General features: G+C 38.3%; 27 protein-coding genes and 1 tRNA gene (1 of these 28 running past the window's edge). 10 read left to right on the top strand and 18 right to left on the bottom strand.

The window, feature by feature from the left end:
* Nucleotides 1-35 precede the first annotated feature (35 nt).
* Nucleotides 36-1,931: a hypothetical protein gene (locus ACM03V_RS06675; protein WP_414619978.1), complete on the bottom strand. Its 1,896-nt coding sequence runs from the start codon at nucleotides 1,929-1,931 to the stop codon at nucleotides 36-38.
* 391 nt (nucleotides 1,932-2,322) lie between these two features.
* Between ACM03V_RS06675 and ACM03V_RS06670 the strand changes: the two genes are divergently transcribed.
* Entirely contained in the window at nucleotides 2,323-3,120 is a 798-nt protein-coding gene (locus tag ACM03V_RS06670) for an Rpn family recombination-promoting nuclease/putative transposase (protein ID WP_414619977.1), read from the top strand.
* A 98-nt stretch (nucleotides 3,121-3,218) separates the two neighbouring features.
* Here the strand turns inward: ACM03V_RS06670 and ACM03V_RS06665 are convergent, their stop codons facing one another.
* From ACM03V_RS06665 to ACM03V_RS06655, 3 genes are all read right to left on the bottom strand, one after another.
* Entirely contained in the window at nucleotides 3,219-4,580 is a 1,362-nt protein-coding gene (locus ACM03V_RS06665; RefSeq protein ID WP_414619976.1) for a hypothetical protein, read from the bottom strand.
* A 114-nt stretch (nucleotides 4,581-4,694) separates the two neighbouring features.
* Complete coding sequence (locus ACM03V_RS06660) at nucleotides 4,695-5,039, bottom strand: hypothetical protein (RefSeq protein WP_414619975.1); 345 nt, start codon at nucleotides 5,037-5,039, stop codon at nucleotides 4,695-4,697.
* Nucleotides 5,040-5,052: 13 nt separating this feature from the next.
* Entirely contained in the window at nucleotides 5,053-8,337 is a 3,285-nt protein-coding gene (locus ACM03V_RS06655) for a CHAT domain-containing protein (protein ID WP_414619974.1), read from the bottom strand.
* A 226-nt stretch (nucleotides 8,338-8,563) separates the two neighbouring features.
* On the opposite strand from ACM03V_RS06655, the gene ACM03V_RS06650 reads away from it, so the two are divergent.
* The 4 genes from ACM03V_RS06650 to ACM03V_RS06635 all read left to right on the top strand — a co-directional run bounded on the left by ACM03V_RS06650 (nucleotide 8,564) and on the right by ACM03V_RS06635 (nucleotide 14,309).
* Nucleotides 8,564-9,394 (top strand): Rpn family recombination-promoting nuclease/putative transposase, encoded by an 831-nt coding sequence (locus ACM03V_RS06650; protein WP_414619973.1) that lies wholly within the window; start codon nucleotides 8,564-8,566, stop codon nucleotides 9,392-9,394.
* Between the two features lie 211 nt (nucleotides 9,395-9,605).
* Nucleotides 9,606-11,120 (top strand): AAA family ATPase, encoded by a 1,515-nt coding sequence (locus tag ACM03V_RS06645; protein ID WP_414619972.1) that lies wholly within the window; start codon nucleotides 9,606-9,608, stop codon nucleotides 11,118-11,120.
* Between the two features lie 296 nt (nucleotides 11,121-11,416).
* Entirely contained in the window at nucleotides 11,417-11,887 is a 471-nt protein-coding gene (locus ACM03V_RS06640) for an SH3 domain-containing protein (RefSeq protein ID WP_414619971.1), read from the top strand.
* 907 nt (nucleotides 11,888-12,794) lie between these two features.
* Nucleotides 12,795-14,309, top strand: a complete 1,515-nt coding sequence (locus tag ACM03V_RS06635; RefSeq protein ID WP_414619970.1) for a peptidoglycan-binding domain-containing protein — start codon at nucleotides 12,795-12,797, stop codon at nucleotides 14,307-14,309.
* Between the two features lie 130 nt (nucleotides 14,310-14,439).
* On the opposite strand, the gene ACM03V_RS06630 is transcribed toward ACM03V_RS06635, so the two are convergent.
* Entirely contained in the window at nucleotides 14,440-17,310 is a 2,871-nt protein-coding gene (locus ACM03V_RS06630) for an EAL domain-containing protein (RefSeq protein WP_414619969.1), read from the bottom strand.
* Nucleotides 17,311-18,850: 1,540 nt separating this feature from the next.
* On the opposite strand from ACM03V_RS06630, the gene ACM03V_RS06625 reads away from it, so the two are divergent.
* From ACM03V_RS06625 to ACM03V_RS06610, 4 genes are all read left to right on the top strand, one after another.
* Nucleotides 18,851-20,593: a S8 family peptidase gene (locus tag ACM03V_RS06625; protein WP_414619968.1), complete on the top strand. Its 1,743-nt coding sequence runs from the start codon at nucleotides 18,851-18,853 to the stop codon at nucleotides 20,591-20,593.
* Between the two features lie 152 nt (nucleotides 20,594-20,745).
* Nucleotides 20,746-21,021, top strand: coding sequence for a hypothetical protein (locus ACM03V_RS06620; RefSeq protein WP_414619967.1), 276 nt, complete (start codon nucleotides 20,746-20,748; stop codon nucleotides 21,019-21,021).
* Nucleotides 21,022-21,223: 202 nt separating this feature from the next.
* Nucleotides 21,224-22,516 (top strand): glucose-1-phosphate adenylyltransferase, encoded by a 1,293-nt coding sequence (locus ACM03V_RS06615; protein ID WP_414619966.1) that lies wholly within the window; start codon nucleotides 21,224-21,226, stop codon nucleotides 22,514-22,516.
* A 399-nt stretch (nucleotides 22,517-22,915) separates the two neighbouring features.
* Nucleotides 22,916-23,911, top strand: coding sequence for a DnaJ C-terminal domain-containing protein (locus ACM03V_RS06610; protein ID WP_414619965.1), 996 nt, complete (start codon nucleotides 22,916-22,918; stop codon nucleotides 23,909-23,911).
* 348 nt (nucleotides 23,912-24,259) lie between these two features.
* Here ACM03V_RS06610 and ACM03V_RS06605 read toward each other — a convergent pair whose 3' ends face one another.
* Nucleotides 24,260-24,817 (bottom strand): peroxiredoxin family protein, encoded by a 558-nt coding sequence (locus ACM03V_RS06605; protein ID WP_414619964.1) that lies wholly within the window; start codon nucleotides 24,815-24,817, stop codon nucleotides 24,260-24,262.
* 209 nt (nucleotides 24,818-25,026) lie between these two features.
* On the bottom strand, nucleotides 25,027-25,638 hold the full coding sequence (locus ACM03V_RS06600; RefSeq protein ID WP_414619963.1) for a peroxiredoxin: 612 nt from the start codon (nucleotides 25,636-25,638) through the stop codon (nucleotides 25,027-25,029).
* 140 nt (nucleotides 25,639-25,778) lie between these two features.
* On the opposite strand from ACM03V_RS06600, the gene ACM03V_RS06595 reads away from it, so the two are divergent.
* Entirely contained in the window at nucleotides 25,779-27,905 is a 2,127-nt protein-coding gene (locus ACM03V_RS06595; RefSeq protein ID WP_414619962.1) for an amylo-alpha-1,6-glucosidase, read from the top strand.
* 289 nt (nucleotides 27,906-28,194) lie between these two features.
* Here the strand turns inward: ACM03V_RS06595 and ACM03V_RS06590 are convergent.
* From ACM03V_RS06590 to metK, 11 genes are all read right to left on the bottom strand, one after another.
* Nucleotides 28,195-28,268: transfer RNA gene (locus ACM03V_RS06590), tRNA-Met, on the bottom strand.
* 221 nt (nucleotides 28,269-28,489) lie between these two features.
* Nucleotides 28,490-30,604, bottom strand: a complete 2,115-nt coding sequence (locus ACM03V_RS06585) for a peptidoglycan DD-metalloendopeptidase family protein (protein ID WP_414619961.1) — start codon at nucleotides 30,602-30,604, stop codon at nucleotides 28,490-28,492.
* 776 nt (nucleotides 30,605-31,380) lie between these two features.
* Nucleotides 31,381-31,839: a tRNA (cytidine(34)-2'-O)-methyltransferase gene (locus ACM03V_RS06580; RefSeq protein WP_414619960.1), complete on the bottom strand. Its 459-nt coding sequence runs from the start codon at nucleotides 31,837-31,839 to the stop codon at nucleotides 31,381-31,383.
* Between the two features lie 263 nt (nucleotides 31,840-32,102).
* Nucleotides 32,103-33,242 (bottom strand): glutamate--cysteine ligase, encoded by a 1,140-nt coding sequence (gene gshA / locus ACM03V_RS06575; RefSeq protein ID WP_414619959.1) that lies wholly within the window; start codon nucleotides 33,240-33,242, stop codon nucleotides 32,103-32,105.
* 146 nt (nucleotides 33,243-33,388) lie between these two features.
* The gene (locus ACM03V_RS06570; RefSeq protein WP_414619958.1) at nucleotides 33,389-35,374 is read right to left on the bottom strand and encodes a DICT sensory domain-containing protein; all 1,986 of its coding nucleotides are present in this window, start codon (nucleotides 35,372-35,374) and stop codon (nucleotides 33,389-33,391) included.
* A gap of 117 nt (nucleotides 35,375-35,491) precedes the next feature.
* On the bottom strand, nucleotides 35,492-36,109 hold the full coding sequence (locus tag ACM03V_RS06565; RefSeq protein ID WP_414619957.1) for a pentapeptide repeat-containing protein: 618 nt from the start codon (nucleotides 36,107-36,109) through the stop codon (nucleotides 35,492-35,494).
* Nucleotides 36,110-36,452: 343 nt separating this feature from the next.
* Entirely contained in the window at nucleotides 36,453-38,813 is a 2,361-nt protein-coding gene (gene pcrA / locus ACM03V_RS06560; RefSeq protein WP_414619956.1) for a DNA helicase PcrA, read from the bottom strand.
* A gap of 327 nt (nucleotides 38,814-39,140) precedes the next feature.
* Nucleotides 39,141-39,329 (bottom strand): hypothetical protein, encoded by a 189-nt coding sequence (locus ACM03V_RS06555; RefSeq protein WP_414619955.1) that lies wholly within the window; start codon nucleotides 39,327-39,329, stop codon nucleotides 39,141-39,143.
* A gap of 213 nt (nucleotides 39,330-39,542) precedes the next feature.
* Entirely contained in the window at nucleotides 39,543-40,322 is a 780-nt protein-coding gene (locus tag ACM03V_RS06550) for an N-formylglutamate amidohydrolase (RefSeq protein ID WP_414619954.1), read from the bottom strand.
* A gap of 164 nt (nucleotides 40,323-40,486) precedes the next feature.
* Nucleotides 40,487-42,202, bottom strand: coding sequence for an ATP-binding protein (locus ACM03V_RS06545; RefSeq protein ID WP_414619953.1), 1,716 nt, complete (start codon nucleotides 42,200-42,202; stop codon nucleotides 40,487-40,489).
* A 414-nt stretch (nucleotides 42,203-42,616) separates the two neighbouring features.
* Nucleotides 42,617-43,074, bottom strand: partial view of a methionine adenosyltransferase gene (gene metK, locus ACM03V_RS06540; protein WP_414619952.1) — the final stretch only. It continues 832 nt past the right edge of the window; 458 of the gene's 1,290 nt are visible here — the last part of the coding sequence; its start codon lies beyond the right edge, outside the window — the gene reads right to left on this strand; its stop codon occupies nucleotides 42,617-42,619.

The raw sequence follows: 43,074 nt of genomic DNA, 5'->3' as shown, positions 1-43,074 counted from the left end.
TTAGGAATTAGGAATTAGGAATTAGGAATTAGGAATTAGGAATTAGGAATTAGGATTATCTTCCCCTTGTCTCCTTGTCCCCCCCTCCGGGTTGCGCCACTTGCTACAAGTCGGGGAACCCGCCCAACGCAGTGGCTTACCATCCCCCCATCTCCCCCTCTCTTCCTCAAGGAGCGCTTTGCAGATTTGGAAACAACATGGTCTTCATCCTGGGCAAGATGCTCTAAAATTTCTACGGGTGTGGCTGAATGTCTTGCTACAAAGAGCCTTTCGGTTTCGACTACGCTGGTAGAAAATTCTTCTAATAATCTTTGTTGCAATTTGGGTGGGGTGTTGGGATGTTGAACTATATACCAGTCGTATCGGAAGAATTGCGTAAGTTGCTCTAAGGCTGTGGCTGGGGTGTTGGGGTTTTGAGCAATAAATGACCGCAAATGCCAATCTTTAATTAAAATCTCTAAAACATCTCCGGGTGTTTGAGGATTTTTGGCCACAGCTTGACGCACTTCTAACCGCCAATCTTCAGCCAGCTTTTTTAATATGTGGGGGGGAGTGTTGGTGTTTCTTGCCACGCCATAACGCACATCTTTGGATGTATCTTTAGCAAGTTCTTCTAGAATCCGGGATGGAGTGCGAGCATTTGAAGCAACCCACGGACGTAATTCCGGCGAACTTTTTGCCCACTGAATCAGAATTGACACTGGTGCATGATTGTGCTGGGCTACATATTTGCGAACAGATAAACGTTCATCTAATGCCAAACGCCACATTATTTTTTGCAAAGTAGAACTTGGAGTATGGGGATGACGCGCTAACAACAAGTCATGAAACGGAGTACTGCCTAATATTTCCAAGACGTAACCTGGAGTTTTGGCATTCCTGGCTACAGCAGCCTGGATATCTCCTCTGGCATCCATTGCCAATTCTTCAAGAACTTCTGGAGGGGTACAGGGATTTTCCGCGACAAATTGACGTAGTTCCAAATTGTTTGCCGCTTGTACTAGTAAATGCGGTGGTGTATTCGGATGCCTTGCCACCATTTGACGCACCCGTTCAATCGGATGCTCTGCCATTTCCTCCAACCAAAGAAGAGGGATGTGAGGATTTTGAGGCAAAAAATTCATCGTATGCACCCGATAATCCATTGCCAATTCGATTATCAGATGCTTGGTTAGATCGGAACGTTTAGCGATCGCACTTTTGACTTTGGTATATGGAACTTTTATCAAAGCTTCAAGAACATTTAGCGGAGTGTTGGGATTTTTGGCAATATTTGTTTCAATAGCTACCCTTAAATTCCAATTCGGTTCTGGATGTTCGACTAAAATTTCCAAAACCTTCACAGGAGTTTTTGGGTATGTAGCTAAATGTAAGCGAACCGAACCCGCACCATGCTCCGCTAACTTTTCTAAAACTGTTTGCGATACATCTTTGCGTTGTGCAATACATAAACCCAATTCTGGATCGTACCTACTCTTAATTGCCAGCTGAACCAAAATCGCTTCTGTTGCTTGTTTATGTTTAGCTACAGCTTCCAATACCAAGGAATTCGCGTGCATTGCAGCACAAGCCAAAAACCATTCTGGCGCATCATCTTGTTTTAACAGTTTCAACAAAGACCAATATGATATATCTGTTGCTAAATTCGGATTTTCTAACATTAATAAGGACAAAACCGGATTTGAGAAAAATTGACGAGGAAAATCCCCCGCTAATTTCAGCAGTACATCTGTTGGTGTATTCGGATTTGTAGTCACATTTTCGCGGGTAGCCTTATCTTCACTTGATGCTAACTCCCGCAATAACTCCGGTTCGGCACTCGGATTCGTCGCTACTAATCTTTCAAGTTCTACACTTTCATATGCAAGAATCCTCAACTTATCGGGTGGAGTAGTTTCGTCCTGTGCAAGTTGTTCTGGGGTTGGGTACATAAGCGCTAACCTACCTCTTGCTTAGATGTATTATTTTATTCCGTTATTTATAGTAATTTCTAGTAAAAAAGCTACATTTTTAGCTTTAAAAGTAAATTACTTTGACAAGTAATAAACAAGGGTTATCTAAATTACTTTATTAAAGATAGAATTGTTTAAATATTTAGTCAAATAGACTTTTTATGGTGAAAAAATAGCGTAATTGTCATTACTTGCTTTTTATATATATGAAATTATAGCTAAATTTTTGCAGCACAATTTTAAGGACATATAAGCGGATACAAAGTGTTTTAAAATACTGAGAGCGACGACTAAAAATAAAAATATTTGTAGCTTTTTTACTCAAAAATATTTAGACAAACAAGTCAACCTTGCCTGGTAAAATTGCTGAATGTTTGACAATATCTGTAAATTTTTAGCTGAAAACTTTTCTAGCGACTTTGCTAATTGGCTATTGGGAGAACCCATCAACCTAACCGAACTTAGTCCGAAAGAACTTTCACTCGAACCCATTCGAGCCGATGCGTTGATACTTCTTCAGTCAGATGACAAAATCTTGCATATTGAGTTCCAAACTCAACCAGATCCCAAGATTCCTTTCCGGATGATAGATTACCGATTGCGAGGCTATCGTCGCTTCCCAGAAAAGGAAATGCATCAATTTGTGATTTACCTTAACCGGACAAATTCAGAATTAGTTTATCAAAACAGTTTTACGTTGACTCGTACCCGTCACGAATTTGAAATCATTCGATTGTGGGAACAACCAGCCGAAATATTTCTAGAAAATCCCGGTTTACTGCCATTCGCCGTTTTGAGTAATACCCTAAATCCTGAGAATTTATTAAACCAAGTTGCCAGCGAGATAAACGAAATTTCCGACAACCGCACTCAAAGCAACGTCGCTGCATCCACAGCGATTTTAGCTGGTTTAGTATTGAATAAAGACTTGATTAAAAGAATTTTGAGGTCAGATATTATGCGCGAATCACCCATTTATCAAGAAATCTTGCAAGAAGGAGAAGAAAAAGGTAAGGCACAAGGTAGAGCAGAAGGTAAGGCTGAAGGTAAAGCTGAAGTCGCTATCAATCTACTTAACACTGGCATGGCTTTAGAAGATATATCTAGACTCACCGGGTTATCAATTGAAGAGTTGCGGGTTTTGCAAAGAGAAAGAGGTGAACAATAACCAGCAGTAAAGAATATTCTAGAAACCTGAATTTAAAGTAAAGTCGCCGCATCCACGGCGATTTTTGATCGCTTAGTTTTGAATAAAGACTTAATTAATTACCTGTTTTTCCATTTAGTTATCAGCCAACCTATAAAAGCAAAAAATAAAGTTGCAGCGAAACTTATAAATAAAGAAGCATAAAACGGATGTGGTGGATTATTTGGAGATATAGTTGCTAAAGGTTGATTGATTTTATCAATATGTTGCGTGACAACACCAGAAACAATCGCACCACCACCAAAGCCGATACCGAGTATTTGTATTGTGTTATTGAGATTGCGTTCGCGCTTAGTTTGTTTGATTTCGACAATACCGCGAATTGACTCAATGAATTGCTCGAAAAGACTTTGAGCGGGTGTAAGATAAGCTAAGTCTGTATTAATTTGTTCTATAAAAGTATCTTCAGCTAACTCCAGGAAGCTGGATAAAAATTCTAAATCATCTTGATTAGAGATTGCTTTGATTTTGTCAAGATATAATTTATAGTTTTTTACGTTAGTTATAATAGTATTTTTCTGTAATTGCAAATCTCTTAAATAGCGAGCATAATTAAAATAAATTTCGGGCACTTCATTCAGCCATTGATTAAATTCTTTTAATTTAGAATCAACTGATTTATCTTTGATTATATTAAATTGATTAACTTTAGCTTCTAATTGACTGTACTCTTTCCGAGCTTGTTGATAACACCAACGAGATTCCGAACGAGCATAAATAATTTTACTGCGACAGTTTAGAAGAACAATTAAAGGATAATAGTATTCTCCAGCTTCTGCTAAATCGGTAGTTTGTTGATTTGTATTTAACCAAATTAAAATATGACACTGATTTTCAGGAGAATCAGCATTATTATTATATTCAAATATCGAACTATTTAATAATTTTCCTTTTCCGTGACATGAAAGGTTTAATTTATGGAATTCAGCTTCAGTCATTAAAGCTTTTAGGCAAGCATCAGCGAAAGCTTTCTCATGGTTAATTTTTTCTACAGCTTGAGCAAATAATACTAAAGTTTGTCCGAGAGAAGCATTTATATTAGTTGGAAGTAAGCAATTGTCTTGATTTAATCCTTTTAAATTAGAAAGTTGTACTTTTGAATGTGGATAACGAAAAGTTAAATCTAGAGCATAAGTATCGTGAATTAGTAAACGATTAATTTCTCCGCTTAAATGAAGATTATTATTATGTTTAATAGCTGTAAAACTTATAATCTTATCATTTGATATTTGTTGATTTTCAGACGTTGATAAATTTTCTAGTTTTGGGATACCTAATTTGTGACCAATTTCCTGACATTTCTGCCATAGGTGATTGGAATTTTCAACGAATTGTTCGGGATTTTGAGCTAGATTTTGACGTAGATGAAAAGCGTAGAGGGTAAGTTTGGGATACGCTACCTTTGCTGTTGAATAATCCATTTTGATTATAAATGGTGTACCATGAGCTTTTTTCAGTCTTATTTATAAGACTTTTGCTGTTAGCCTGCGGTTCGCAACCGCAGGTGGGCTATATGATTTACAAATTAACTTTTGCTATTTATTCTTTTTATCCTTATCCTTAGCATTAGCATTAGCACAACTTTGTTGAATAGCATTAATTAAAGTTTTTTTATCAAGTTCATATTTAGGAATATTAGAATTAACTTTAGTAGTTCCAGGCGCTCTTTGTGTGATATCCTCAAGTTCTGCTAAAGCATCATCGACTTGGGGATGTTTCTCACACCAATCTGAAATCGTATTAGAAAGAGATTGAATATCATCAGATTGAGAATTAAGCAATTGAGCTAACTTCGTATTTTCTTCCTTTGAAAATAAGCTAGGCTTAGTTTTGAGTAAATGGATGAAATTGTTAACAGTGACTTCATAATCAGACATCATATTAATTATCCTCCTATTTTCCAACAGCAGTAAATGCAGCCCAATGAAAAGGTGAATGAAATGGTTTTTCTACAGTATTATTTCTAAGCTGACGACGTATTTTTCCCTTCTTCGTGCTATCTAAAGGTAAATCACTCGCCCATTTCTGTAAATCTTCTTTGGTTGCTTCCCTCAGCCAAGTTTGAGCTTTATTTAAGGCAACTGGTACAGAAACATTTTCTACATCCTTTAGATTTTGGATAAATTTAATCATTAGAAAAGACGTTGATAAATCGTTTACCGTCCATAAACTACTTACTACACTAGAACTACCAGCATATAAGAAACCGCTGGGTAAACCAATGTATTCGTCGCTGGTATTCTGGAAATCAATTAAACCAGTTTCGCAAGCAGAAAGCACGACAAGACGACATTGATTAAGATTAAAATCTCGTTCAAATAAGTTACCTAAAGTCAAGCATTTACTCAAATCTAATTTATCATTTTCAACTGCACCAGCTAAGAGCAAACAAGAATCTTGAGGTACATCTAAGTTAAATTTACCGTGACAGGAAAAGTGCAGATAATTTGCTTGTTGTATTTGCGATGAAGCTTGAGATAAAGCGGTTTGAGTAGCTTGTTTTTTAGATAATATTTCTTTGTCAGCGAATAGCGAGGAAATTATTTCTACTTCTAAATCTGTGTAGTCTAAATCTTCTGTAGGATTTTGAATAGCGAATAGGGATTTGAAATCAACTCTTTGTCGTAAATTTACTTGTTGTAATAGTTGACAACTGGGAGCATAACTTACACCATCTGAAAATTTATCGCATAAGAAACTACCATTAGTTAAAGGTAGTGCGTGAAGTGGGAATAAATGTAGGTAGCGATGGGGAATGAGAATTAGGTGGGAGCAATTTTGTGGTATTAGCTGGAGAATTTCTTCTATATTTAAGATTTGAGCAAGTTGAGTGAGTCTAGAAGGGAGACTATTTATCCACTCGGTTTTATTGTTATAGTATGCATTCAAATAATTGAAATTCCAATCGGCAAAAGCTTTGGAATTATCCGCAGATATAAATGAGTTGAATCTTTGAAGATTATCAGAGGTAATAATAAAAGTCTCTAAGCTTGTATTGGTAATATACCATTCAATAACTATTGTATTTTTGTCTAAATCTTTTTGGAATTCTTTGAAGCTGAAACTTGAACCAACAGGTAAATATTTATCTTCTAAACTCTTCTTCTGTTGTCGTAATTCCTGAAGGTGTTGGGCTAAAGCTGTAGGATTTTCGGCTGTACTATTTTGGATTTGATATTGTCCTTTGGCTATTTCATCTCGGAGTTGTTCGAGTTGAGTAACTACGTTTGGGGGGAAGATAGTTTTGCGATCGTGATCGAGAATAAGTTCGACTAGGTTACGGGTTTTGCTGCGCTCGATATACTCTAGCGCTAGGGTTTCTTCTTTCAAATGCAAACAAACTTCCACCATATGTAGATAAAGTTGATTCCATTCTTCGGCTTGTTTGCGCTTACTTTCTTCACCGGAAATAATTTCGCCACGTAATAATTCTATTGTGGCGATCGCTGATTCATAGGCATTGTAAGCAAGAGTAAATCTACTTGTGTCTTGGTAAACCATTCCCAGGTTTAATAAAGTTTTTGTATTTTGTTGGGGGAAAGCTTGCTGCGTTCTAACTAGCAATGCAGCATTGTATGCAGCAATAGCTTTTTCAATATTTTCGGCAATATCTCCGTTAATTCTGTAGCTGTAAGCCATACCTAAATTATTTTGCGTCATCGCCCAATGTTGGGGGAAAGCTTGCTGGGTAAATACTAGCAAAGCAGCATTGTATGATTGAATAGATTTTTCAATATTTTCGGCAATATCACCTTTGATTCTCTCCCTGTAAACAGCAGCTAAATTATTTTGCGTTGTAGCCCATTGTTGGGGGAAAGCTTGCTGGGTAAAGACTACCAAAGCAGCATTGTATGCAGCAATAGCTTTTTTAATATTTTCTTCAGCAATATCACCCTTGATTCTCTGACTGTAAGCCATAGCTAAATTATTTTGCGTCATCGCCCATTTTCGGGGGAAAGCTTGCTGGGTGTAAACTTGCAATGCAGCATTGTATGCAGCAATAGCTTTTTCAATATTTTCGGCAATATCACCTTTGATTCTCTCCCTGTAAGCAGCAGCTAAATTATTTTGAGTACCTGCCCAATATTGGGGAAAAGCTTGCTGGGTAAAGACTACCAAAGCAGCATTGTATGCAGCAATAGCTTTTTCAATATTTTCGGCAATATCACCCTTGATTCTTTGACTGTAAGCAGCAGCTAAATTATTTTGAGTAAATGCCCAATATTGGGGAAAAGCTTTCTGGGTGTAGACTTGCAAAGCAGCATTGTATGCAGCAATAGCTTTTTCAATATTTTCGGCAATATTACCCTTGATTCTTTGACTGTAAGCAGCGGCTAAATTATTTTGAGTGAATGCCCAATCTTGGGGAAAAGCTTTCTGGGTGTAGACTTGCAAAGCAGCATTGTATGCAGTAATAGCTTTTTCAATGTTTTCGGCAATACTACCCTTGATTCTCTCCCTGTAAGCTGTGCCTAAATTATTTTGAGTACCTGCCCAATCTTGGGGGAAAGCTTTCTGGGTGTAGACTTGCAAAGCAGCATTGTATGATTGAATGGCTTTTTCAACATTCTCGGTAATATCACCCTTTATTCTTTGACTATAAGCAGTAGCTAAATTATTTTGAGTGAATGCCCAATCTTGGGGAAAAGCTTCACAGGTTCTAACTTGCAATGCAGCATTGTATGATTGAATGGCTTTTTCAATATTTTCGGCAATATCACCCTTGATTCTGTCACTATAAGCTAGAGCTAAATTATTTTGCGTCGCAGCCCATTGTTGGGGAAAAGCTTCGCGAGTAAATACTTTGAGAAGAGTCTCACAACTAGCAACAGCAATTTCTATATTGCTAGCTTTATCACCCAGAGGAAATTGTGCAATCAAACTACTAAAATAACTAATAGCTACTGCAATATATAGTACGACACCCGCTTCTGCTTCCTCAAACTTATTTGTTGCCCAAGCTCGCAATATTTCAGCGAAAATACTATCGAGTTTATCTGTATTTGCAGCAAATAGCGGGTACACAACTTCCGCATCACCGTTGCTTTCTTCCGTTGCTTGCAAAATTTCTGTCAAAAACTGCACATAAGCTTGTAAATCTTCGTCGCTTAATTCTTCTATCTGCGCTTGCAAAGAAGATTCAATATCAATGTAAGCATCTTGACGCTGTTCGTTCATAGGTAAATACAAGCAGTAAGTAGCAAAGTTACTATAAAAATCATTCAGTAATATTGCTGATAATTCCGGAAAATTACTGAGAAGCTAGTAATGATGCTTTCAACAAGATGGTGCGTGACGGTAATTTAAAATCCTGCACGTTATAGGTGATAAATTACCGTAACCGTCACGCACCCTACAAAACATGAAATATTAAAATTGTCCATTGATAATTGTTAACTGACTCTTGGCTTACGACAATACCTGCAAATACCTCGCCGAAACCTACCCCACAGAGTTCGCGAAATGGCTGCTCTCCACCGATACTTCAGATATGCAAGTACTCAAAACCGAACTCAACCTCGAACCAATTCGCGCTGATTCGGTGACATTTCTGAAAAATGCCAACCAAATTTTACACATAGAATTTCAAACTCAACCAAAATCAACACCACCGCTAGACTTCCGAATGCTCAATTACTACATCAGATTAAAACAAATATACTGGTGTGACATCGAACAAGTAATAATCTTCCTGCAACCGAGCAACTCGGAAATGGTTTTCAAAACGGAATATGTAGATAGAAACACCCGTCACAAATATCGAGTGATTCGCTTATGGGAAGAAGATTCCGCACCTTTACTAAATAACCCAGCACTTTTACCGCTTGCAGCATTAGCAAAAAGCAATTCACCCGAAAGCTTATTACAGCAAGTTGCAAATGCGGTAGATATGATTGAAGAAAGCGAAGAACAAAAAAATATATCAGCCTGCACCCAAATCTTAGCCGGATTACGATTTGATCGAAATTTAATTAATCAACTATTTCGAGAGGAAATTATGCAAGAATCAGTGATTTACCAAGATATTATCCAACGAGGAGAGCAAATAGGTAAGAAACAAGAAGCATTGCAATACACCATGCGTTTACTTAACCGTCGTATTAGTAACTTGAATTCAGAAACGCAACAAAAAATTCAAGCTTTATCCACTACCCAATTAGAAGACTTAGGAGAAGCACTGTTAGATTTTTCCAACCAAAATGATTTAACCATCTGGCTAGATAATAATTCCTAACAAATAACTAATGTAGAGACGTAGCACTGCTACGTCTCATAAATCTAAGTCATCCCAACGAATAAAGAAGATATATCGAGATTTTTAGCTGATAAATTTAAAACCGCTCTCAAATTCCTCTGCGCCCTCCGCATCTCAGTAGTTAATCATTCTTATTTAACAAACGTAATAAAAACCGGAACAATAAAATAAACCACTTAAAAAAACAACTATGACATTCCGCGAAGAGTTTAAACTACTATTACGCGCTCGCTACTCTTTAATTTATATTCCCACTCAGGAAGAAGAGCGTTTAGAAGCCGTAATTCGGGAAGAAGCCAGCAATCAAGGTAATCGTCAGGTATACACTTGGGATTTTGTAGATGGTTATCAAGGCAATCCTAACGATGCGGGTTTTGGCAGACGCAACCCGTTACAAGCTTTGGAATTTGTAGAAAAATTACACGCTTCCGCACCTGCTGTACTAATTCTTCGGGATTTTCATCGGTTTTTAGATGATGTGGCAATTTCCCGCAAACTCCGCAATCTAGCCCGTTTATTAAAATCGCAACCAAAAAATATTGTTATACTTTCCCCCCGTGTTGCAATTCCCGACGATTTAACAGAAGTGTTAACGGTGGTAGAATTCGCTTTACCGAATGCAGCAGAAATACAAACCGAAATTGAAAGACTATTAAGCGCAACTAATAATTCCCTACCAAATCAAGTTTTAAATGAATTAGTTCGTTCCGCTCAAGGCTTGAGTATGGAACGCATTCGGCGCGTTTTGTCAAGAGCGATCGCCGCTCGTGGAGAATTACAATCGGAAGATGTGGAATTAGTTTTACAGGAAAAGCGTCAAACTATCCGTCAAACTCAAATCCTCGATTTTATCCCCGCTACAGAACAAATTTCCGATATTGGTGGATTGGATAATCTCAAAGATTGGTTATTAAGAAGAGGTGGTGGCTTCAGCGAAAAAGCCAGACAATATGGTTTACCCCATCCCAGAGGTTTGCTGCTGGTAGGAATTCAAGGCACAGGTAAATCATTAACTGCAAAAGCGATCGCCCATCATTGGCATTTACCTTTACTGCGTTTGGATGTGGGAAGATTATTTGGCGGTTTGGTAGGTGAATCGGAATCGCGCACCCGTCAAATGATACAGGTATCCGAAGCTCTTTCACCTTGTATCCTGTGGATAGATGAAATAGACAAAGCCTTTTCCGGACTTGGTAGCAAAGGCGACGGGGGAACTACTAGTAGAGTTTTTGGTACATTTATTACTTGGATGGCAGAAAAAACCTCACCCGTATTTGTAGTTGCGACTGCCAACGAAATCCAAGAATTACCGCCGGAATTATTGCGTAAAGGTAGATTTGATGAAATATTCTTCGTCGGTTTACCTATTCAAGAAGAAAGAAAAGCCATTTTCAACGTACATTTATCGCGATTGCGCCCCCATAATATCAAAGAATACGACATTGAAAGATTAGCTTACGAAACACCCGATTTTTCTGGTGCTGAAATCGAGCAAACATTAATCGAAGCCATGCACATCGGCTTTAGCCAAAACCGCGACTTTACTACAGACGATATTTTAGAAGCCGCCAGTCAAATCATACCCTTAGCCAGAACCGCTCAAGAAAAAATCGAGCAGCTGCGGCAGTGGGCTGCTTCGGGAAGGGCACGTCTGGCATCCAAACACAATCCTTTGAGTGACAGGATTCAACAACAGTTGCAGTAGGAAGAGGATGGGGGGATGGGGAGAAATCAAAATTTCTAGCTCCTAACTCTTTAGAAAAATATTTTCAACTCTTAATTAAAGATATTCAATCCAAAATCCCGTACACTTGCTACAAAGGAGGGAAGCTCCGCAACGCAGTGTACTCAAAATCCAAAATCCAAAATAAAAATTTATAACTCTTAACTCCTAACTCTTAACTCCTTGCCCTACTCTTAATCGTTGAGAATTTAATATTTAAGAGTTATAATTTTTCACTCATAACTTCATAACCTAACTTTTGATAAGAGGTAGTTACTGTGTTGTCTAACATACTAAAAACAATACTTGGTGTTTTATTAGCGATGGCTATTTTAGTGGGTGGTGGTGCAGCACTGGCGATTTATTTTATGAATCGAACTTCGATCGCTCCTCCCAAACCTGTTTTTTCTAATGATAAAGCTGCTGTGAAAGCGCAAGCTGCGAAAACTCCTACTCCTGGAACAACAACTGCTCCAAAACCAAAGCCGACTCCTACAAATTCGCCATCAGAAGAACAAGAAAAGCCACTACCTCCGGGCGCTTACCCTGCAACAGTAACTTGGCCTCAAGGTTTAATTCTAAGAGCGGAACCAGAACTTAATGCTGAACGTCTAGGTGGTATTGGCTTTAATGAAAAAGTTATAGTTTTGGAATTAAGCAATGATAAAACTTGGCAGAAAATTCGTATCGAAAGTAGTGGAAAAGATGCTTGGGTAAAAGCAGGTAATACTAAAAAAGTAGAAGAATAAATTCTCTCACTTTTACACGGAGTTCAGTTGCTGATTTTCATTTATAGTTACCAGGCTACAAATACATTGGACGAGGTTGAGACTCCGCTTATTGGGTTAACGATTAAAGTTAAAAAGTTAAGTAAGAATTATAGTATTATAATTTCATAATTTTATTTAGCCGTACTTAAATAAAACTTAATACGATTGTATTTGAAAGTTTAAAAAGTATTATTTACATCAACATGACAAAATCATTATCTGTATAATTTAAACATCTATTACGCAGAAACATACGTGTAATTACTTTGATTAGATTGATCCCTAATTATGACATCTGGTATATTTTGTATGGGTGCATAAAATACCATAAATATCAATAGTTAATTGCATCGGTATTGAGTATTCCTTAATAGTCAAGCTGCGAACAATGAAACGCAGTTGCGATTAATAGTAGAACTAAGTAGGTAGGTGTAATTAAATATAAGATAAGACCTCACCGCGCCACTTGCTACGTACTGCGGAAACCTCCGCAACGCAGTGGCTTCTCAATCCCTCTCCTTACTAAGGAGAGGGAAGGCGGAGGCAGGGTGAGGTTTTATATTTAATTTGACCCACTTACTTAGTGTCTTAGAAACACATCGCTAGTAATAGTAGACAGTTTCATATTGAATGAAGTCAGGTAAATCAAATAGATAACAGCATCTTGTAAATAATCGCCCTTATATAGTAGTTTGTCAAAAACTAGTCATATAAACTGCAAAAAAATTCTTCCTGCGAGGTGAATACCATAGCAGGGAATTTATTTAACTTAAAACGATGAAAAACATCGGTTCTGATTACCAAAATTTAGTCGAGGAAACACCCTTCAAGAATGAGGCTGTTCCCGTTATTGATTTCAAGTTATTTACCGATATTCGTGAAAAAAATGTCTAATAATAGCAAACTTGCTCTACCTTTGATATCTGTTGTATCAACTCTAACGATATTAGGAAGCCCAAGCGAAGCTTTAGCTTTAAAGAGGGGAGATAATAATTCTCAAGTTAAGAACGTTCAGAGTTGTTTAAAAAGATTGGGTTATTTTAATGGCCCGGAAAATGGTAATTTCGGTCCGATGACTGAAGCTGCTGTAAAAAAATTTCAGCAAGCTAGTAGAATATCTGCTATCGGAATAGTTGGGCCTCAAACCACAGATGCATTACAACGCAGGTGTGGCACGGGTGAAACTCAGATTTCTGCTAATACTTGTCAGCAAGAACTTAAAAGCGGTTGCGATGGTGCTGTTGTAAGAGAGTTGCAGCAGAATTTAACAACTTTGGGCGTTTATAATGGCCCTGTAACGGGTCTATTTCGCGAACTAACTACAAACGCAGTTGTTAACTTTCAAAGACAGAATGGCATAAATCCAATTGGTGTTGTAGGGCCTCAAACTCAACGAGCAATACGTTTAGCGCTCGATCGACAAGTTATTTCACCTGAAGAAAGTGGAAATGGAAATCCTCCCGGCCGTTTTTGCGATTACAGAAGAGAAATTATTAGCATCGGTTGTGAAAGCGACTGGGTACAACAGCTACAGCAGAGATTAAAGGCTTTAAATTACTTTGGTGGAAATCCTACTGGCTATTTTGGTCAAGTTACCAGAAATGCTGTAGTTCGATTTCAGCAAGACAATCGTCTTCCTATTACTGGAGCCGTAGATGCAGTTACTTGGGGCAGAATCGTAAATAGTCCAATAGGTTCTATGCCAACAGGTTCTATGCCAACAGGTTCTATACCGACTTTACCGCCTAGTATTATCACAATTGGTAGCAGGGGTTCTCAAGTCACGACTTTACAGGAAAATTTGAAGCAGTTGGGTTATTTTTACGGAAACCCTACGGGATTTTACGATAGATCGACTCAAGACGCTGTAATGCGATTCCAGCAAAGTTACGGTTTACCCATGACTGGAAATGTAGATGAGCGTACTTCCCAAGAAATACTTAAAGTATTGAGAAGTAGTAGAGCAGGCATGGGAGGGGGTTCGGAATTTGAGCCAATTTATCCCGGCGATAATAATCCCAGAGTTGAAAAACTGCAAAAGCGTTTGCTGGAATTAGGATTACTAAAAGCAAATCCCACTGGTTATTTCGGTGCTTTAACAAGAGAAGGCTTGCTTGCATTCCAACGATATCAAAGCTTATCTGAAACTGGCTTTGTAGACGAGGAAACTTGGGAAAAACTGGAATTTAGCAATGCCGATAAACGTTATGTAATAGTTGTACCTTTGCGAAATCCAGGTATTTACAATCAACTACTTGAGTACGTACCTACAGCCCAAGTTGGAAAATCCAGATTAGGAGATTTTGTCAACGCAGGAGAATATAACCAGCGCTCGGAAGCACAAAGACAATCTCAATTTTTGCGCGGTCGCGGTTTTGATGCCAGAGTCGAGTATTTTTAGAATTTCGACTCGGAGGAGATGAGGTAGAGCGGAGACAAGGGGACAAGGGGACAAGGAGAATTTTAACCTTTAACCTTCAACCTTTAACCTTCAACTTTCGCAACTCCTAACTGATAACTGATAACTGTTCCTAAGCTGCCAAAACAGAGGTATCAATCAATAGAGATTTGGATTTTAATAATAATTCTGTAGCTTCTTGGGCGCAAACAGCAGGGCTAAAAAGATTTCCCTGCATTAATTCACATTCCAAAATTCGTAATAAATTGCGTTGTTGTTCGGTTTCTACACCTTCAGCAACAACAGAAAGATTTAGTCCATGTGCTAAAGCAATCATTGCTGTAACTATAGCCGCATCGTTCGTATCCTTAGTTAAATCTTTCACAAAAGAGCGATCGATTTTCAAGCAGTGAATCGGAAACTGTTTGAGATAATTAAACGAACAATACCCGGTGCCAAAATCATCTATAGATATAGAGACACCCATGTCATATAATTCAGTTAAAATGTCTTTACTGAAAGCAACATTTTGCATCGCAGCGCTTTCAGTAATTTCCAACTCCAGATATTGTGGAGATAATTGAGTTTCTGTTAATATACGCCGCACGGTATCAACTAAGTCTGGTTGCTGAAATTGTCTTGCAGACAAATTAACCGCTACTCGCACAGATGGATTACCCGAAATCTTTTGCCAAATTTTGTTTTGAGCGCAGGCAGTTTTTAAAACCCATTCGCTCATAGGTACAATGAGTCCAGTTTCTTCGGCAATAGGAATAAACTTGGCAGGAGAAATTAACCCATATTTTGGATGTTGCCAACGTAGTAAAGCCTCAAACTTACAAATCTCTCCTGTAGTAATATCAACTTGAGGTTGGTAATACAATCTTAATTCATCTCGCTCCATAGCATAATGCAAGCTATTTTCTAAATTAAATAACTCTGAAGCTTGAGAATTAATAGTCGAATTATAAATTTGATAGTGGTTTCTTCCTTGCAATTTTGCGTGATTTAATGCAGCATCGGCATTTTTAATTAAAGTTTCTCCATCGTTTGCATGGTTGGGATAAACAGCAATCCCTATGCTAGCGCTGATATGTAAAAGATGATTGTCAATCAAAAATGCTGGTTTTAAAGCGTTTAAGATTTCTTCGGCAACACGAGCAGCATCTCGCGCATCACTAATCTCAGATAAGAGCAAAGTGAATTCATCACCCCCCCATCGAGCAATTATATCTCTCGAACCCAAGCACCTATTTAAACGTTGAGCAACACTTTGTAATAATTTGTCACCGATTTTATGACCTAACGTTTCGTTGATAGTTTTAAATCTATCTAAATCCAAAAAACATACAGCCACTTTACTTTTGCTCAAATTAGCTTTTATTAAAGACTCCAGCAGTCTTCCACAAAACTGCATTTTATTGGGTAAATTGGTTAAAAGATCGTGATTAGCTTGATGTAGTATTTTCGCTTCTGCTTGAAAACGTTCGCTGATATCCCGAAAACTCCAAACCCTACCCACAATTTCACCACCAATGTATTGCGGTTGAGAATAACGCTCGAAAGTTCTACCATCCTTAAATTCAATCCAATCGTAAATTTCAGCACCCGGATAAGCTTCTAGCTGCGAACTACAAATCAAACATTCTTTGTTGTCTTTTAGCTGATTGGTTACGAATTCTAATACTTGTGTATGATTACCAGATTTGATTAGCGATTGAGGAATACCCCACATTTGCACAAGCTTATGATTGTAGTCAGAAATGCAACCTTTACTATCTACTAATAAAATACCGTCGGCAGTAGTTTCTAATATTGTTTTTTGCAAAGAAAGGGATTTTTCCAATTCTTTCTGTATGCACTTCTTTTTACCAATCTCTTGCTGCAATTTAACGGTACCGCCATCGAGTTCCTGAGCTAATTCTGAATTTAAAGTTCGATCTTGTTTAATAGTTTTATGTAAAGATTTTTTTGTAATCAAGTTTTTATAAGCAAGAGAGATAGCAAGAACTGTTGCTCGTAGAAATGTAATTTCTGTTGATTGCCATACTCTACCTTCTAAACAGTTTTCCAATCCGATAAAACCGAAAAACTCACCATTAACTATAAAAGGTAAAAGTAAGATAGAAAAAATTCCTCTAGCTTCAAAAAACCTTTGCTCTTCAAGACTAACTTCTGTTAAATTGCTCCAAGCAATATCACCTCGTACTAATCTCTGCGATAAATTCGGAAAAACTTCTGCAATTTGTTTATTTTGCAGGGGCATTTTATCGGTTTGAGATACAATTGCCCTGTCGTATAACTCAGCTTTTTGATCTATTAATAAATCATCTTTAGATTGATGTATTTCACATATATAAATTCGACTAGGGTTATAAGCTAATCTTAAAATTGACAGAATTTCTGCATAGCATTGATCGCTTCCATCAAAAGTTTGCAAAACAGTTTCTACACTAATAAGTGCTTCGAGATAAGCTTGATTATTTGCCCTAATCACTTTTACATCATCTTGACTATTGATTTGATTTTGCTCGTTTGTATAATACTCTGGCTGGCTTTCAAAATCAATAAATTCGAGCTTACCAGAAGTCCCAATCATCACTCCTTGGTTATCTAGCAAAGTTCGCATACGAATTTTTACAGCACAAGCATTGCCGTAAAGAGTTTTGTAGCGAGTTTTGTATACGCTTTCTTGTATATGTTGTGCTTTGAAAATTTCAAATAATTCTAAATTATATAAATAGTCGTGAGGATGAACGTAATCAAGAAAACTACTTCCAATACTTTGTGCAACAGTAAAACCAGTTAATTCATTCCACATTGGACTAAGAAATGTCCATCTTCCCGAACTATCCGTTTCAAACAGTATCTCTTTATAAATATGAGATACCCGATCAATTTTATCGTTGCAGCTTGCTAGTAAATTATTTTGGGAAATTCGACAATGAACCTGTCGATTTGCCTTTTTCAGCTTGAGTAGTGTTTGTAATTTATGTTTTGTCATGTAAGAACACACCAGTCTCGCTTCCAAGCAGATAAGTTAACCAACCATTAGTAGCATCATGGTACTTTCTAATGGCGGTAAATACTTTAAATTTATATTTAGATCGTCTTAAATAAAATCTTTTATAAGAAAGCTACTATCAACTTATTAGTATATAGATAATTGCATTATCTATATTTTTTATGAAATTGTACGCATTTTTATGAAGTATTCATAATTGGCTTCGTTAATATTGTATGAATCGCTATTTAAAATAATTAAAATATCATATTCACGCTACAAACAAAATCTTCTATGACAAAATTGTAGATAGCGATCGCGATTCTTTTAATTGTTATTCTACTTTATATCTCTTGTTTAACCAAACTCGCAACTAATTAATTATTTAATTGTGTTTTTTATATAAAGAGACAAGTTTCTAATTAGTATTTCTTTCTTATTAGACCGCTATATCATGGATTCTAACTACTAAAGTACAATTATTCTTATTTTTTAATTTTTGTAACAATTATTTAATTTCCGTTCAATAGGTTGAAAATTTATTTCCCCGTCTTATATAAGCAATTATGTTAATCGGGTATTGAAATAATTAAATAATTAAGGATGAATCGCCATATTAAACAGACACAACTAAGTTGCGTAAGTCCTGACTATGTTTGAATCAAATTCAATCGCAAGCCGAGTAAGTTAATTAAAATCTTCAATAAGAAGTATACCAAAGAACTTATACTACCGTATATAGAGAAAATACTGAAGTCTATATCTCTGGATAGATAATGGTTTATCCTAAATAAATAGTTTTAAATAAAGTGCTGATGAAGCAGTTGCTGTAAATATAGCTTTGAAGTAATAATTATATTTTTGATAAAATAGGTAGTATTTGTAACTGTTTTATTCGGGTTTTTATGCTCCGATTACTTTAAAATGAAAATGATGCAACTATAGCTCGAAGTAGTAAGAATTTGTGCATTGCGAAGAAGGCATTTGCCCGAAGTTATTTTGACAAAAACATTACCCCACTAATGACTTAGCAAGACATCTCGTTCATGGATAGAAAAGTATTAAACCTATGCCATGATGACGTGCTATAAATTAATAATTTTCTATATTAAGTTTTGCAAAAAGTTGGGGAAGAGAAGTTAGCACGAAGATGTTGTTTTCTTGAGCTTAGCCGTACCCTACAAGAAGCCAGAAAGATTATTGCACTGGTGAAGGGGGAAAATCTCTACACGCTCAACCTTGGGCAAAATATCCGCATCGGATTACCACTGCTGTTATTATTTTATTCGATTATCTGTAATCATCAAGTCAATTTGTGTATTCCTTAATGTATTCCTTAAATAGATCAAAGGAATGCGGAGTTATTAGCTTGTTGAACATATAATCATATTTTTTACTACAAATTATTTTTTTTGATTGTAGAAAAATATCGTCATAGTTTGATCGAATAACTAAACGCAAAAAAGACTTGTAGCGAATCTAATTTAAACGACTTATCCTGGTAAAATCTTGCAGCACTTAAAGTTAAATAGAGGTTAATATGAGACACGAAAAACTTTCTCCCGGAATATTGTTAGCTTATGAGGACTATCAAAGAGAAGGAGGGCAAGCGTTAACAACTCACAAACGTTCGCTTGGTATAGTTGCTCCTAGAAGTGCTTTGAAGCCAATTCGCAGTGTAGTTTTTATCTACTGTGACGAACAAGCAGACTTGAGCCACCTATCACAATACGGTATTGAGATCAATCAAAATACAGGTAAAGTCAGAACCGCTTTTTTACCTATTGAAGCTTTAGATCGTTTATCCGAAGAACCAGCGATCGAGCGGATTAAGCCATCGCGAAAATTATATTGGCGCATGGATGTTGCATCGCAGAAAGTAGAGCTACCGCAGTTTCAGAAAAAAAACTCGAAATTGAGCGGTAAAGGTGTAGTCATAGGTGTTATAGATAGCGGCATCGATACGGCACATCCTGCTTTCGCCGGACGTATTTTACGTGTCTGGGATCAAACATTATCCGGTAAAGGAGTTGCAGAAGGTGGTTACGGTGCCGAACTCGAAGACAAATATTTATCGATGTCTCTTGATACTGACGGGCACGGTACTCACGTCGCGGGTATTGCTGGCGGTTCCGATCAAGAATTTTGCGGGGTTGCACCGAAAGCGCAATTTATTATTGTCAAAACTGATTTACAGGATGCTCACATCGCTGATGCAGTTCGCTATGTTTTCCGAGTAGCTGGTGAAATGGGGCTTCCGGCAGTAGTGAATCTGAGCTTGGGCGGACACGCTGACGGTCATGATGGTACCGATTCTCTGTCAAAAATTATCAACGCTGAAACTGGTCCGGGAAGGATTGTTTGCGCTGCTGCGGGTAACGAAGGTAATGACAATATTCACGGTCAAACTATTGTTAGCACTGGTGACATGAGTACCATGCGTTTTTCTGCACCATTAAATCAGGTAGGAATAGTATGGTTAAACGGTTGGTATTCACGAGAATCCGAACTAGAAGTTTCGGTGCGGAGTCCCAACGGTTTTGTTACACCCTTCCAACCAGTTATTACTGACGATAATCCTTCACAGGAATATAACTTATCGGATGCAAAAGTAGAAATAGTCACACCGGGCAAAGATCCAATCAACGGCGATTACAATTTCTTCGTGCAAATACGCGGTACTGGTGACGGACAATTCAATCAGCCCGTACCCGGTGGTGTGTGGCAGTTAAGATTACGTAATAAATCTTCCAAAGAAACCCGTGTAGACGTTTGGACTTTAGATGATGTAAGTTCTGTATTTTTTACAGGTAAAAGTATCGCTGATTCGGTGAAAATTGGTTCTCCCGGATGCGCCGCAAGTGCTGTTACAGTTGCTTCGTATACTACAAAGGCTAAATATATTGATATTGATGGTAAAGAGCGGGAAATGGGCTTAGAGCTAGATACTATTTCCGAGTTTAGTAGTGAAGGGCCTTTACGAAATGACGCTCAAAAGCCGGATATTGCCGCACCAGGAGCAATGATAGTCTCAGCCCTTTCTAGCGATGCCGATTTGGATCGGTCGATGATTATTAATTCTAAGTTTGTGGCATTAGCAGGTACGAGTATGGCAACACCTTTTGTTACCGGCTTAGTAGCACTACTATTGCAGCGCAACCCCAAACTCGATCCAGAAGCCTTGAAAGAATTGCTTTACAAAAATAGTTCGATTCCAGGAAAACAAAAAGCAGAATTTGATAATAAGTGGGGCTTCGGATTGATTAACGCCCGAAATCTGTAATTTATTAAGATCGCAATAGGTCAGTATTTTTAAGCCTATCAATTTAGTTAAGGTCTACACAAGGATGGATTGGAATCAACTTTATACTTGATAGGCTTAAAAAGGGGCAAGTAAGATTACTATTACCTGCCCCCTAATTTATTAACCAGTTTATGAACTTTAGTAAGCTCGATACCTCTCTGATATTGGCACTGAAAAAAATTAAAGACCAATCAAAACCTTGTTTAATAGTTTTTATTCATGTCGAACCGACTATCGATTCTACAGCAACTGCTGTTTTAAAAGGTTTAGGCATCAGTGGTATCACGGCTAAAAGAGATGTGTTTACGGCAACACTATCGCTGAATGCAGTTTCTCAGCTTTCAGAACAGCCCTGGGTAAAGTATCTGAAGCTTTCTGGGGAATTGCGTTTGCTAAACGGGGATTAGAATAGTAAAAATGTAGTTACTTGATAATTTGTAACGTCAATTTATACATTATTTTCTGCTCTAAAATTATCGAAAGTCTTATTCTCACTACAGTATAGTGTTTTCATTAACTTACCTTAATCTTTGATTCCCCCTGTGCGAGCTGTCACACACAGTCATAAACTGATTAGTGAAAGCTTCAAGGCAGTCTGGAGAAATATCAATGAAAAAAGTTTTAGGTATTATTCTTGGTGGTGGTGCGGGTACCCGTCTTTATCCGCTAACAAAGTTCCGGGCTAAACCAGCAGTACCGTTAGCTGGTAAATATCGCCTAATAGATATTCCGGTTAGTAACTGTATCAATTCAGAAATATTTAAAATTTATGTTTTAACGCAGTTCAATTCGGCTTCCCTCAACCGTCACCTGGCTCGTACTTACAGCTTTGCTGGTTTTACAGAAGGTTTCGTAGAAGTACTTGCCCCCCAGAAAACCCCAAGCAGCTCGAACTGGTTCCAAGGTACTGCTGATGCGGTACGTCAGTATCAGTGGCTTTTTGAAGACTGGGACGATATAGATGAATATTTGATTCTCTCAGGCGATCACCTCTATCGCATGGACTACCGCCAATTTGTCCAACGCCATCGCGAAACTGGAGCTGATGTTACTTTATCCGTGGTTCCGATGAAGGAACGTGGCGCTTCCGAGTTCGGCTTAATAAAAATTGACGATAGTGGTAAAGTTATAAGCTTCAGCGAAAAACCCAAAGGTGAAGCTTTAAAGAAAATGGCTGTTGATACAACTGTACTTGGGTTGGATGCAGAGCAAGCCAAAGAAAAGCCATACATCGCCTCAATGGGGATTTATGTCTTTAAAAAACAAGTTCTACTCGATTTGTTAAAACAATCAAAAGACCAAACCGATTTTGGTAAAGAAATTCTTCCTAGTGCATTAGATAGTTACAACATTCAAGCTTACTTGTTCGATGACTATTGGGAAGATATTGGAACCATCGAAGCGTTTTACGACTCAAACCTGGCATTAACTCAGCAGCCCAAACCACCCTTTAGCTTCTACGATGAAGAAGCGCCGATTTACACTCGTTCTCGTTATTTACCTCCTTCTAAGCTATTAAATTGCCAGATATCACAATCGATGGTTGGCGAGGGTTGTATTCTCAAAGATTGCCGAATTGTCAATTCCGTTTTAGGAGTGCGATCGCGCGTTGAATCTGGATGCAATATCGAAGATACCTTGATTATGGGATCGGATTTTTACGAGCCTTATGCAGAACGTCAGTCCGACTGTAGCGACGGTCCTGTTAGTTTAGGTATCGGAGCAAACACTACAGTTCGTCGTGCCATTATTGACAAAAATGCCCACATCGGTTGTGACGTAAAAATTATCAACAAAGATAACGTTGAGGAAGCCGACCGTGAAGACCAAGGCTTCTATATCCGCAGCGGTATTGTAGTTGTACTAAAAAATGCGGTGATAGCAGACGGAACAACTATTTAGTAGTGGAGCGATCGCGAAGATTGAAGTTCGGGTAGCATACTTAGTTGTTAGTCAAAAAAAATACAATTAAAGCTACAAACAAAAGAAAATTACGCGGTTTTCAATCTATTTAGAAGTCAGGCTGAAGAGAATATATAACGCCCCCCTTTTTTTTAAGGGGGGCTTTTGTAAAAGCTATGAGTTAAAATATTTATCTCCTCGACTGGACAATATTTATCCTTCGATAGTACGGAAATTTCACTGCTCCCGACTAGCAAAAACCGCACCTAGTAATTATTTAATATTTGTTAATTTAAAGTTAGAGTCCAAATACCTTTCATTATATAAAGGCGCGGTATATTGGCTCAATTCATACATAGAAAAAATTATTGGAAATACAACAATTAGGAGGCCAAAAGAATGGCTGCAACCGACTTTAAGGATTATTATCAAATTTTAGGAGTAAATAAAAGCGCGACTCAAGAAGATATTAAAAAAGCTTTTCGTAAATTAGCCCGCAAATATCATCCCGATGTAAACCAAGGCAACAAAGATGCCGAGGCGCGTTTTAAAGAAGTCAACGAAGCATATGAAGTATTATCTGATGCCGAAAAGCGTCAGAAGTACGACCAGTTTGGTCAATATTGGAAGCAGGCTGGAGGCTTCCCCGGTGGTGCTGGTGCTGGGGTAGATATGAATGGCTTTGATTTCGGTCAGTACAGCAGTTTTGATGATTTTATTAATGAGTTATTAGGACGTTTTGGTGGTGGGAATCGTGGAGGAGCGCAAAGCTATTCTTATCGGACTTCACCAGGTGGTGCAGGTGGGTTTGGTGGATTTAACGACTTTGGTGGTTTCCAAGATAGGGGTGGTAATGCCGCTCAGGATAGCGAAGCCACCATTACTTTAAGTTATGCAGATGCTTTTAATGGCGTACAAAAGCGCTTTAATTTGGGTAATGAAACTATTGATGTTCGCATACCAGCTGGTGCAAAACCTGGTAGTCGGTTAAGAGTAAGAGGTAAAGGACCAATTAGCCCTTTGAGTCAACGACGTGGCGATTTATATCTAGTAGTTGAACTTGGAAACCACCCGTTTTTTAAATTTGATGGCAATAACTTGGTATGTGAAGTTGATATTACTCCCGATGAAGCTGTATTAGGAGCAACGATTAAAGTACCGACACCTGACGGTATGGTTGATGTCAAAATTCCACCCGGAGTACGTGCCAATCAATCCTTACGATTGCGCGGAAAAGGCTGGCGAAATCCCAAAGGCGATCGCACCGATCAATTAGTAAAGATTGCCATTGCTACACCAAAAGATATTAGCGAGCAGGAAAGGGAATATTATGAAAAAATCCGAGATATTCGTACCTTCAATCCCCGCAGTAATTTACAGCAATTTAAACTATAACTATTGTTCAACGCTACAAAGAGCAGGGAAAATCTGCTCTTTTTTAAAGAAGAATAAAACAGGAAATATTAATTTTTAATTTTTAAAAAACCCGACTTATCAAATAAATCGGGTTTTTAAATATTATAGTAGTTCTAATTAATTACCACCGCGATTTGTTTTATATTTGAAATGTCTATAGCGGTTTTCGGTTGAGTTGAATACATTTAAAACCTCACCCTGTCCTGCCAGACATCCCTCTCCTTGCCAAGGAGAGGGAACGAGGGTGAGGTCTTTCTTTGTATTCTACCCAGGTGAAATTCGCTATATATTAATACTTGTAGATTATTATTCCTAATTCCCTATTTTCTATTCCCCATTCATAAAATGGGAATCAATGTAAGAAAGCAACGTTTCTATACTGGCATTATGGTCTAAAAAGGAAAATAAATGCTTATAAATCAGCTTTCCTTGTTTATCTAAAATAAATTGTCCGGGCAACGGCGCACCTAATGCTTGTCCAACTCCATAGTTACTAAATACTTTACAGCTAGGGTCGCTTAATAAAGGCATTTTTAAGCTCAAATCTTTTACAACTATTTGACTTTGACGCTCGTCAGTACTTGTAATCATTAAAACTTCGACACCCCGATCCTTAAATTGCTCGTAGTTTTCATTCAAAGCTTTAATATGAGGAAAACAGAAGGGGCAATATTGTTTTTCAGTAAAAATTCTAGTCAGTGCCACAATTACTGGTTGCTTGTTTTGATAATCGGATAATTTCACCAAGCTACCATTTGTGATATCGGGAAGTTGAAATTGGGGTGTTAATTGTCCTAATTGCAGATTATTTTCTGCTGGAATCGGTAAAAAATTACGTGCAAAACGTTCGTTAAATAAACCAGTAAAATCAGTAGAAGTTAACATTTCAAATACTTTGATTCTAAAAATATAATAATTTGCGGTTAGATAGGGAATCTAATTCCATTTAACCTTTTTCTGAAAATATCTGTATGTATCTTAGGTTTAATTAGCGCTCATCTGAATTACATATTTTTCGATGCTATTAAATAATTAAAGTGTGGTTAATAGTAATTTTCTTACCATTAACCACACCTTAATCTGACGACAAAAATCTAAATTGCGGAGAAATACACTTTCGACTTCTGTGGATCGGGATTCATGGTTTTATCGCCAGGTTGCCAACCCGCAGGACAAACTTCATCTGGGTGAGATTGGACGTATTGAATAGCTTGTAATGTCCGTAGTGTTTCCTCTACGTTACGACCAAAGGACAAATTATTGATGGTAGCGTGCTGAATAACGCCATCTTTGTCTATAATGAACAAACCGCGTAAGGCAACGCCTGCTTCTGGGTCTAGCACGTTGTAAGCAGCGCTAACTTCTTTTTTAATATCCGATACCAAGGGGTAATTTAGGTCGCCCACTCCACCAGACTTACGGTCTGTTTGAATCCATGCTAAGTGGGAAAATTCGCTGTCAACGGAAACACCTAGTACTTCAGTGTTAAGCTTTTTAAATTCTTCGTAACGGTCGCTAAAAGCTGTAATTTCAGTAGGACAAACGAAGGTAAAGTCTAAAGGATAGAAAAACAGAACGGTGTACTTACCGCGATAGTCGGAAAGCTTAACTGTTTTGAATTCTTGGTCAACCACTGCTGTGGCTGTAAAATCTGGAGCCTGCTGACCTACACGGAGGCATCCTTCTGATGAATAAGTAAGGGGCATTATAATTAATTCTCCTCGAAACTATATTTGGGCATGGGAATATCGCTGGTTTTCTTAACCTTAAATGGTTCCACGCTTTGATTATTTGATTACGAACTGTTACAAATAATATCATACTCATAACGATTTCTCGTTTGCAAATGGGAGAATTAGATACTCGAGAATGGTTGTTGACTAATGGCTTGGGAAGTTTTGCAAGCGGTACAGTTTCTGATGTCCGCACTCGCACTTACCACGGTTGGTTGTTTGCTGCAACTTGCCCGCCTTCAGGGCGTACTTTGCTGATGTCGCATTTAGAAGCTAGCTTAGAATTACCCTCTAGGGCGATCGCATTAGGGACTAATTTCTGGGCTAGCGGTGAAATAGAGCCTCGGGGCTACAAGTTTCTCAGCTCTTTTGATCTTAACCCAGTTCCACAATGGATTTGGGGTGAGGAAGACTGGCAATTGAGCAGACAAATATTTATGCCCTACGGGTTGCAGGCAGGAGAGGAGAAGGTAGAAAATTTTGCTGACTCAATACTTAATACTCATCAAACCCCATTTCGAGATCGGGTATTGATTCAGTATCGTTACCAAGGTAGTAATACTGCTGTTTTAAGGCTAAGGTTGCTGATTGGCGATCGCGATTTTCATCATCAGCAAAAAGAAAGTTCTCAATTGCAGTTTTCGCAACAGCTTCAAAAAGGGCAGCTTTGTTTGCAATCAAATAATGCAGGAGAACTTGGTACACCTTGGCATTTGCGCTGGAGTAAAGGCACGTATCAAAACGAAGGTATTTGGTACTGGAATTATGCTTTACCAGAAGAAACGCGAAGAGGATTGTGCGATAAAGAAGACCTTTATAGTCCCGGTTACTTAAGTGTTGCTTTGGAATCGGGAGATACGGTGACGATAGAAGCGCAATTAGGTTTTTGCGATAAATCAAATATTGCTCTCAATTGTGAAAGCTTCAACCGAGAAGTATTAGCAGAAGAAAAGAGGTTATCCGAAATTTTTGGATGGGAAGGAGATAGGAGGATTGGGGGATGGGGAAATGATTTAGAGCAATTCACAACTTCTAACTCCTCACTCCTAACTTCTTCCCCCTCGCTTCCTCCAAAAGATGTAATCTGGAAAAAACTACTACGCGCTAGCGACCAATTTATAGTTCACCGAACTTCAATTAATGGCCCAACGGTAATTGCTGGGTATCACTGGTTCAATGATTGGGGACGCGATACTTTGATTGCTTTACCGGGTTTAGCAATAGTACCCCAGCGCTTTGAAATAGCCAAAGGATTGTTACGAACCTTTGGACATTACTGTCGTCAAGGTTTGATTCCGAATGCTTTTCCCGATGCCGGTGGCGAACCTTTTTACAACAGTATAGATGCAACATTGTGGTGGATTGAAACTTTGGGGCTTTATTTGGAAGCTACCCAAGATTGGGAATTTTTAGCGGAACAGTATCCCGTGGTGCGGAACATTTATAAAGCATTGGTTGGCGGTACAAACTACAAAATAACTGTTGATTCTACCGATGGCTTATTAAGTTGGGATGCTCCTGGTGTAGCTCTTACTTGGATGGATGCGCTTGTGGAAGGAGTTCCCATAACTCCGAGACGCGGTAAGCCAGTCGAAATCAATGCTTTATGGTATTCCGCTTTATGCTGGGCTTCACGATGGGCAGAAATTCTCAGCGAGCAAGATTTCAGTGAAGAGGGAATGCGTTTAGCTAATCAAGCCGGGAGATATAATCAGCAAGCGCAACAGGTAAAGCGATCGCTGCAAAAATTCTGGAATCCCAAAGATTCCTATTTATATGACACCATTGAACCAGATGACCGTCGCAATGCTCAAATTAGACCGAATGCTGTTTTAGCGCTTTCATTAAGCCACTGCGGTTTTGGAGCGAAACAAGGATATCAAGTACTCGAACGAGCTTCAAAAACCTTACTTACTCCCTACGGGCTTCGTTCTCTCGAACCTTCAGATCCGCAATATATCGGCAAATATATTGGTTCAGCCGCGACTCGCGATGCTGCTTATCATCAAGGTACTGTTTGGAGTTGGTTAATTGGACCTTTTATCCGAGCTTGGCAGCGTTTTCACTCCTATGAAGCCTTACCTTTTGATTGGGAACCCTTAATGCAACATTTTTTATCAGATGCTTGTCTTGGCTCAATTTCGGAAATTTTTGATGGCGATGAACCGCACCAGCCAAAAGGAGCCGTAGCTCAAGCTTGGTCGGTTGCTGAAGCGATTAGACATTACCAAGGGAGTTAGGAGATTTTGGATTTTGGATTATGTCCTTGCGGACACGCTACGAAGACTGGATTTTGGATTTTGGATTTTGCGGAAATTGGGGTCTCCCCAAATAGAGGAACTGGCATTGGCGGTGTCAGTTTCTGTCCCGCTAAACTTTCCAAGAGGGATTTTGGATTAGAAATTGGAAATTCAAAATCTACCTCATCTACCGCTTCTCCCCATCTCCATCCTACAAACGCAAGTCAAGCAAAAATTACGGGATTGACATACTTGCCAATCCCGACTTTGCGTTAACTAATTAATCAAATGGCTCAGGTGCGACTCGAACGCACGACCAAGGGCTTATGAGTCCCCTACTCTAACCAACTGAGCTACTGAGCCAAATTTTATTCAATTATAAATTTATCATATAAATAAAATCTTGCCAAGCATCTGAATAAATTATTCTTTAAGCAAATAATTGAGAGCTTTGGCTTAGCTACTTAACGTATACCAATTACCAATTACCAATTACCAATTACTAGTAAAAAGCAAAAGAGGGAGACATTCTCCCTCAACCTTCCTGCGGCAATTATCTAAATGCTAATCAAAAATTCGGAAAATTATTCGCGAGGGGGAAGGAAAGCTATGGGGTTAACCGCTTGATTTCCACCTTTACGAATTTCAAAGTGCAGGTGAGGACCAGTACTAAAACCAGTGCTACCCATCAAGGAAATTCTCTGACCTTGCTGTACTTGCTGACCTTTCTTGACTACGATTTTACTGTTGTGAGCATACCGAGTCGTAGTACCATCTGCATGACGGATATCAACTAAATTACCATAACCACCACGGTTCCAACCAGCAGATACAACTACACCATCTGCTGCTGCATGAATGGGAGTACCTGTGGGAGCAGCGATGTCAATTCCTTTATGCATTCTTCCCCAACGAGGACCGAAACCAGAGGTGAAAACACCTTTAGCAGGCCATGCAAAACCTTTTGCAGGTGGTTTTGACTCATCAATAGGTATGGGTAAGTATCTGTCAACTGCTGCCAATGGCGGTAGCCCTGGAGATACTGTTGTGTTTACAACCGAGGAAGATTGAGAACGACCGCTGAAATTTGAACTTGCAGGAGGGGTTGCAACTCTAATTCCTCTACTACGAGAGAAGTTGGGGTTAATATCCTCACCGGGTGTGGGAACCGGAATTGGTACTGCTGCCGTATTAGGTCTAGCTACACGAATTGGTACCGAAGCTGTTCCTGCTGTAGGCTTTGTAACAGGAATAGGTATAGAAGCTGATTCAGGTGTGTTAACAGGTACTTCTACGCTCGTCCTATTAGTATTAACCTCTGGTACAACTATTCCAGATTGTTGAGAGCGATATTTCTGCCGCAATCTTTCAATTTCTTCTTTTAATTTACGAAGACGCTCATCTCTAGAAACTTTTGTCGCTAACGCATTGCGTCTATCAGCGAGCTGCATTTCTGTAAACACTGAAGGTACGGGGGCATCGCCACCTATACCGAAAGAAGTTGCAGTTTGATCGGAACCTTCAACAGTAGGTGAAAACTGATTCTCAGTTTCAACTGTTACACTACTTGTTGCTGCAACAAGATTGCTGCTATTTTGAACCGCAGGAACAATCAGTTGTTGATTGACTTTTAGCTCGTTGGGATTAGACAAATGATTTGCCTTAACCATTTCGGAGACTGAACTACCGTAGTTGCCAGCAATTTCAGCTAAGGTGTCTCCAGATTTAACAACGTGCGCCGCAGCTATCGTAATCGGTGCTTCGATTTGTGCGGTAACTGGTGTAGGTACTGTTACAGTTTCTTGTACCAACTCCACATCTGTATTCTGCTTTAATCTGGATACAAGTTTGCTTTGGATAGCAGTTTTATTAGTACTTACAGTTGATGTTGCTTCAACTTGACTTGCCGACTGCTCTATTTCCGTAGGTTGTTTGAAATTTTCAACGGGAGTCGAGCGCAACTTGTTAAGACTTGCTTTTAAGCGGTTCGATTTTTGCTTTAGGCGGTTGAGCGCAAACTTTTGTTGAGCTTCAAGCTGAGTATTGCCTTCGGTGGCAATCTCTTGAGCTTCCACGGTTTGTGGAGAGATTATGATATTTTGACTCTGCGCTGGCTTCGCTGTGGCAATCGCTCGGGAAATAATCTGTCCCTTGGCCACTTGCGGTACGGAGTAAATTGTATTATTGTTTGCCGCAGTTACACTTTTTTTCGCAGGTGCTTGTGTCCCAAACTGAGCAGACTTCAGATTAGAAACAACCTGCAACTTAGCTCCAAACCCATTTACTTGCGAGATTGCTGTCGGCTCCACCACGGTAGGAATTGTCGCCCCAATCTCGTTAGAGATGACTTTAAAAGAGCGTTTTAGTGTGGGAGCAAACGTGACCTCATCAGATGCAGCAGGGTTTGCAGAGGCAGTATTTTGATTGCCTACAGGTTCTGCTGCTAGGGCTTTGTCGCTTTGCCGAGTCACGAAAAGGCTGGTTGCTCCCATCGAGATTGCTAAACCGATCATGGCGGCTTTAGGCATTCGACGCTTTAAGAGCGGAGTAACTAAGCTACTGTGCTCTATCGAAGCAACATCGTTATTAATGGTACTTTCTAACACAGCTTTCATTTTCTTCTTCAATGCTCGTTTCAAAGACAACCTCCTACGATCGCTAGCGCTTAACCGACCTCGATTTTTTTGTTCAGAAAACATTCAATGATTTGAATCACTCGGAAAATTGATCGAGATCACATTTACCAGAGATACTTAGGCAAGATTAACCCGGTTCTCTGTTTTAGACAAGTTAACACTGTACTAATAAAAATAAAATTTTTGTGCTTACTTGTCGATTACATTAACTACACCCTGATATTGTTTTCCCCGATACAGATATATAGAACACTTATATCTGCTTCAAGTAAACATCAAACTTTATTAGTAAAAATCAGATGGGAAGCTTCATGTTTGGGTAATTACAACCTTTATAGATAGCAATTTACGGAATAGACATATCTCTTGCTGTAGATAACACCGGAAAGGTGTGCCATATTCCATCTTCCCAACCGAGACTTTACGTTGATTTTTGCCTAAAGTACAACCGTATTTACTCGCAAGTAAATTTACTCTTCAAAAAAGTATCAGGGATTGTAACGGAGCCTCAACTGCTTGTCCTATCAAACTTTACCCTGACTAAATGCAGTTATCGGGATAATTCAAATTAACAAAAAGCTATGATTCGATTTGAAAAAAACATCAATTTACCTATACAAATTTCTTATATAAAAGTACTCTCACAGGTAAGTATTTTTAAATATCTATCACACATCTCGAAAAAAATAAGTATTCTTTAGAACATAAATAAAAATATTCCATAAGTATTTATTCTATCAACCGATAAGTTTAACCAATATTTTATTATTCTCCAAGGCATTATTGCTTAGGTGTTATACCTAAGTGAATATATATTCCACTTTAAGACCTGCACCTTTCTAAAGATAGCCCAAGTTGCGACGTGCCTCAAATAGGCTCACCGCAACGCTTACAGAGAGATTTAAACTGCGAACGTTGGGTTCTTTCATGGGAATGTAAAGGGTTTCATCGCAAGAATCCAAAGCATTTGCACTTAAGCCCGTAGTTTCACTACCGAATAAAAGCCAGTCAGTTGCAAGATAATCAAAAGTAGCGTAATTTAGATTACCTCTGACGCTAAATCCCAATAGTCTTCCTCCACGCTGCTGATGCAGGGATTTGAATGCTTCTAGAGATTCGTGATGATGCAGCTTTACATAAGGCCAATAATCTAAGCCTGCACGTTTTAAGTAACGATCGCTGATTTCAAAACCTAAAGGACCAACTAAGTGCAATTCGGTACCTGTAGCCGCACAAGTACGAGCAATATTGCCTGTATTAGGAGGAATTTGCGGATGAACTAAAACTATTTGTGGCATTCTTCTATCAAGTAATTGTATTAAAAAAAACAATGTATTCGTTTTTTCAAATCTATCTTAAGATAGAACACACATATAGTTTTTATTAATATTTATCAATCTATGACAACATATAAAAAAAATTAAAGCATCGATAACGTTTTCAAAATGCTTATGTGAAGAGTATCTAAAGGAAAAGTGAAAAGATAGTAAACTTCTGAGGATAACAGATTTTTGTGTTTCCAGCAACATTTACCATCTTTTCAGAAAAAAGGAGAGTGGTATTAAGCCATCAACGATGAACATAATTTATCCTCAAGTTCTAATTCTCGTTCTCGAATTGAATTAATTGCTTGAGTAATTACGTTGCGACTGCTAACACCTAACCCATGAAGTTGCAGCCATCGCTGTGCTTGGTTTCCTTCACGAATAATTTTTTGTAGCGGTGAGAGAAAGCATCCAAAGCCATGCTGTTTGGCAATCGTTGCTGCTGGTTCGTAAAGTTCGTTTATCCAATCTCTGGCTGTAATTGTTCTTCCATCAACCCAATGAATTAATTGAGCATCCAAGCTGTTTCGGGCACAAGCAGCTTCATTTTGGGCCGTAATCGCGATTAACTCTTCGGGAGAGAAGCTACTTTTAACCAAGGGATCGAGATTTGGATTATTGATTACTTGCAGCAAACGCGCTTCTAACAAAGCTGTAATCGCTAATAATGCAATTGGATCGGTGACTAAATCGCAAATTCGCAACTCCAGACGATTTAGATCGTAGGGACGGCGATCGCCATTTGGTCGAACTGATGTCCATAAATGTCGCACATTTTGCATTGTGCCTTTGGCTAGCTGTTCTTTAGTCCAACGAATATGATCTTCGTGGCTTGCAAATAAAGGGACAGACGAAGGAGTTTGCGGGAAAAGACCCCAACGAGTTGAATGGTATCCGGTAGCTTTACCATCTAAAAACGGAGATGAGGCGCTTAAAGCTAAATACAAAGGTGCTTCCAAGCGGATAATGCGACAAGCCCGCATCAGTATTTCGGGGTCGCTGATGCCTACATTAATATGAACGCTAGCGGTAACAACTTTAGTACCGTAAGTGTTTTCGATGTAATCGTGATAAGGATTATTTGGATCGGAACGGAAAAACTTCTGGCTTCCTCCTAAAGACAAGGTACTTCCAGGAATTAAAGTATAATTACCTAGTTGCTCAAGATATCTTCTTAACTTCAACCGAGGACATACTAAGCCACATAAAAGTCGTTCGTAGTCATCAAATGGATCGGTAATATATTCAACATTGCGGCTATCCGGTTCCCGCATAAATCCTTCCATTGCAGCGGTGATTTTGTCAGAGAGACCAACGATGTCACCTTGAGGCGTTCCAGTATACATCTCAATCTCAAAACCTTTCGATAGCACCACAAATTTCTCCTTGGCTCTCCAATAACAATTAAATTGTATCTAAAGCAACGAAATAACGCATCAACCTTTTGATAGCTATCGGAAGAAATACAATTAAGAGGGAATGGGGAATAGGGAATAGGGAATAGGTAATAAGTAATAGGTAATTACCTATTTTCCATTTCCTCTGCAATCGGCAGCGTAAAATGAAACTCGCTACCTTGATTTTTTCCATTAGATACGGCCCAAATTTGTCCGCCCAATTTTTGAATTATTTGACGGCAAATCGCTAAACCTAATCCGGTTCCACCAATTGTACGTTGTAAAAAGTTTTCTTCTTGGTAAAAACGTTGAAAAATTCTTTCTAACTGTACGGCTTCTATTCCTCTACCTGTATCTTTAACAATTATTTCTAATTGATTCGGTAGAGTTTGTTTTTCTGGTTCGTCTTCCGAATCATTTTGATGATATATTTGAGCGCTAATTGTAATTTTTCCGTCTGTTGGGGTGAATTTACAAGCGTTATCCAAAAGTTTAGAAAAGACTTCTATTAGTCCTTCTCTCTCTGCCTGTACCAAAGGTAAATCGGATGGTATATCTACAACTATCTGAGCTAAATTATCCGATGAACTACGCCTTTTTAAACTACCTAAAACTAAACTTAAGCTTTCTTGTAACGAACTTGCTTCGATTTGCGATCGCACTGTATTGGCTTCAAGTTTTGAGAGCGTGAGAAAATCGCCAATCAATCTTCCCATACGTTCGGAATCTCCTAATGCAGTATCTAACATTATCTGCTGCACTTCTTCGGATATATCTTCCTCTAAGGCTAAAGTCTCCAAACAAATTTGAATTGTAGATAAGGGAGTCCGCAATTCATGTCCGACAATAGCTATCAAATTACTTTGTGTACGCTCCAAATCTGCTAATCGGCGGTTAAGATTTTCTAAGTTACGATAAGCCTGAGCTTGCACTAAAGCAACTGCAACTTGAGTGGCAATTGCTTCTACAAAGGTTCGTTCGGAATCATTCCAAACATAAGGTTGATTGTCACAGTGGTGAATTTCTAAAATGCCCAGCCAAGTTTGTTGATAGCGAATTGGTATTATTAAACACGAACGAATTTGCCAGTTTTGGAAACTTTCACCTAATTCGGGATGCGCTTGAATACCAAGGTCTTGGGTGGTATCGGTAATAGAAATAACTTTATTTTGACCTAAAGCAGTTTGAAACAAGGAATGATTTGCTATTGTCCAGTTTTCTCCTTTCATAGAAGGAAATACGTCGGCTACCCATTCATAATTAATTAAAGTATTTTCGACCTTTGGATAACTATAAAATATACTGCGGCAAGGACTAAAAACTCGACCAAGTTCTCTGACAGTACTAGTAAGAATTTCTTCTGAATTTAAAGAATTACGAATAAAAGCTGTTACCCTATTTATCAATCTTTCAAAGTTTTCTTTTTGAAGAATTGTACGATAGGATTTTAATTGTTTATACTGACTTGTTTGTAAATAATTTACTAAGCGACTTGTAAAAAGTCGAGCATCAATTTCTAAAAATTGCTCGTTTTTTATTTGTGGTTTATTATCGGATTCAAGACTGTAACGTTGCTTTGCTATTTCTATTTTATCTGCTAATTTCGGTTGATAATCTAAAATCCGGTCTAATAACAAAACCGCTGCTGTTTTGCTCACCTCACGTTCAAATGTCCAAATACCTTTGAATTGTCTTAATTCGTCAAAAGAAACTCCTTCCACTGGAGTAGAAAATTCTCGACAAATTATACAGGCAGAGTATTTTTTGGCAACAACGACTAAATGCCATTCCTGAGCTAAAAAATCATCGTTTGGATCGAAGGGAACTACCGTATAAGGATTTAAAGTTGCTACCAAGTCAGAATCCGGTGCAGCTAAGATGTAAACTTGATCGCTGCGTTTGGCGATTCGTGCATAGCGACGAGTTTCTTGACGATAAAAACGCTCTCGTTGAAAGTTAGCGATTACAAGCGGTTGCTCGTTTCCTACTATCACCAAATCTTCCATTGCGTGAGAAAGTGCAGTTAAGGAAGCCTTGAAATAGACTTGAGGACGCAAAAATTTTTTTGTAAGCAGTAAACTGTGTAATAGGGATTGCTGGGAAATATTCATTTCTTGAATCGAGAAATACACTCACCTCCGTCAAATTAAGGAGCGATTTTTAATAGTAGGAAAGTTGTAGTTGATTCGTGACGGAATGAATCGAATTACCATTTCTTGTTCATTATTTTAAGCAACCTCAAGCATTGAAGGAGATAAACTGCTGTCCCCTATTTTAGCATTGTATAATTCTGCTTCATCCAAGCTGACACAACTTAGATCGGCATCTCTCATGTCAACTCTCGCTAAAATAGCTTTGCTTAAATTAACGTTGTACAAATCTGAAGAACTTAAAATTGCTCCTGTTAAATTAGCTCCTGCAAGGTTAGAGTTAGCCAAGTTAGCGCCAGTTAAATCGGCGTAACGTAAATCCGCACCTGCTAAATTTGTATTACTAAGATCGGCATAGCGTAAAGAAGCTAAACGCATATCGGCTTGGCTCAAATCAGCTTTATGCAAATCCGCACTTTCTAAATTTGCCCGAATTAAACAGGCTTTACTCAAACAAGCCCAAATTAAGAAAGATTTACTTAAATTGCTTCTCCATAAAGTTGCTCTTTCCAGAATAGCTTCATTCAAATTTGCTCCACGTAATGAAGTTCCCTCCAAATTAGCACTTGTCAGGTTAGCGCGATTCAAATTAATTCCGTTTAAATAAATTTCACTAAGATTAGCTTGCTGTAAGTTTGCTTCTACAAAATCTCTATTACCTGCAAAATAACTCTCGATCAGTTTATTAAGGTTCATAAAAGCACACTAAAAATAATTGAGGACAAACAGACTAACTAATTACAGTATCTGTACGACATTGCTGAAAAATAACATTTCTTAACGACTTCTTAAGAACAAGCCTTGCCAAAACAGAAAATAATTATACTTTGAAGGCGCTTACAATCTCGGCTTGGGCACCTTAGCAAATACAGAATCAGCCAATCATCAACCGCAAGTCATCTGCCCCATCTATAAAATTTTATTAACCCTTGTAAATAAAATAAACAATTTTGTTACGTTTAGTCAAGCTGACTTGACAATTATCAATGAATGATTCGTAGTTCCCTATTAACTGCTCACTGCTCACTGTTAACTGAAGTCATTCCATTTTCTGTAACTGAGCTACTCTAGGATCGATAATTTTTTGACCTAAACCGGGAAATTTGATCGCTACAGAAACTTTATTCCCTCCACCAAATATATGCGTGATTTCACCGGCTCCGAATGATTTATGCATTACTTTGTCGCCAACTTGCCAGTTTACGTTTGAAGTTGCTTTGCCACTACTTACATTTTCAAAACCATTATCGTAAGTTGCGGAAGTACGACCGCCAGTATTTGTATAAGTAATGCTACGAGGTCTTTGTGTACCTAATAATTCTTTGGGCAACTCGTCGAGAAACTGCGATCGCACTGCTGGTTCGCGGGTTCCATACAGCCTGCGTTCTAGGGCGTGGGATAAAAATAATCTTTCTTGAGCGCGGGTAATACCGACGTAACATAAACGACGTTCTTCTTCTAATGCGGCTGGGTCGTTCATGGAACGGTAATTGGGAAATAATCCTTGTTCTAACCCTACTAAGAAGACTACAGGAAATTCCAATCCTTTGGAAGAATGCAATGTCATTAAAGATACTGCGCTTTGTCCTTCTTTGACGTTATCTAAATCGGAACTTAGAGCGGTACTAGCAAGAAAACCTGCAAGAGAAGCGTCAAGTTCTGCTTCTTCTTCATATTGACGAACTGCGTTGTAAAGTTCTCCAACGTTGCGGATTCTGTCTTCTGCTTCGTCGTTTCCTTGTTTTTGCAAATCTTGAATGTAACCGGATTCCTCTAAAACACTCTGTAAAATATCCGATGCACTGATGTTTTCAGTTTCTTGCTGAAAGCGGCCAATCATCCGAGCAAAGTTATTTACTGATTTAGCCGAACGTCCACCCAAGGTATTAACTGATGTTTCATCGCTCAGTATTTCCCACAGACTTACGCCTAATTCCCTAGCGGCATTTGTGAGGCTTTCGATGGTAGCTTTACCAATACCACGTCTGGGTGTATTAATTACCCGCAACAAACTTACAGTATCATCCCGGTTGGCGATCGCTCTTAAATAACCCAATACATCTTTGATTTCTTTGCGATCGTAGAATTTTAATCCTCCAACTACAGTATAGGGAATTCCGTTTCTGACTAACATATCCTCAAAAGGACGCGATTGAGCGTTGGTACGATAAAGAATCGAAAAATTACCCCAATTTATATCGGGATTTTCTTCTTCTAAAGAACGAATTTTATTGATGACAAAATTAGCTTCTGCTACTTCATCTTCAGCTTTAAAATAAAATATCTGTTCGCCTTCAGCGCGAGTTGGTTTGAGAACTTTATCAATTCTTTGGGTGTTATTTTCAATTAAGTGGTTTGCAGCTTGAAGAATATTTTCGCAGGAACGATAGTTTTCTTCTAACTTCACCATCGAACGGGTATCATCATCTTCTAAACCATCCCCAAAATCTTGCTGAAAGTCAAGCAAAATAGTGAAGTCAGCCATTCTAAAAGAATAAATTGATTGATCTGCATCGCCTACCACAAATACAGAACGGTTTTGCCAATTCCAATCGTTTTTCTGTTCTCCATAAGTCGATAGCAGGCTAATCAATTGGTATTGAGTGCGGTTTGTGTCTTGATATTCGTCTACTAAAATATGACGGAATTTATGGTGCCAGTAACCCAAAACCTGCTCATTTTGCTGAAATAACCTTACCGGAACCAAAATTAAATCGTCAAAATCTAACGCATTATTTTCTGCTAACTTATCTTGATAGAGATTGTAAACTTCTGCAATTACCCTTCCCTTATAATTTGGTTCTTCCTTTTCATATTCTTTCGGCGATAATCCTTGGTTTTTGGCATTACTGATTGTGTAGCGAACCGAACGAGGATTAAATTTTTTATCGCTCAAATTTAACTGCTTGGTAACAATTTCCTTAACCAAACTTTGAGCATCAGATTCATCAAAAATCGAAAAATTACGCTTCCAGGTACGTCCGTTCTCATCTTGGTATTTCTCAATATCAAATCTTAGAATCCGAGAAAGTAAACTGTGGAAAGTACCGCACCACAAATCTTTAATAATATGTTTATAAACTTTCGATCTTAGCTTTACTTGGTCGTATTCTGGTAATAAATCGTAACGTTCGCCGTACTCCGAAAGAGCCATTTGTTCGGCAAATAGTTTTTGAATCCGCTCCTTCATCTCCCGTGCGGCTTTATTCGTAAATGTTACCGCTAAGATATTTTCGGGATTAACTTTATGTTCGGTAATTAAATTAGCAATGCGATAAGTCAACGCTCGTGTTTTACCCGAACCCGCGCCAGCAACAACTAGCAAGGGACCGCAATAATGTTCGACAGCGCGACGTTGATGGGGATTGAGGTGACTAAGAGAGTCGGTGGTAGTTGTCATGGACTTTGGGTAAGCAGGATTAAAATACAAGTCGTAGCAATGCAGCAATATGCTTTTTCAATTACATTAATACAACTGTCTTATATTGCTAACTTTATAATCTTACCGAAATTTAGCCGATCGAGATAGTTTTTTATAAAAACAACAGCAACTGGAAAATACAAATTACTGTCTTTTTGACTTTCCATTTGCTGCGTTTAAAATTTTAAATAATTCAATTCTGTTCCTATTGGGAAACAAACTATTATTTCCTTACTTACTCTGTACATAGCATAAGTTTTTCAGCAATCTTGCATTAGCAAAGAAGTAAGATTCTATCTGATTAATTTACGAATTACGATTAACAGCAGCTAAAATTCCTGCGCCGATAGCTAACAGCACTAATGCCCAAATTGCTTCTTGAGGAAATTGTAATACTCCAAACGCTTGTAATAAGAGAATTATAGCTAGAACTACTAATAAAGAGCCAGCCACATATAAAAAAGTGGTAATGGCAAGATTAGGACGACGACTCACAAGCAAAACTCCTCACTATCTACAGCAAATTGTAGTTTATATTGTTGCATAATTTTCAGTTTTAGCATTAATTAAACTATGCCCTCATGTTAATAGGACTTACGCAAAGCCCCCCTTAAAAAGGGGGGTAGGGGGGATCTTAGAGTTGGGAATGCCTACTTTTTCGTTGCGGTTGCGTAAGTCCTGGTTAATTTCGATTCGATAAGACTTAAATTAACAAAAAAGCTGACTAACAATCATTTTAAAAATGTCATAAAATTTATTCTTAGCTGCTTCAAACTCAATTACTTCGTAACTGGGAGGCTCTAATTTATCTAGCTGATTTTCTCGTAAATAAACATGATAGCGGACTTCAATTTGAAGACTTTCGACATTACTGCTTTCACCGTAGTGTCTTGTAATATATCCTCCAGTAAACTTTTTATTTCTAACCACTTGTAAACCTTGACTCGCAAAGCATTTGTCAGCAGTAGAAATTAACAACTCCGAACAGGTTTGATTATTTACATTTCCCAAACAAACATCATCATTTATTAACCCGCAGAAACTATGTAAATCTAAAAGATAAACGAGGCCAAACTCTTCTATTTTCTGTTGAAGAAGCGATTTCAATTGATTGTGGTAAGGAAGATAGTATTTTTCAATTCGTTCTTCGATATGTTCCTGGTTAGGTTTATTTTGATAGATAGTTTTATTAAAAGCTGTATTTTCTGGAATAACCGCAGACCAAAATGAGCCAAACAATGGTTCTTTTGCTTCACGGTTTAGATCGACAACATATCTATTATGAGTAGCTTGTAAAACCGTTATTCCTAAACTGGGTAGAAAATCATAAAGTTGATCGAGATGCCAATCACTATTAGGTAGAGATTTTAAATGCTCGGTTGTAAATTGAGCAGCAATCTCTTCAGGAACAAATAAGCCACTATGAGGTATATTTGCTACTATTGGTAATGGTTTAACTGTTGGTTGATTCTTATTGAATAATTGCATTAATAGGGAGTAGGGAATGGGGAGTAGGAAAAAAGCAAAAATCAAAGCTTCTCTTCTTGTAGGAGAGAGATCAAAACTATATTACACTTAACTCAAAACCCATATAATGGTGCGTTGCGCTTCGCAACAACACACCCTACCATTCACTGATAATTGATAATTGATTACTGATTACTGATTACTGGTAATATAACGGTGAAAGTGGAACCTACTTCAAACTCACTTTGTACGTCAATATCACCACCCATCATTTGGCAAAAATGACGGGTAATGGCTAATCCTAATCCGGTTCCACCATACTTTTTAGTAGTTGAAGCATCACCTTGTGTAAATGGTTTAAATAGCTGGTTTAGCTGAGATTCTGTCATGCCAATGCCGCTATCTTTGACGATAAAAGTAATTATTTCACTGGGTATATCGGCTACAGCATTTTCTCGTCTAATTTTCAGGGTTATCTTACCGTTTTTGGTAAATTTTGACGCATTGCTTAATAAATTTAATAGTACCTGTCGTACTCTTGTTTGATCTTGATACATGGTGCCTAGTTCTCCATCACCATCAATTTCTAAGGAGCTACCATTTTTTTCTATGGTTGGCTTGATGGTGGAAACAAGATTTTTTATCAATGGCAATACTTCAAAGGTTTCCGGGTAAAGAGTCATTTTCCCGGCTTCAATTTTGGATAAGTCGAGGATGTCGTTAATCAGTTCTAATAAATGTCTACCCGATGCATTAATTATTTCTAAGTCAGCAGTAAAATCTTCTTCTACACCTAAATCCGTAGCGTCTTCTTGTAAAAGTTGGCTTAAACCGATTATGGCGTTTAAAGGCGTGCGTAATTCATGGCTGACGTTTGCTAAGAATTGACTTTTTGCTTTGCTGGCTGCTTCTGCTAATTCTTTAGCTTGTTCTAATTGTTTAGTTCTTTTTGATACTCTTTCTATTAAATGATTTAGTGATTTTGCGAGTAAGCCGATTTCATCTTCGGTGGTAACTGGAGCGCGTAAATCGAAATTGGATTTGCGAGCGACTTGTTCGGCTACTTGAGTTACAACTATTACTGGTTCCGCTATGGCGCGGGAAGTTCGCCAAGCCACCACAACTGCGATCGCGACTGAAAGCAGCATACTGGCAATTACGATTGTTCTTTCAATTCCTTTGGAAAATTCTAAGTCTTTGGCTCTACGAGATTCTTGCCTTCGGGCATTTTGAAGAATATTATTTAATCGTCTACCTAGCTGCTCCAAACTAATAGCTGTTTGAGAACGGGTAAGTTCGAGTAATTGTTGCTGGGTATCAGAAAGTTGCTGTGGTTGGGATTTACCATTCGCTTGCTGCAAGATTGAATTTAGCTGTTGCGTGTAAGACTCTAAGCTATCTTGGTACTCTCGCACTAATACCTGAACAACTGGTTCTGCTGCTGCTAATCTTCCAGGTTTGTCGTTAATAAATTCTGCAATCTCAGCTTCGACATCTTCGACTTTACGGATGCTTTCATCAAATTCAACTTTTGCGGCAGAACGCTTTTGGGGTAGTTTTGCCACCGCAGCCAAACTATAGCTGTGCAGTTGTACTTCTACTAAAGCATCTTTGTAATCTGCCAGCATTTGCGTTTGATATTGGGCGTGCTTAAACTGACCGATTTCTCTGGCGCGATAGTAGTTGGCAATTACCAATCCAACCAGCGAACCAAAAAAACCAATTCCAATCGCCACAAAATATCCGTAGCCAATTTTTTGATGGATACGTTTAGAACTAGCTTTAAGTTTCCCACTTGAAGGAAATTCTAAAGTAGGCAGTTCATCATTTAAGGGCACATCTTCTGACACATCTTTACTTTCTGAACTGCTGTATAAAGCGGTTGGCTTTTGAGTTTGCATCCCTCAAATCTCTTTACCCGAGAGAACTCCTATAAGGCTTTGTCTATACGTTCTAAGTATAAAACACCAAGAACGAGAAGCCCGCCTTATTTTCTATAGAGAAATTTTTATTTACCGCCATATTTTATACATATTTTATACATAATTAATATCAGCGGTGAAATAAGATCGAGACAGTAATCAATTATAATTATTATTTTCTTTTATAACAGTTACAAAAGCCCAACTGCTAGGTACTTTGCACCACCTTTACGATATTTAGGTTATTTTGCAGTAAAAATTTAACAAATTTTCATTAAAATCGGTTGACAAATTAAATAAGTGAGGAGTAATAAACTTTAAATTTATTCCTCACTCACTGTTTTCTTACTACAAGACAGCTACCCATCCACTAAAAACGGGGCTACCTACTTTTTACGAAAGACTTAAAGCTTGAGTAGAGTTTGGTACTGCTACTCCATTTAAGTTACTTGTTTCTTGCTTCAACAATTGAGCTTTATCAGTACGCTCCCACGGTAAGTCTAAATCGGTACGTCCGAAATGACCGTAAGCCGCAACGTCCTGGTAAAAACGTCCGCCTCGTTCATTTGACAATTTGTGTAAGTTGAAGGCATGAATAATACCCGCTGGACGAAGTTCAAAGTGCTTTTGAACTAATTCCAACAAAGTTTGTTCGTCAACTTTACCCGTACCGAAAGTTTCGATCATGATACTCACTGGACGCGCAACACCAATGGCATAACTCAACTGAACTTCACATTTTTCTGCCAAACCAGCAGCAACAATGTTTTTAGCCACATAACGACAAGCATAAGCGGCGCTACGGTCTACTTTTGTGGGGTCTTTGCCAGAAAAAGCTCCGCCACCATGTC

This window comes from Calothrix sp. CCY 0018 (assembly GCF_963920925.1).
Lineage (GTDB): Bacteria > Cyanobacteriota > Cyanobacteriia > Cyanobacteriales > Nostocaceae > Rivularia.
This window is presented reverse-complemented; position numbering and strand designations above follow the sequence as displayed.

Excerpts from the sequence above, each read along its gene's own strand:
- ACM03V_RS06580 (WP_414619960.1), bottom strand. The coding sequence starts at position 31,839 with ATGCCACAAATAGTTTTAGTTCATCCGCAAATTCCTCCTAATACAGGC.
- ACM03V_RS06665 (WP_414619976.1), bottom strand. The coding sequence starts at position 4,580 with ATGGATTATTCAACAGCAAAGGTAGCGTATCCCAAACTTACCCTCTAC.
- ACM03V_RS06670 (WP_414619977.1), top strand. The coding sequence starts at position 2,323 with ATGTTTGACAATATCTGTAAATTTTTAGCTGAAAACTTTTCTAGCGAC.
- ACM03V_RS06625 (WP_414619968.1), top strand. The coding sequence starts at position 18,851 with ATGAGACACGAAAAACTTTCTCCCGGAATATTGTTAGCTTATGAGGAC.
- ACM03V_RS06605 (WP_414619964.1), bottom strand. The coding sequence starts at position 24,817 with ATGTTAACTTCTACTGATTTTACTGGTTTATTTAACGAACGTTTTGCA.
- ACM03V_RS06550 (WP_414619954.1), bottom strand. The coding sequence starts at position 40,322 with ATGCAATTATTCAATAAGAATCAACCAACAGTTAAACCATTACCAATA.
- ACM03V_RS06660 (WP_414619975.1), bottom strand. The coding sequence starts at position 5,039 with ATGATGTCTGATTATGAAGTCACTGTTAACAATTTCATCCATTTACTC.
- ACM03V_RS06570 (WP_414619958.1), bottom strand. The coding sequence starts at position 35,374 with ATGAATATTTCCCAGCAATCCCTATTACACAGTTTACTGCTTACAAAA.
- ACM03V_RS06545 (WP_414619953.1), bottom strand. The coding sequence starts at position 42,202 with ATGCAAACTCAAAAGCCAACCGCTTTATACAGCAGTTCAGAAAGTAAA.
- ACM03V_RS06675 (WP_414619978.1), bottom strand. The coding sequence starts at position 1,931 with ATGTACCCAACCCCAGAACAACTTGCACAGGACGAAACTACTCCACCC.
- ACM03V_RS06655 (WP_414619974.1), bottom strand. The coding sequence starts at position 8,337 with ATGAACGAACAGCGTCAAGATGCTTACATTGATATTGAATCTTCTTTG.
- ACM03V_RS06565 (WP_414619957.1), bottom strand. The coding sequence starts at position 36,109 with ATGAACCTTAATAAACTGATCGAGAGTTATTTTGCAGGTAATAGAGAT.
- ACM03V_RS06615 (WP_414619966.1), top strand. The coding sequence starts at position 21,224 with ATGAAAAAAGTTTTAGGTATTATTCTTGGTGGTGGTGCGGGTACCCGT.
- pcrA (WP_414619956.1), bottom strand. The coding sequence starts at position 38,813 with ATGACAACTACCACCGACTCTCTTAGTCACCTCAATCCCCATCAACGT.
- ACM03V_RS06610 (WP_414619965.1), top strand. The coding sequence starts at position 22,916 with ATGGCTGCAACCGACTTTAAGGATTATTATCAAATTTTAGGAGTAAAT.
- ACM03V_RS06600 (WP_414619963.1), bottom strand. The coding sequence starts at position 25,638 with ATGCCCCTTACTTATTCATCAGAAGGATGCCTCCGTGTAGGTCAGCAG.
- ACM03V_RS06595 (WP_414619962.1), top strand. The coding sequence starts at position 25,779 with ATGGGAGAATTAGATACTCGAGAATGGTTGTTGACTAATGGCTTGGGA.
- ACM03V_RS06630 (WP_414619969.1), bottom strand. The coding sequence starts at position 17,310 with ATGACAAAACATAAATTACAAACACTACTCAAGCTGAAAAAGGCAAAT.
- ACM03V_RS06645 (WP_414619972.1), top strand. The coding sequence starts at position 9,606 with ATGACATTCCGCGAAGAGTTTAAACTACTATTACGCGCTCGCTACTCT.
- ACM03V_RS06585 (WP_414619961.1), bottom strand. The coding sequence starts at position 30,604 with ATGTTTTCTGAACAAAAAAATCGAGGTCGGTTAAGCGCTAGCGATCGT.
- ACM03V_RS06635 (WP_414619970.1), top strand. The coding sequence starts at position 12,795 with ATGTCTAATAATAGCAAACTTGCTCTACCTTTGATATCTGTTGTATCA.
- ACM03V_RS06620 (WP_414619967.1), top strand. The coding sequence starts at position 20,746 with ATGAACTTTAGTAAGCTCGATACCTCTCTGATATTGGCACTGAAAAAA.